38 protein-coding genes and 1 other annotated feature are annotated in these 40,627 nt (G+C 36.7%); of the genes, 13 read left to right on the top strand and 25 right to left on the bottom strand.

From position 1 onward, the window contains the following. Nucleotides 1-371 precede the first annotated feature (371 nt). The 4 genes from ACTWQB_RS14060 to ACTWQB_RS14045 all read right to left on the bottom strand — a co-directional run bounded on the left by ACTWQB_RS14060 (nucleotide 372) and on the right by ACTWQB_RS14045 (nucleotide 4,560). Nucleotides 372-1,517 (bottom strand): Ger(x)C family spore germination protein, encoded by a 1,146-nt coding sequence (locus ACTWQB_RS14060; protein WP_443139831.1) that lies wholly within the window; start codon nucleotides 1,515-1,517, stop codon nucleotides 372-374. Continuing rightward, nucleotides 1,518-2,951: a spore germination protein gene (locus tag ACTWQB_RS14055; RefSeq protein ID WP_443139830.1), complete on the bottom strand. Its 1,434-nt coding sequence runs from the start codon at nucleotides 2,949-2,951 to the stop codon at nucleotides 1,518-1,520. After that, on the bottom strand, nucleotides 2,948-4,036 hold the full coding sequence (locus tag ACTWQB_RS14050; protein ID WP_443139829.1) for a GerAB/ArcD/ProY family transporter: 1,089 nt from the start codon (nucleotides 4,034-4,036) through the stop codon (nucleotides 2,948-2,950). Before ACTWQB_RS14050 ends, ACTWQB_RS14055 begins: the two co-directional genes overlap by 4 nt. A gap of 248 nt (nucleotides 4,037-4,284) precedes the next feature. Next, nucleotides 4,285-4,560 carry a DUF3219 family protein gene (locus tag ACTWQB_RS14045; RefSeq protein WP_443139828.1) on the bottom strand — a complete coding sequence of 92 codons (276 nt, stop codon included), beginning with the start codon at nucleotides 4,558-4,560 and terminating at the stop codon, nucleotides 4,285-4,287. Nucleotides 4,561-4,687: 127 nt separating this feature from the next. Between ACTWQB_RS14045 and ACTWQB_RS14040 the strand changes: the two genes are divergently transcribed. Next, complete coding sequence (locus ACTWQB_RS14040; RefSeq protein ID WP_443139827.1) at nucleotides 4,688-7,468, top strand: UPF0182 family membrane protein; 2,781 nt, start codon at nucleotides 4,688-4,690, stop codon at nucleotides 7,466-7,468. A 49-nt stretch (nucleotides 7,469-7,517) separates the two neighbouring features. Here ACTWQB_RS14040 and tyrS read toward each other — a convergent pair whose 3' ends face one another. Further along, on the bottom strand, nucleotides 7,518-8,786 hold the full coding sequence (gene tyrS / locus ACTWQB_RS14035; RefSeq protein ID WP_443139826.1) for a tyrosine--tRNA ligase: 1,269 nt from the start codon (nucleotides 8,784-8,786) through the stop codon (nucleotides 7,518-7,520). 61 nt (nucleotides 8,787-8,847) lie between these two features. Continuing rightward, nucleotides 8,848-9,043 (bottom strand) — a binding site (T-box leader). 133 nt (nucleotides 9,044-9,176) lie between these two features. Here tyrS and ACTWQB_RS14030 point away from each other — a divergent pair. The 4 genes from ACTWQB_RS14030 (at nucleotide 9,177) to ACTWQB_RS14015 (ending at nucleotide 14,813) form a co-directional block, all read left to right on the top strand. After that, on the top strand, nucleotides 9,177-12,239 hold the full coding sequence (locus ACTWQB_RS14030; protein ID WP_443139825.1) for a transglycosylase domain-containing protein: 3,063 nt from the start codon (nucleotides 9,177-9,179) through the stop codon (nucleotides 12,237-12,239). 110 nt (nucleotides 12,240-12,349) lie between these two features. After that, nucleotides 12,350-12,988 carry a GNAT family N-acetyltransferase gene (locus tag ACTWQB_RS14025; protein ID WP_443139824.1) on the top strand — a complete coding sequence of 213 codons (639 nt, stop codon included), beginning with the start codon at nucleotides 12,350-12,352 and terminating at the stop codon, nucleotides 12,986-12,988. Between the two features lie 14 nt (nucleotides 12,989-13,002). Then, entirely contained in the window at nucleotides 13,003-13,650 is a 648-nt protein-coding gene (locus ACTWQB_RS14020) for an acetoin utilization AcuB family protein (protein ID WP_443139832.1), read from the top strand. Continuing rightward, on the top strand, nucleotides 13,647-14,813 hold the full coding sequence (locus ACTWQB_RS14015; RefSeq protein ID WP_443139823.1) for an acetoin utilization protein AcuC: 1,167 nt from the start codon (nucleotides 13,647-13,649) through the stop codon (nucleotides 14,811-14,813). The genes ACTWQB_RS14020 and ACTWQB_RS14015 overlap by 4 nt, the downstream gene beginning before the upstream one ends. Before the next feature lie 330 nt (nucleotides 14,814-15,143). Here ACTWQB_RS14015 and ACTWQB_RS14010 read toward each other — a convergent pair whose 3' ends face one another. From ACTWQB_RS14010 to ACTWQB_RS13975, 8 genes are all read right to left on the bottom strand, one after another. After that, entirely contained in the window at nucleotides 15,144-15,953 is an 810-nt protein-coding gene (locus tag ACTWQB_RS14010) for an MBL fold metallo-hydrolase (RefSeq protein WP_443139822.1), read from the bottom strand. 72 nt (nucleotides 15,954-16,025) lie between these two features. Further along, on the bottom strand, nucleotides 16,026-16,745 hold the full coding sequence (locus ACTWQB_RS14005) for a hypothetical protein (protein ID WP_443139821.1): 720 nt from the start codon (nucleotides 16,743-16,745) through the stop codon (nucleotides 16,026-16,028). Next, a complete protein-coding gene (locus ACTWQB_RS14000; RefSeq protein WP_443139820.1) occupies nucleotides 16,738-17,163 on the bottom strand; it encodes a hypothetical protein in 426 nt (141 codons plus the stop codon). The genes ACTWQB_RS14005 and ACTWQB_RS14000 overlap by 8 nt, the downstream gene beginning before the upstream one ends. Nucleotides 17,164-17,553: 390 nt before the next feature. Beyond that, nucleotides 17,554-17,916, bottom strand: a complete 363-nt coding sequence (locus tag ACTWQB_RS13995; RefSeq protein WP_443139819.1) for a hypothetical protein — start codon at nucleotides 17,914-17,916, stop codon at nucleotides 17,554-17,556. Between the two features lie 229 nt (nucleotides 17,917-18,145). Next, nucleotides 18,146-18,913 (bottom strand): flagellar motor protein MotS, encoded by a 768-nt coding sequence (gene motS, locus ACTWQB_RS13990; protein WP_443139818.1) that lies wholly within the window; start codon nucleotides 18,911-18,913, stop codon nucleotides 18,146-18,148. After that, nucleotides 18,903-19,724 carry a flagellar motor protein MotP gene (gene motP / locus ACTWQB_RS13985; RefSeq protein WP_443139817.1) on the bottom strand — a complete coding sequence of 274 codons (822 nt, stop codon included), beginning with the start codon at nucleotides 19,722-19,724 and terminating at the stop codon, nucleotides 18,903-18,905. Before motP ends, motS begins: the two co-directional genes overlap by 11 nt. 52 nt (nucleotides 19,725-19,776) lie before the next feature. Next, nucleotides 19,777-20,778, bottom strand: a complete 1,002-nt coding sequence (gene ccpA / locus ACTWQB_RS13980; RefSeq protein WP_443139816.1) for a catabolite control protein A — start codon at nucleotides 20,776-20,778, stop codon at nucleotides 19,777-19,779. Nucleotides 20,779-21,028: 250 nt separating this feature from the next. Then, on the bottom strand, nucleotides 21,029-22,090 hold the full coding sequence (locus tag ACTWQB_RS13975) for a bifunctional 3-deoxy-7-phosphoheptulonate synthase/chorismate mutase (protein WP_443139815.1): 1,062 nt from the start codon (nucleotides 22,088-22,090) through the stop codon (nucleotides 21,029-21,031). 128 nt (nucleotides 22,091-22,218) lie between these two features. Here ACTWQB_RS13975 and pilM point away from each other — a divergent pair, with 128 nt between their 5' ends. Further along, nucleotides 22,219-24,378 carry a pilus assembly protein PilM gene (pilM, locus tag ACTWQB_RS13970; RefSeq protein WP_443139814.1) on the top strand — a complete coding sequence of 720 codons (2,160 nt, stop codon included), beginning with the start codon at nucleotides 22,219-22,221 and terminating at the stop codon, nucleotides 24,376-24,378. A gap of 228 nt (nucleotides 24,379-24,606) precedes the next feature. Here the strand turns inward: pilM and ytxJ are convergent, their stop codons facing one another. The 3 genes from ytxJ to ACTWQB_RS13955 form a co-directional block, all read right to left on the bottom strand. Beyond that, nucleotides 24,607-24,924 (bottom strand): bacillithiol system redox-active protein YtxJ, encoded by a 318-nt coding sequence (gene ytxJ, locus ACTWQB_RS13965; RefSeq protein ID WP_443139813.1) that lies wholly within the window; start codon nucleotides 24,922-24,924, stop codon nucleotides 24,607-24,609. A gap of 72 nt (nucleotides 24,925-24,996) precedes the next feature. Next, on the bottom strand, nucleotides 24,997-25,434 hold the full coding sequence (locus ACTWQB_RS13960; protein WP_443139812.1) for a YtxH domain-containing protein: 438 nt from the start codon (nucleotides 25,432-25,434) through the stop codon (nucleotides 24,997-24,999). Between the two features lie 24 nt (nucleotides 25,435-25,458). After that, complete coding sequence (locus ACTWQB_RS13955) at nucleotides 25,459-25,863, bottom strand: DUF948 domain-containing protein (RefSeq protein WP_443139811.1); 405 nt, start codon at nucleotides 25,861-25,863, stop codon at nucleotides 25,459-25,461. Between the two features lie 140 nt (nucleotides 25,864-26,003). On the opposite strand from ACTWQB_RS13955, the gene ACTWQB_RS13950 reads away from it, so the two are divergent. Beyond that, nucleotides 26,004-27,116, top strand: coding sequence for an aminopeptidase (locus ACTWQB_RS13950; RefSeq protein WP_443139810.1), 1,113 nt, complete (start codon nucleotides 26,004-26,006; stop codon nucleotides 27,114-27,116). Nucleotides 27,117-27,186: 70 nt separating this feature from the next. Here the strand turns inward: ACTWQB_RS13950 and ACTWQB_RS13945 are convergent, their stop codons facing one another. From ACTWQB_RS13945 to ACTWQB_RS13915, 7 genes are all read right to left on the bottom strand, one after another. Continuing rightward, entirely contained in the window at nucleotides 27,187-27,324 is a 138-nt protein-coding gene (locus ACTWQB_RS13945; protein WP_443139809.1) for a hypothetical protein, read from the bottom strand. A 60-nt stretch (nucleotides 27,325-27,384) separates the two neighbouring features. Beyond that, nucleotides 27,385-28,680: a UDP-N-acetylmuramate--L-alanine ligase gene (murC, locus tag ACTWQB_RS13940; RefSeq protein ID WP_443139808.1), complete on the bottom strand. Its 1,296-nt coding sequence runs from the start codon at nucleotides 28,678-28,680 to the stop codon at nucleotides 27,385-27,387. 403 nt (nucleotides 28,681-29,083) lie between these two features. Next, complete coding sequence (locus tag ACTWQB_RS13935) at nucleotides 29,084-30,202, bottom strand: nicotinate phosphoribosyltransferase (RefSeq protein ID WP_443139807.1); 1,119 nt, start codon at nucleotides 30,200-30,202, stop codon at nucleotides 29,084-29,086. 117 nt (nucleotides 30,203-30,319) lie between these two features. Continuing rightward, nucleotides 30,320-30,925, bottom strand: coding sequence for a YtpR family tRNA-binding protein (gene ytpR, locus ACTWQB_RS13930; protein WP_443139806.1), 606 nt, complete (start codon nucleotides 30,923-30,925; stop codon nucleotides 30,320-30,322). Nucleotides 30,926-30,931: 6 nt separating this feature from the next. After that, nucleotides 30,932-31,741, bottom strand: a complete 810-nt coding sequence (locus ACTWQB_RS13925; protein ID WP_443139805.1) for a DUF1444 domain-containing protein — start codon at nucleotides 31,739-31,741, stop codon at nucleotides 30,932-30,934. A gap of 96 nt (nucleotides 31,742-31,837) precedes the next feature. Further along, nucleotides 31,838-32,869 carry a PTS transporter subunit IIC gene (locus ACTWQB_RS13920; RefSeq protein ID WP_443139804.1) on the bottom strand — a complete coding sequence of 344 codons (1,032 nt, stop codon included), beginning with the start codon at nucleotides 32,867-32,869 and terminating at the stop codon, nucleotides 31,838-31,840. A 17-nt stretch (nucleotides 32,870-32,886) separates the two neighbouring features. Further along, on the bottom strand, nucleotides 32,887-33,399 hold the full coding sequence (locus ACTWQB_RS13915; protein WP_443139803.1) for a hypothetical protein: 513 nt from the start codon (nucleotides 33,397-33,399) through the stop codon (nucleotides 32,887-32,889). 92 nt (nucleotides 33,400-33,491) lie between these two features. Between ACTWQB_RS13915 and ACTWQB_RS13910 the strand changes: the two genes are divergently transcribed. Further along, complete coding sequence (locus ACTWQB_RS13910) at nucleotides 33,492-33,932, top strand: YtoQ family protein (RefSeq protein WP_443139802.1); 441 nt, start codon at nucleotides 33,492-33,494, stop codon at nucleotides 33,930-33,932. Between the two features lie 154 nt (nucleotides 33,933-34,086). Here ACTWQB_RS13910 and ACTWQB_RS13905 read toward each other — a convergent pair whose 3' ends face one another. After that, nucleotides 34,087-35,154 carry a M42 family metallopeptidase gene (locus ACTWQB_RS13905; RefSeq protein WP_443139801.1) on the bottom strand — a complete coding sequence of 356 codons (1,068 nt, stop codon included), beginning with the start codon at nucleotides 35,152-35,154 and terminating at the stop codon, nucleotides 34,087-34,089. A gap of 142 nt (nucleotides 35,155-35,296) precedes the next feature. On the opposite strand from ACTWQB_RS13905, the gene ACTWQB_RS13900 reads away from it, so the two are divergent. The 4 genes from ACTWQB_RS13900 to tatA all read left to right on the top strand — a co-directional run bounded on the left by ACTWQB_RS13900 (nucleotide 35,297) and on the right by tatA (nucleotide 38,643). Further along, a complete protein-coding gene (locus ACTWQB_RS13900) occupies nucleotides 35,297-35,599 on the top strand; it encodes a PepSY domain-containing protein (protein WP_443139800.1) in 303 nt (100 codons plus the stop codon). A gap of 323 nt (nucleotides 35,600-35,922) precedes the next feature. Next, nucleotides 35,923-36,684: a gluconate 2-dehydrogenase subunit 3 family protein gene (locus ACTWQB_RS13895; protein WP_443139799.1), complete on the top strand. Its 762-nt coding sequence runs from the start codon at nucleotides 35,923-35,925 to the stop codon at nucleotides 36,682-36,684. An 11-nt stretch (nucleotides 36,685-36,695) separates the two neighbouring features. Further along, nucleotides 36,696-38,435: a GMC family oxidoreductase gene (locus ACTWQB_RS13890; protein WP_443139798.1), complete on the top strand. Its 1,740-nt coding sequence runs from the start codon at nucleotides 36,696-36,698 to the stop codon at nucleotides 38,433-38,435. Between the two features lie 22 nt (nucleotides 38,436-38,457). Further along, the gene (tatA, locus tag ACTWQB_RS13885) at nucleotides 38,458-38,643 is read left to right on the top strand and encodes a twin-arginine translocase TatA/TatE family subunit (RefSeq protein WP_443139797.1); all 186 of its coding nucleotides are present in this window, start codon (nucleotides 38,458-38,460) and stop codon (nucleotides 38,641-38,643) included. Nucleotides 38,644-38,693: 50 nt separating this feature from the next. Here tatA and ACTWQB_RS13880 read toward each other — a convergent pair whose 3' ends face one another. Beyond that, nucleotides 38,694-39,092 (bottom strand): YbaN family protein, encoded by a 399-nt coding sequence (locus ACTWQB_RS13880; RefSeq protein WP_443139796.1) that lies wholly within the window; start codon nucleotides 39,090-39,092, stop codon nucleotides 38,694-38,696. Nucleotides 39,093-39,238: 146 nt separating this feature from the next. On the opposite strand from ACTWQB_RS13880, the gene ACTWQB_RS13875 reads away from it, so the two are divergent. Continuing rightward, nucleotides 39,239-40,426, top strand: coding sequence for an IS256 family transposase (locus ACTWQB_RS13875; RefSeq protein ID WP_077701816.1), 1,188 nt, complete (start codon nucleotides 39,239-39,241; stop codon nucleotides 40,424-40,426). The last annotated feature ends 201 nt before the right edge of the window (nucleotides 40,427-40,627 follow it).

The following is a 40,627-nucleotide window of genomic DNA, read 5'->3' as shown; positions in this document are numbered from 1 at the left end:
TCAACTACCAATTTCAGCCTAATTTTGAATCAATTGGTGGCCACCAATTGATTCAAAAGCAATAAAACCATAAAAAATCAAAGAAAAACGGCGAAATTCTAAGAAATAATTAATTTATTGAGGGAGGTGATTTATAATGAAATTACTTAAGAAGTTAAAATCAAAAAAACAAAACTGTTGTTCATCGTTTATAATTATAAATGAACAACAAGATCTAAAAAACAGGAATGAGTGCTGTGAAAACACAAGCAAGTGTTGCTAAACTTATAAAGATCTTAAATTATTCTCGAGAATGTTTTTTACCTATCACACATACACAACTTCTTATTTTTTGATAACTAAAATCCCGCGCGACTTTTCTGCACGGGGTTTTAATTATTCGAGAGTTTTCTTTCTCCTGTATCTCTTAGGTAAACCTGAACCTTAATGTCACTCAATGATTCTTCATTTAAAGATAACTGACCATCATTTGTTATTTCCTTCCATAATTGAGGTTTCTCCCTGAATAATTGATAAGAAAAGTTATAAACATCAGCATTTATATTTAACCCTCTATCGTAAGTATGTCTTAATTCCTTTTTAATTTGATTCTCTACAGATTTTTTCACTTCTTTTTCTGTCACTTCATGAGACATTTCAATTAAGCTCCCCCCTACTTCAACTTTCATATTAAACGTAACTTGCTCTTCAAATGAATTAGGTATAACCTTTGATTCTCTTACTTTTAATACAACCAAGCCGCTTACTTGTCCCTCACTATCATAAATAACTAGGGGGGTCCTCTCCGTTTCTTCTTGATACCAACGAATCCCTTTAGCATCTTCTTCATTCAAAATACCAAAATAATTCTCATTACTAATAATTGCTACAGAAGATACATCAAGATTTGGCTTGCTCCCTGCTTTATCAAACCACTTTGATTCTGCAATATTTAATACCGGAATAGCGACTGTTCGCCCTGGCTCAGAACGCTCCAAATTAAACCGGTTATACTTAATGGGTTTTACTTTTGAGCTTTCTTCATAACTTTCTACAGGTTGTCCAAAAAGTGAAAAAATAACGTTCACTCCTAAAGCTGGTAAAGTATTTAACAGTTCATCAAGAGATTCATTAGATGCATAAATCCATGGTGTTGGACGAATTTCGTGAAATCGCGAAATCACATCTAAGCCACCTTCAATATCCCCTTCTAACACGCTTTCACTAAAAACGATACTAGATAAATGTCCCCAAAAAATTCTTCTTTGAGTTGCGGAATACAAATCATGTACTGCTTCAACTACTGTTGTTCCTTCTCCTACCCCTACTGTTACTTGTGTTTCTTCGCCACCTGCACCTTCATCAGTGGGTAGAGATTGAAAGTTGAATAATTGTGCATAAATGATGTAACGATCATCTCTATAATCTAAACCTATCGAATGAATATATAGCATTTCTTCAAGCTCATCTGAGTCCCAACAACCTGTTAAATAAAATATTGATACAAGAAAAAAGAGGATAAGTTTTATCTTTTTCATCTAATTTCCACCCTTGTCAGAGTCTTGAACGTTAAGCATTTTAAGCCTATCTTTTTTAAGCTTCTCAGGCAGATGAAATATAGAGGCCAAAAAATCCTTTAAGTTAAAAGGCGCTATAGGCGCTAGATAAGGTAAATTAAAAGATCTTAAATTCGCAATGTGAATTAAAACAAAAAAACTAGCTACAAAAAAACCAAATAACCCCATTATGGATGAGATGATTAATACAAAAATTCTTGTTAAGGTTACAATACCTGAAAGAGATTGGTTAGATATTGTAAATGTTGCGACAGTTGAAGTCGCTATAATCATAACATTTGCAGGGCTCGTTATACCGGCACTAATTGCAGCGTCTCCAATGATCAAACCACCTACTACACCAAGGATTTGCCCAACAGAAAAGGGTAACCTTAAACCGGCTTCTTTTAGCAAATCAAATAGTAATACAAGAATTAAAGCTTCTATTGGAGTAGGCAGAGGAATCCCTTGTCGAGCTTGTGCAGCTGTTGATAAAAAAACCAATGGTATTTGGTCAGGATGGAAGGCAGCAAGTGCTACCCAAAAACCAGGTAACAAAATCCCGATAATGAGCCCCCCTACACGAAATAACCGTTCAATTGAATTAAAAAACCAAGGATATTCATTATCTTCGCCTGTTTTCAATAAGAATGGGAGATTTACCGGACCTATTAAAGCAATAGGTGAACCATCTATTAAAATTAAAAAACGTCCATAAAGTAGTGAGTTGATTGCAAAGTCAGGTCTTCCTGAGTAATGCATCATTGGCAAAACGCGAAATGGACTTTCATCTATTAATTCCTCAAGTTGGTTATTATTAACAAGTGCGTCAACATTGATTTTTTTTATTAAGGAACGTATATGATCAATAGTCTCTGGTTGCGCTATGTCATGAAAGTAAAGTAGCCCTACTTGCGTCCGAGAACGTTTACCAACAATAAATTTTTCATATGATAATGATGTAGTTTTCATCCTTCTTCTAATCAATGCCACATTTATTTCAATGGACTCAACAAAGCCGTCACGAGGTCCTCGAATTGTAACTTCTGCACTTGTTTCTTCAGGTTGCCTATTAGGAGGCTTTCCCATCTCAAAAGCGTATAACTTGCTTTCATCATGTATAAATACTAATAATTCTCCTGAAAATACTTTTTCAATCGCTTCTTGTTCCTTATTAATTTCTTGATGAGGAACCTTATTAAACTCCTTTAAAATATTAGACTTATGAAGCTTTTCTTTAATATGGTGCTGAAAAGTAGGAATAAACTCGTCCATTAAAAACTCTTCATTACATAAACCTTTACAATAAAACATTGTCATATTGAGATTACGTTCAAACGTATATTTTAATTCTTTAACATCTTCACAATTGCGGAAGATTTCTTCTAGAGTGTTTGAGTCTAGGTGTGCTTTCATTTGAGTTTTTTCCCCTTTCCTTTCAACATAACTGCAATAAACAATATAAAAGATAGTAATGTAATGAAAATCAAATTATAAGGCAAATAAATATATTTAATAAATGACACAAACAGACGATCATTTATCGGTAATATTGTAATAATGACGATAAGTATACCGACCACTTGTAGAAACCTTCTTTTATTTTTCTTATTATTAATCTGTAAAATTTCAGATAAAACATACAGACTCAGAGATATTCTTATTAAAGCTCCCGACAACCACTGGTATATTGAAAAGAAATCTAAATGTTCTATAAAACGTCCAATTGATACGAGCTGCCATTGTATGTAAGCTGGAAAACGTTCTTTAATAACCGTATCAGCGCCAAATGCTGCAATTCCTCCCATAACAGGACCAAGCCCTAACATGATTAGAAACAAAGTAACTAAGACCATACCTTTATAATGGATACGGTCTTTTACTTTATGCTGTAAGAACAAAACCATAAAAACTTCAAGAATACATGCAGTGGTATAAATCATCCCTTTTAACACGGGTTGAACACCATCTACAAGAACTGGAAACAATAATGAATAATCTTTACTTTCCATATTAGTAGTAGCTACAAATATACCTAGTAAAATAACAACCGGAAGTAGAATTGTATTTACAATAACAATGGTTCGAATGCTAGTTGAAGCAAGGTAAACACAAACCCCAACAAACAAAACGATAATTGCAAATTTAGGTGTGTTGGGCAAATAAGTTATATTCGTCCATATAACTAGATCATTTGTCGTTACTGCTGCAGTTAAAAATATAAAAATCACAATAAAGAACAAAAGTGGATATACTAAAGCTTTAGGTAAATGATTTAGCATCCACTTCATTAAATGTTTTTGTTTTGTTCTATTAGCAATTAAAGGGATTAACAACAGCCAAGGTAATACTAAGAAAAATGTAAAAATTACGGATAACCATGAATCACGTCCAGCTTCTTCATATAGAGTTGGAATCATGATGACATGGTTAATGAGTCCCACAGTGGTGACTAGTAATAACAATACATAAACAAACCCAACCTTATCATTACGATCCATATAGCCACCCCTTAGTTATTAACTATTATTATGTTTGGAAAAAAATCGCAAATTTATTCTTTGATAAGCGAATTACTCCCGTGTATTTCCTAATTGAATAGCTAGGTTTATAAATTAATTTGTCTTTTATTAATTAATTTTTACATGAAAATGCGGTAACTTTTGAAAGCTACACACTTCCAAAGTTACCGCTCCTTATAATAACTAATACTTTTCTAGTAATAACACCATGACATATGCATTAGGTGTTATTTTTCAATTAACTCTAAATGGAAATCCCCTATAGCTCCCTCTTTATACAAATTTGTAAAAGAGGTCCAAAAAGTTTGAATCATAGCATCAAATTGTAAATTTTCACTTGGCAAACTAATTTTAAAATCATTTTTATAAAGTAAAGTCGTGATATCATGATATTGCTCATGAGTTACTTTAAAGTCGACTGATAGAAACGATTTATTTGCCCGAGTATCGACCTGATACTGTTCTACATCAATACTATAATTATCAATTAGTAGTTGTGCCAAAATACGCCTCCTAACTCAAAGTTCTGGATTCTATTAACATTTTAACTTAAACTTAATAATAGGTGTGAAACTAAAACACTAAGCTATTCGTATAACTATTTAGAAATAACTTTTTAGGGAGGTCAACATGGATTCACAAGAATTTTTCGAACAACTTAATAAGAAACAATCAGACAACATTAAAAAACTTACTAAGCGTCTAAAATTCATTTTCTTTATTATCTTACCTATTTTAATACTAGGTATTATAGGTTTTCAGATTTTAACCAATTATATTTGGATGGAAACTCTAGATTTCCAAAATGTCTATTTAACGATTATTACTAGTAAAGTTGCTCTTGGTGCCATTGGGTTTGCAATTTTTCTAGTCATTGGCATTTTGACACTGAGCTGGATACGTAAATCTTATCTGTCATATTTAAACCATAACATGATTCCAAATGCTTTGATGGATAAGAAAATTAGTCGAAACCTTATTTTAGTAACATCAGTTATTTTTGGTGTGTTAGGCACCATGCTTGTTCAAGGATTAGGGTGGGAACCTGCACTAAAAGTTCTAAATTATGAACCTTTCGGGACAACCGATCCGCATTTTAATTTAGACATATCATTTTACCTTTACATACTTCCATTCTTAGAATTTGTACTAAGTGTGTTATTCAGTTTAAGTATTATTGTATTACTCGTTGAAATCGGTGCTTATTCTGTTTTTGAAATGTATCGTAAAAGCCGTTTAGCACAGTTGCATCTTGGGTTTACATTAGGATTCATAGGACTTATTCTAGCTGCACAACATTTACTTGAGCCATACGGCACTTTATTAACCAATCAAGTCAATGTGTTTCAAGAAAGTGTAGTACATGGCCTAAGTTACACAGATGATGTCATTAATATTCCTAAAGCGTATATATTGGCTGCTGTAGCTCTTATAGCAACTGTCTGGATGATTATTTCGCTTGTTCGTGGAAAGCTAAAAAGCGTATTCATTCCTATTGCGACCTACGTTGCCATTGTCATTTTAGGGCAATTAGCATCTGTTGCTGTTCAACAATTCGTTGTATCGCCTAATGAATTCCATCAAGAGAGCCCGTACCTTGAAAAGAATCTCGAATATACACGGGCTGCTTATGCTTTAGATAATATTAATGAAATCGACCATCCAGCGGAGAATAGTCTTGATGAGGATTTGTTAGATCGAAACGAATTAACGATCAATAACGTGCGACTTAACGACTCAATACCATTATTAGATGTTTACAATCAAAAACAAACCATCCGTAACTATTACAGGTTCAATGATATAGATATTGATCGTTACATGATTGATGGTGAATATAGTCAAGTATTTATCGGTGCTAGAGAACTGGATACATCTAATTTACCTGACCAGGCTCGCACTTGGGTTAACGATAATTTACGTTATACTCACGGTTACGGTGTAACTATGAGCCACGTCAATGAAATAGATAGTCAAGGTCAACCCGAATATCTATTACAAGATTTACCAACACAAGGTGTGTTAGATGTCGAGAGACCTCAAATTTATTTTGGAGAACAAAATAATAAGAGTGTGATTGTTAATACAAAAGTAGATGAATTTGATTATCCTGAAGGTGAAACCAACGCTTCTACTCGTTATGAGGCAGACAGTGGTATTCCTCTACAAGGATTAAACAAATTATTATTCTCGATTAAAGAAGGTTCGTTCAGAATGTTCGTCTCGGACCAGTTAACAAATGAGAGCCAACTACTCGAAACAAGAGACATCGAAGAACGCGTCGAACGAATTGCGCCGTTCTTTGATTACGATACCGATCCTTATTTAGTAATTCGTGATGATGGAACAATGGTATGGATTATGGATGCATACTTAACAGCTGAAAACTATCCATATGCTGAACCTTATTCAGGTAACCGAAATTACATTCGAAACTCTGTAAAGGTCACCATTGACGCCTACACTGGTGAGGTTAATTTCTATGTAGCCGATGAAAACGATCCATTATATCAAACTTATCAGAACATGTTCCCGGACTTATTTACTCAAGAAGTACCAGAAGATATTCAGGCTCATTTCCGCTACCCAGAAAATTTATTCCAAGTACAAGCGGATAAATGGGGTACGTATCATATGTCAGATTTAGAAGTTTTCTACAATCGTGAAGATACTTGGCAGTTCCCAACTGAGAAGTACTATAATCAAGACATTGTTATGGAACCATACTACATTACCATGACACTGCCAGATGAAGACATGGAAGAGTTTATTCTATCCATTCCATTTACACCAAAAAACAGACAAAATATGATTGCATGGATGGGTGTTCGGAATGACGGAGAAAATTACGGTGAGTTGTTTGTCTATCGATTCCCTAAACAGAAAAATGTTTACGGTCCTCAACAGATTGAAAATCGAATAAATCAAGACAGTTATATCTCTCAACAGTTAAACCTGTGGTCACAAGGTGGATCTGAGGTTATACGAGGAAACTTACTAACGTATCCTATTGAAGATTCAGTCTTATATGTTGAACCAATTTACATTGAATCATCAAATGCTACGTCACTACCTGAAGTTAAACAAGTTATAGTTGCTTATGAAGATTATATTGTCATGGAACCAACATTCGATGAAGCATTGGATGAACTGATGGATATGGTTGAACGAGGAGCTCCTGGTAACGCTCCAGAGGTTAACCCAGATGGCGAAGTTGAAACAGATCCTGATGCTGAAACAGATCAAAGTGACGAGGGTACTGAAGGTCAACCAATGTTAGATGCAGAGCAAACATTACGTGATGTGTCTAGATTATTCGATCAGTACCAAAACGCTCTTTCCAATGGACAATGGGAGCGAGCTGGTGAAATCATGAGTCAAATCGAAGAACAACTTAACCAAAACCAATAAAAAGCAAAAAAGACCAATCGTGAAAAACTCACGATTGGTCTTTTTTTGATTACTGATGTTTAATTAAGAAATACTTCTTCTTCCCTCTTCTTATAACGGTAAATGCATCATCTAATTTATCTTTATCATCGACAATATATTGTAGATCTTGTTCACGATCACCATTAATGTAAATCGCGCCATTCTTAACATCTTCACGCGCCTGACGTTTAGACGAAGAAATCTTCGCCTCAACTAATAAATCAACAAGCCCTTTTTCATTCTCTTCAAGATTATGTGTTGGAACATCCTTGAAGCCTGCTTCTATTTCAGTCTTATTTAAAGCTTTAATATCACCTTTAAATAGCGCATTAGAAATTTTTATAGCTTGTTCTAAAGCTTCTTCACCATGAACAAGTGTTGTCATTTCTTCTGCCAAACGACGTTGTGCCACACGTTCTTCTGGTCGCTTTTGAACTTCCTTCTCAAGCTCATTAATTTCATCTAATGATAAGAAAGTGAAGTATTTCAAGAACTTAATCACATCACGATCGTCTGCATTTAACCAGAACTGGTAGAATTCATAAGGTGATGTTTTCTCGGGATCTAACCAAATGGCACCACCTGCTGTTTTACCAAATTTCGACCCGTCAGCCTTTGTAATAAGAGGGATTGTTAGACCAAATGCTTTTGCCTCTTCCCCCTCTTCACTTTTACGACGGATGAGTTCTAATCCGGCTGTGATATTACCCCATTGGTCACTTCCACCAATTTGAAGCGTACAATTTTGCTCCCGATTTAATTTATAGAAGTCTAATGATTGTAATAACATGTAAGAAAACTCAGTAAATGAAATCCCATTTTCTATTCTTGATTCAACTGAGTCTTTAGCTAACATGTAATTAACACTGAAGTGTTTCCCTACATCTCTTAATAGCTCAATAACAGACATGTTTTTTAACCAATCAAGGTTATTTACTGCAATAGCACCTTTTTGCTCATCATTAAAATCTAAGAACTTAGCTAACTGATTCTTAAGTTGATTGCTGTAATGCTCAACAACACTCGCTTCGTTTAATTGACGTTCTTCGTTACGACCACTTGGGTCTCCAATCATACCTGTTCCACCACCAACTAAAGCAATTGGCTGGTGCCCAGCTTCTTGGAAACGTTTAAGCATGATGACTGGTAATAAATGTCCAATGTGCAAACTATCCGCTGTTGGATCAAATCCACAATATAGCGACACCCTATTTTCACTTAAGTGATATTCAAGACCTTCTTCATCAGTAATTTGGTTAACTAAACCTCGATCTTTCAATTCCTCTAATAAACTCATATGATACACCTCCGTGTTATTTTCAAAACTTTCTATAAAATAAAAAAATCCCTCTTCCCAAATTAGGGACGAAGGATTCGCGTTACCACCCTAGTTGTAGCTATTGCTACCACTTCATTGAAATATCGGCCAACTAACCGCTCAAATATGAGTTGCTCCAAGTCGTAATTCGATTCATACCATGTGCTGATTTGCACCGACCATCAGCTCTCTGAGACATTGGGTATTAACCTACTTCAACTATTCATAGCATCTTGATTCATTCAATTGTATTATGAGATATTTTTACCATAACTTTATAAAAAATGCAATAAAAATTCTATCTAACTCTAATAGGATGCAACTTCAAATTATGCTATAATAGATTTGGAATTTTAGGAGGTTCGAATCATGAATAATAGATGGTTAACAGTTTTTCAAAAAGGTAAATTCGTGACGACAACTCGAGTTACCTTGGATGTCTTATGGAATATATTATTGTTTTTCATTGTACTAGGATTAATTTTAGCATTTTTCTTAGGCGGATTAGGTATCGGTTATTTCGCTTCACTTACAGAAGATCTTGAAGAAAGTGACCGAGATACATTAGAGAGACAAATTTACAATTATGAAGAAACATCACACATATATTTTGCCAACAATGTACATATGGGTGTTATGCGAAGCGATCTACACCGTGAAGAAGTTGAGTTAGAGAATATCTCTCAACATTTAAAAGATGCTATTAAAGCAACTGAAGATGAATATTTCGACACTCACAATGGCGTGGTACCGAAAGCAATTTTCCGTGCCCTTTTTCAAGAGTTCGGAAATTCCGATAGCCAGTCAGGTGGTAGTACGTTAACACAGCAATTGATTAAATCTCAAATTCTAACAAATGAAGTTTCATTTGAACGTAAAGCAAAAGAAATACTAATAGCTTTACGTCTAGAAAACTTCTTTGAAAAAGACGAAATCTTTGAGGCTTATCTAAATATTGTTCCGTTTGGACGCGACTCCTCAGGCCGAAATGTTGCAGGAATTCAGGCTGCTGCACAAGGATTATTTGATGTTGATGCCAGTGAATTAAATGTCGCTCAAGCTGCTTATCTAGCTGGTATGCCTCAAAGTCCATTTGCATACACACCTTTCGACAATGGTGGGAACGTCAAATCAGAAGATGGTCTAGAAGCCGGTTTAGAACGACAACGAATTGTATTAAGTCGTATGCATAGAGAAGGTTTAATTGATGAGCAAACGTATGAAGAAGCTCTTAATTATGATGTGATTGGCAATTTGACAGATAAAAAAGAATCTACTATTTCGGATTATCCATTCTTAACATTTGAAATTGAAAGAAGAGCAATCGATCATATGACAGAGGTATTAGCCGAAGAAGAAGGCTATTCAATGGATGAATTGGAAGAAAATGGTGAATTACTTGAACAGTTTGAAATACGAGCTGAAAGAGCTTTAAGGCAAAACGGTTACGAGATTCATACAACCATAGATAAAGACATTTATGACGTGTTCCAAGACGTTACAAAAGAATATTCTCATTTTGTACCTACTAAAACCGTTACTAGATATAATGAAGATGGCGATTCAATGGATGTAGAAATGCCTGTAGAAGCTGGGGCAATGTTAAGAGATAACAAAACTGGTGCCATAATTGCATTCGTAGGCGGTCGAGATTATGAACGTAGTAAAATTAACCATGCAACTTATCACAAGCGACCAAACGGTAGTACGATGAAAACCTTATATGGCTACGCACCTGCTATAGATATGGGAATAATAAGTCCAGGTTCGCCCCTAGCCGATGTGAAATTCGGACCAGCATTAGAAGCACAATATGGTGGTTGGGGTCCTACAAACTATATTTCTACTTCCTATAGTGGTTTAGTAAGTGCCAGAGAAGCTTTAAGAGACTCAGATAACGTACCTGCAGCAAGATTAGCTCATGATTTAACCAATAGAAAAGGTCGTCAAAATGATCTATCAAATTATTTAAGTAATATGGGATTCGATAGAGAACAATTTCCGCCAGGCAGAATGGTGACACCTCTAGTGCTAGGTTCTGATTATGTCACATTAGAGGATACCACAAACGGCTATTCTGTATTAGCCAATGGTGGTAAGTATAAAGAATCTTATATGATAGAGAAGATTACAGATCGTGAAGGGAATATAGTGTTTGAACATGAAAGTGAAGAAGTAGAAGTGTTCTCTCCACAAACAGCTTATCTAACGATTGACATCTTACGTGATGTCGTGACAAGTGGTACTGCAACATATGCTAGAAACCGCTTGAATAATCCTTCTGTTGATTGGGCAGGTAAAACTGGTACATCAAATGATAAGATGGACGCCTTGTTCATCAGTTCGAATCCTAATGTTACATTAGGTACATGGATAGGTTACGATGAATATGATGCAAACGGAGATGGAACAGTCTCTGATTCTGAACGAGAAAATTATATGAACCTCGATGTAGGCTGCTCTGGTTGTATTAGTTACAGTAGTCGTAACTTAGGTTTCTGGGCACAGTTAGTCAATGCCGCTACAGAAGTTAATCCGGAACTGATGGCTCCTCAAGAGCGTCATCAAAGTCCTGGAGGTATTGTTTCTAGAAGCTATTGTCAACTATCAGGTTTATTACCAAGTGATGAATGTCGTGAGTTAGGATTAGTAAAAACGGATTTATTCAACGTCAATCATGTACCAAGTAAAGCAGACGATAGTGTAACTGATGGTCAATATGTTCAAATTGGCGATGAGTATTACGAAGCCATTGATCAAACACCTGAAGAGTTTGTTGAAGAAGGATTCTTCCTAAAACCAGGTTTCATGGAAGAACAAGGTTGGGATGATATTGAGGATATTAGTGAATTAGTCCCTGACAATGAAGCCTTTGAAAATCTGGTTGTTCCAGAAGACGGACCTCCTGAAGATGACGGTGCTCCTTCTGCACCACGTGGAGTTCAAATGAACGGATCAACGTTAACGTGGAGTGAACAAGGTGGAGATGTCATCGGATACCGTGTTTACATGAAGGATGCCGAAGATGCAGAATTTGAATTAATTGATGACACTAAAGAACCTGGTGTTAAAGTTTCAAATAATCGAATCTATGCGGTTAAATCTGTCGACTTTTACGGCCATGAATCAGACTTTTCTTCATCAATAACATATGGAACCATTGAGGAACCAGAAGATGAAGAAGACGAGGAAAAAGATAAGGACGAAGATAAGGATAAGGATAAAGACAAAGATAATGACGATAAAGAAGATGAAGGCAATGGTAATGGTGGAGATAATGGCGGCGGAAGTAATGATGACGATAACGAAGGTGAAGATAATGGCGGCGAAGATAACAATGGTAATGAGGACGACAATGAAGATGACAGCAACAATGATGACTCTACCGCTTTCTTAGACTCAACTCACCACTATAGACACTTACTCTTTTAACTAGTAGACAAATAGAGCAAATTCGCTCTATTTGTCTTTTTTTATCCGATTAAAAACATGTTATACTTAAGAGGATGATGTATTAAAAAGGCTAATTAGGTGGTGACGAGTTGGAACATCCTAAACAATATCATAGTCAAGAAATTAAAAAGAATGGCCAAATCGTTATAGTCGAAGGCCCTGTTAGTTCTGAAGATTTAGAACAGTATTATTTTGATGAAGGATTAAAGGCATTCAGACCACCTAAGAAACAATACGACGCCATCAAATCAATTGCCGACTTTCCAGAGGGCCGTATTATTATAGCTCGTGATAAGGATAAAATTATCGGTTATGCTACTTTTTTACATCCAGATCCTCTAGAAAGATGGTCTACGATTAAAATGGATGACTTATTAGAGCTTGGTGCTATTGAAGTCTCCCATGACTACCGAGGCCTAGGAGTAGGCTCTACTATTCTAAAAGTTTCCATGATGGATGAACAAATGGAGAACTATATTGTTATTACAACTGAGTATTATTGGCATTGGGATATGAAATCAACAGGTTTAAATGTGTGGGAATATCGAAAGTTAATGGAAACGATGATGGGTTACGGCGGATTAAAACCAATGTCGACAGATGACCCTGAAATCATCTCTCATCCGGCCAATTGTTTACTGGTTCGCATTGGAAAGAATGTCCCCGATGAATCTATTAAAACGTTTGATTCTTTAAGATTTATGGGGCGAAATGACTTATTTATGTAAAAGAGGTGAAGCAGTTGTTAGTAGAAGAGATTATGAAAAAAGACGTCATCACCTTAGAACCACACCATACAATCAAACAAGCATTAGAGCTATTAAATGAGCATCATATAAGACACATTCCAATCGTTAATGAGTTTAACAGCGTTGTTGGTATTATTTCCGACCGAGACATCAGAGATGCTGCACCATCCACATTAGAGAAAAATCAAAACCAAGAAACTTTAAATCACCAAGTAAGTTCAATTATGACAAGTCCTGTTATTACAGTTCATCCTTTAGACTTCATAGAGGAAATTGCATCTATTTTCTACGAACATGAAATCGCTTGCGTTCCTGTCACTAAGGACAATAGAATAGTCGGAATTGTGACAGAGAAAGATTTATTATATACATTAATTCAATTAACAGGCATTCATGAACAAAGTTCTCAGATTGAGATTAAAGTGCCGAATAAAGCAGGAATGTTACCTGAAATCACCCATATTATTGGGGAGAGAAAAATTAATATATCTTCTGTTTTTATTTATCCTTATGAAGCAGATCGATCACAAAAAATTATTGTGTTAAGAATTCAAACGATGAACCCTATGCCATTAATCGATGAATTAAAAAATCGAGGTTACGAAGTTCTGTGGCCAAATATTCCGGGGTTGTCACCATGAGTTGCAACTCAGTCTTCATCTACTCAGACGACTTCAACTCATATAAATTACGTGATGATCACCCATTTGACCAACAAAGAGTCACGTTAACATATGAACTATTAAAAGCTGCAGGCACGTTACACGATGACCAAATACGGGCACCAAGAATGGCAACAGACGAAGAGATTGAAAGTGTTCATCACCCTCGATATGTCGATGCAGTAAAACGTGCAGGAAAAAATAAGTTAACTGAAAGTGAAGGGTTAGAATATGGCATAGGTACAGAAGATACACCCATTTTCCCTAACATGCATGAAGCTGCATCATTATTGGTCGGTGGAACGTTAACAGCTGTTGATGCTGTTTTAAATAATGAATACCAACACGCTGTAAATCTTGGTGGTGGCTTACACCACGGTTTTGTAAGAAAAGCATCTGGCTTCTGCATTTATAATGATGCAGCTATTGCGATTAAATACATTCGTGAACATACAGATTATAAAGTCCTTTACGTCGATACGGATGCACATCATGGCGATGGTGTTCAGTGGATTTTTTATGATGATCCTAACGTCTGTACCCTCTCGATTCATGAGACAGGCCGTTACTTATTCCCAGGTACAGGTAACACTAATGAGAGAGGACGAATGGAAGGATACGGTTATTCTTTTAATATACCTTTAGATGCTTTTACAGAAGATGAATCATTCTTAGAGGTATATGAGCGTTCTATGAAAGAGGTATCAGAGTATTTCAAACCAGATATCATCGTAACTCAAAACGGTGCTGATGCGCATGCATACGATCCATTAACTCACCTTTGTAGCACGATGGAGACATATGAAGTCATTCCAAAGTTAGCTCATGAAATCGCCCATACGTATTGTGAAGGAAGATGGATCGCATTAGGTGGAGGCGGCTATGACATGTGGCGAGTCGTGCCACGCACATGGGGACAAGTTTGGAACATCGCAGCCACATCAAAAACAATGGCAGGAGAATTACCTAAAGAATGGCTTGAGAAATGGCAAGACAAAAGCCCGGTTACCTTGCCGACTCATTGGCAAGATGAGAAGAACATATATCGTGACATTCCACGTAAACCTGAAATTACCGAGAAAAACAAATTATCATTAGAAAAGTGCCTGCAAATCATTACGAACCAACAGAAATATATGTAAAAGAAAGAGACTTTGACAAAAGAAAAATATTTGAATTAAAAAACGAATCATTTGGTTTATTAGCGTAGTCAAAATGCGCAGACTCCTGCAGGAACAGCACGAGCTGAGGGGCCACAGGATGGGGGTCAGTTCGGCGTTGCAACACGGATGTTGCGAACTTAGCCGAACATCCTTAATACCCGAACGAGAGTGAGTTTGGTGAAGTTGAAGCCGTGCCTGCGGAAAGCGAAGCATTTTGACGTAGCTAAATAAAAGACGAATGTTAGAAGTAACTCGACTCCTAATATTCGTCTTTTTCAAGATTAAAATATATTTTGTCTCATCCACTTTTCATGTTTGCTCGATTATTGATCGCACAATATGACTAGAATCCCATTCACCAAATGATAATTTTGTAATGGGATATTTTCTCGGAAATAAAATCCGATTAATTTCTTCAATGGACTTACCTTCTTGGTTTAACTTTAATATTTGATGTTTCAAATCTAGTAAGAACTCTAACTTTCTGTTTAAAAACATACGCCCTTCACGAATATAGCCAGCGTGGCAACAAAACACCTCATCAAATTCATAGTTTAATACCCTCTTAATCGAGTCAATTAATTGAGGAATATTCTCTTCTCTTAACACCACTTTCGTCTTTTCGTTAATGAACAGATCACCTGTAAACAATTGTCCTGTCTCATTATTTAAAAAAGAAACGTGATCAATCGCATGCCCTGGTGTCTTAATCACGTCCCATGTTGCTCGATTTGATTCAAACGAGTTTCCAATTGGGATTGCACAAAAAGGTTTTCGACGCCCCCAGAAGAATTGACGATACAATGGATAATCAGCCTTCTTCTTGCAATAATCCAATTTAATATCACTCATATAGATTGGGATGTCTAGTTCTTTTTGTAAAAAAGCAGCACACCCAGTATGGTCTTCATGGTAATGAGTCAACACAACTTGATCGATATCTAATTGTCTATAATACGGTTTTAAATATGATTCTAATGAACTCGAACCCGTATCAATCAACACGCCATCTATGTAAAAACAATGTACATTGAGGTTAATGCCCTGGAATGACAGTTTACCATTCGCCATATGAACACCATTGACAACATCTAGTTCAAATCGCTTCTTTAAAAACATGTCCCTCTCCCCTTCTACATCTCAATTCGACAAAAAACGCGCTAATCCTTTTAGAAAGATTAGCGCTTGTTATTATTCTAACTCCGATTCATTGATAAGCTGAACAAATTCATAATCTATACCACCATTCGAAAAACCACTGCCATTACTATGTTCCGGAAATACCTCTTCTCCCGCCTCGTCATAAGCAGTCCAAGCAAAGTACATTCTCATTATCGAAGTGTTTAAAGGAAAATCAGATACAGCTTCAACAGAATGTGTTTGAGAAATGACATTAATCCAAGCTTTAGGTAGTTTTATTGCACCATAAGAGGTATCATCAAAAACCTCTTCTTTAGACAACTGGAATTGTGGCATATACTGATGCTTTCCCATTGAAACTTGGTAGTTACGATCACGAATCAAATAAAAATTAGCCTTGCTGATCTTATTATCAGGATGTAAATTCCAAACAAAATAATAGCTAGATGGATCATCTTGATCTAACTTCCAAACAATCGAATCAGCTAAAGTATCAATATAAGAAGGTTTCCATGTGCGTTTTTCCCATTTCCAATAACTTGCTCCGTATTGATTACTGCTAGAGATGAAGGGGATATAATAGTGCCCTTCGTCTAATTTGATTTTATCTTGAATTGTCTCAGCATTTGCTTCTGGGAAAATGTCATTGATTTGTTCTGCTAATTCATCTTCTTCCGGAAGAACTGACGGATTTGAGAAATAATACCAAAAACCAACACCTAAAGTGATAATAACCGACAAACCGATCAACCAAATCCATTTTTTATTCATCGACTCCCTCCTCTATAAGCGAGTCATCTGAACGAAAATAATGTTGTTCACCTTGTTGAGTTGTAACGAGTAATCCTTTACCGTCACTTTCAATATAGATAATGCCATCAACACCACTTCCCCACTTTGACGACGTTCCATTTAATACATACGAAAAGAGCTCATCTTGCTCTTCCCCTTCAAAACTACTGATCGAATTGTACCATTCTATACTATTAAAGGACTTACGCTTCATTCCATCCAAAGCTCCTTCAAATACTTGTGTATCCAAACCGACCTCTTCACCCGACGGATGAGTTAGAATAATAGAAGCGTCTTCCACATCTGAAATATATGTATTTAATTGGCCTTTAGGATAAACTAGATTTTGAATTGGTACAGCTATAATATTTGCGATTAGAAATACAAATAGCGCCATAAAGCATACCCATGCATAAGGTCGATACACGTTCCAACGATCGTTTTCGATTAGAAAATGCTAAGTACAAACCCATAACCCCTAAAGGAAGTAGTGGAAACTGAAAAAACGTATCTAAAAACATAAAATCTATTGAAAACGAAATCATCCCTACTAGCAATGCAATGATTGCCTTCCACACTTTAGGCCTATCACTCTGTTTTTGAAATAGCTTTATAAAAACTACTAAAATAACAACCCATACCAATAAAATTAAAATAACATTTACGATGCTCATACTCCCCATCAAAGCCCACCTTTTATACTTTTTTCTCACTAAATGACATCCCGTTGGCAGAATAACGAAATGCTTCTTAATCAAAGAATTACACTTAAGAACACAGAATTGAATTATTTTAGACGGTTCTCCAAGGATTCAATTGCCAGTTTAATTGCAGTTAAACGACGCTCATTTAATGTTCTTTGAGGACTACCCTCTTTTGCTTTTGCTATCTCTTTTTCTATTGATGGCATAATACCCTGCAGAATATCTTTAGAAGTCAAAATGTTTTCTTCATCAAAGAAAAACTCTCCCCTACCCCAAGTATCTTTGAGGCTCTCCAACCCAATCTTTACGGCATTTCGTCTCTTTTTAACAAGGGTTGTATTTGCACCTTTTTCCGTCATACTATTATAAGCATTTGAAAGTTTGTTTAAAGTCGATTCCAAGGATTTAATGGACAAATCTTGGTTTTCTTGGCTAACTTTTTTCACATGCAAACCTCCGCATTCCTTTTTATGGTAATCTTTTATTTGATGGTATTATCTTCCACCTCAAACTATTTTGCCAAGTTAAACTAAGTATAAGTCAACACAAACTCAAATTACATTTTAACATAAATATCCATACGAACTATTAGTAACAAAAAAACACTCGAATTAATCGAGTGTTTGGATTAATATTTTGCTGATTCACTTGTTAGAAATTTACAGATGCTATTTTTTATTCATCTTCCGATTCTAAAATAATCAACTCTACTCTTCGATTTTTCTTCATGTTGGCATTGGAATCATTTGGAACAATTGGTTTTGTGTCAGCATGGCCCGCAATTTGGAATCGTGTTTCATCTAATTCCTCTTCATCAACAAAGTAGCGAACGACACTGCTGGCTCTTGCGCCACTAAGCTCCCAGTTAGATGGGAACCGGCTTGTTCGAATAGGTCTTGGATCTGTATGTCCCTCTACCTTCACGTAGTTAGGGATATTATCAAGCAATGTAGCCACTTTATTAAGCAGTGGTAACGCATCACCAATCAGATCCGCTTCTCCTGATTCAAATAATACATTCTCTTGTAAAACGAGTACGACACCTTCATCTGTGCGTGTTGCCGAGATGACTTCTGACAATCCTTCATTTCTTATGTACTCTTCTATTTGTTGTAATAACCGGTCTAACTCATCTAATCTTTCTTCAAAATCTTCTTCAGTTAATTGTTCTGGCTCATCAATTTCTGTAACGTCTTCAGATTCCTCTTCATCATCCTGAACATCTGTTGATTGCTCAAATTCAACAGGCGATGGATAATAATCAAAAATCACGCGTTGTTGATAAGATTCCGTTACTGTTTTTAACTTCTCAGCATCAATTTGGGACATTGAGAATAATAGAATAAAAAACACTAAAATGAGTGTAACCATGTCCGAATAAGTGACCATCCATAAAGGTGCTTGTTTTTTAGGTCGTTTTTTCCGATTACGATTAAGATTCATTGGCAGTCTCTCCAATGACTTCTTCCTCTGGTTCCTCTGTATCTTTTAACTCTTCATTTGGAAGAAAGGCGCTTAACTTTTCTTCTAAAATCTTAGGGTTCTGACCTGATTGCACCCCAATAACACCTTCAATAATCACTTGCTTCATAAATACTTCTTCTTCTGTCATATTGTAAAGTTTACCTGCAATTGGAATAAACACTAGGTTGGCTAAAACCATACCATAAAACGTTGTTAATAAAGCTACAGCCATACTCGGTCCAATCGTTTCAGGAGATGTTAAGTTATTAAGCATTAACACTAAACCGATTAGCGTACCAATCATCCCCCAAGAAGGAGCGTATTCCCCTGCTTTTTCAATAATCGATCTTCCCTTATTATGACGCTCTTCCATTGCTGTGATTTCTGCATTCATAATATCGTTGATGACCTCTGGTTCAATACCATCAATCGCCAAATAAACACCTTTTTTTATAAACTCATCATCTAACTCTTCAAGCTCACTTTCTAATGCTAATAAGCCTTCTCGGCGGGCTTTTTCAGACAAATGAATAAATAATTGAATTAGTTCTTTTAAATTATGATCCGACTTACTAAACGCTTCTTTGAATACTTTACCTATTAATTTCATTTCTGCTGGATTAAAATTAATCAGTAATGCTCCTGTCAAACCACCTAATACAATAATAAATGAAGATAATTGTAAAAAGGTCGTGAAACCATCCATCCCACTGTTAAAGTAAATCCCCACTAAAATCATGGTTGCGCCAAGTGCTATGCCGATTGGTGTCAATATATCTCTTTTTTTCATTAACCTCTCACCCTAATGTAGAAAATTGTCTATATATTTATTATCGGATGGATTAATGATTTGTTGAGCTTCTTTTAATAATTCTATGCGGTAAAACTACTTGGTCTTCGCTAACCTCTTCATTCTTCAATAATTTAGTTAATAGTCGCATGGACACAGCTCCAATATCATACATTGGTTGGACAACAGTAGTTAATTCTGGACGTACCATGACGGATAATCTTGTATTATCAAACCCAACAACAGATAAATCCTCAGGTATTTTAACTCCTCTGTCCTGTGCTCCGTGTACAACACCTAATGCCATTTCATCAGAAGATGTCATAATTGCACTTGGTGATTCATCAAGTCCTAAGAAGTACTCAGCTGCTTTAAGACCAGCTTGATACGTGTCGTCACCTTCATAAATTAGATGATTAGGCACTTGAATCTTGTGGTCTTCTAGCTTATCTTTAAACCCTTGAATCTTAGAACGTTCAATACTAGAACCTGTATTATTTGATACATAACCAATTGATTTGTGGTTTCCTTCTTCCACTAAATGATGGACGGCATCTTGAATAGCAGAATAGTAATCAATATTTACGGATGGAATTTCATTTGACTCATCTACTGTAGCCGCTAATACGACTGGTATATTTGAGTTTCTAAATGCTTTAACGTGCTCCTCAGATACTGACCCACCCATAAAGATGACTCCATCAACCTGTTTTTCTAACATATTGTCAAATAAGTCTAATTCTCGATTTAAATTTTGATCCGAACTACTTAAAATTATGTGGTATTTATACATCGTAGCAATATCCTCAATACCTCGAGCTAGTTCAGCAAAGAACATATTAGAAATATCAGGAATAATCACCCCAACAGATGTTGTCTTTCGACTTGCTAATCCTCTTGCTACAGCATTCGGTCTAAAGCCTAACTCATCAATCGCCGCTAATACCTTTTTTCTCGTCGTTGGTTTTACATTTGTGTTTCCATTGATCACTCTTGATACAGTAGCCATGGATACGTTTGCTTTTTTTGCTACATCATAAATTGTTACACTCATTGAAATCCCTCACTTCGCACCGTTATTCTATTTATATAAATTTCACTTATAAAAAACCCGTTTTTCTTTCTTAATCAGTCTTGTCCAGCGCAGTTCTCCCAACCTGGGTAAATAAACGGGCGCTTGCGCTTTTCTTATTATTGTTAGCATACGACATTCTAAAAATTCTATCAACAATAACAGAAGTCTATAAGCAAACTGTTCTTTTTCATTCACAAAATAAACAGAAATACTATAAATAGTATTCCTGTTATTGACGTAACTCATTAATAAATGAGTGGAAAGTTGGTATATCCATTTGTTGCTGCGAATCAGATAGTGCAGTTGCAGGGTCTGGATGAACCTCAGCCATGACGCCATCAGCTCCAATAGCGAGTGCTGCCTTCGCTGCAGGTAATAATAAATCTCTACGTCCAGTTGAGTGCGTCACATCAACAAATACGGGTAAGTGTGTTTCTTTTTTCAAAATTGGTACGGCTGTAATATCTAATGTATTACGTGTGGCTGTTTCATACGTGCGAATACCTCGCTCGCATAAAATGATTTGCCCGTTACCTTGTGAAATAATATATTCTGCTGCATTTATGAATTCATTAATGGTCGCAGCTAAGCCACGCTTAAGAAAGATCGGTTTACTCGCTCTACCCGCTTCTTTTAATAATTCAAAGTTATGCATATTTCTTGCTCCAATTTGGATCACATCAACATAGTTATGAGCAAGTTCAATATCTTTTGGATTTACGATTTCACTTACCGTTTTTAATCCATGCTTGTCCCCAACCTCTTTGAGGATCTTCAGCCCTTCGACTCCTAAGCCTTGGAAATCATACGGAGACGTTCTTGGTTTAAAGGCACCACCCCTAATCATGGTTAACCCTTCTTGTTTAATCGCTTCTGCGACAGCATCAACTTGTTCATATGTTTCAACCGAACACGGACCAAATACAAATTCTCTATGTCCATTACCAATTTGAATATCTTCACCAATCTTAACTATTGTGTCTGTTGGTTTCTTTTGCCTTGAAACTAAAAGTGCATTTAATTGATCCTCTTCAATTAACTCTTTTGCTGCTTTAAAAATTTCCTTAAATAAATGTTCGATTGTCGAGTATTCGAAATGCCCATCATGATTCTTTAAAATAAGGTCTAGCATTTCTCGTTCTCGAATCGGGTCAAAAACATTAATTCCTTGCTCCGTTTTTATATCGCCGATTTGTTTAATCAAGTCACCACGACGGTTAATTAAATCTAATATGCGTAAATTGACTTGGTCAACTTCATTTCTTAATTCATCCAATCGGTTGGCACTCATGATGAATCCTCCCCTAGTTTTGTGAAATCTATTTTTATGGTACATTAACTTTAACTATATTCTTCCTAGTATTATAAATGACCATAGAAGAATTGTCATTTAATCCATCATAAAAGGGGTTAATTCATGTGAGCCAAAAACTATTTGCCTTAGATATAGGAACTAGAAGTGTTGTGGGGATTATGCTAGAACAAACCGATCAACACTATAAAGTCTTAGATATCATAGCAGAAGAACATGAAGAACGTTCCATGTTAGACGGGCAGATCCATAATATATTAAAGGTTTCTAATGTCATCTCGAAAGTTAAGGCTAAGTTAGAAGCAAAGCATGGACCGTTAACTAAAGTATGCGTGGCAGCAGCTGGACGAGCTCTCAAAACAAAACGTGCTCATTATGAGACAACCATCCTAGAACAACCACTTATGACTAATGAAGATATCCTACATTTAGAACTTACAGCTGTTCAGCAAGCTCAATATAAATTAGCTGAAGAAGAAGAATCTAATGAGATGACGAATTATTACTGTGTGGGATATTCTGTTTTACACTATTACTTAGATGGTTCAGAAATCGGTTCATTAGTTGACCAACAAGGAGACACGGCTAAAGTAGAAATTATCGCAACCTTCCTGCCAAAGGTCGTTGTTGATTCTCTACTTTCAGCTTTAAAGCGTGCTGACTTAGAGATGGATGCTTTAACCCTTGAACCTATTGCAGCAATCCAAGTTTTAATTCCAGAGTCAATGAGACGTTTAAATGTGGCACTAGTCGATATTGGAGCTGGAACGAGTGATATTGCGATTACAAAAGAAGGAACAATCACAGCGTATGGCATGGTTCCAAAAGCTGGCGATGAAATCACGGAAGCTGTTAGTGAGAAGTTTTTACTAGATTTCCATCGAGCTGAAGAAGTTAAAAGGGCATTAAACAATCAATCAACCGTTACTTTTGAAGACATATTAGGCATTGCACATCAATTTGAGTATGAAGAAATCGTAAGAGAAGTTGATGAGTCCATTAGTCAATTAGCTCAATCAATCAGTAATGAAATTTTACAACTAAACGAGAAACCGCCTCAAGCTGTTATGTTAGTGGGTGGTGGTAGCCTAACACCCGAATTACCTAAAAAACTCGCTGAACAATTAAGTTTACCTGAAAATAGGGTCGCAATTAGAGGTATTGACGCGATTCAATCGTTAACGGATCGTAATCAATTACCAAATAGTCCAGAATTTATCACACCTATTGGCATTGCGATTGCAGCCAAACAAAATCCAGTTAAATACATTAGTGTAACGGTTAATCAACGTACGATTAGACTTTTTGATTTAAAACAGTTAACTATTGGGGATTGTTTATTGGCTGCAGGTATTCAATTAAATAAATTGTACGGAAAACCTGGTATGGCTATAATGATTGATTTAAATGGTAAGGATATCACATTGCCAGGAACACTTGGCACAGCTCCTACTATAAAAATCAACGGTCAAGAAGCTTCCGTTCAAGATACAATCAAGCACAATGATGAACTAGAAGTCATCAAAGGAATAGACGGAACGACACCCGAATATACCGTTCAAGATGTTTTAGGTGATTTACCAGAACTACAAGTACAAATTAATCAAGACACTTATCAGATCCCAATGCCTGTTTCGGTAAATGGCGCCACCGTTCCTGCAACTCACCGTTTATCTGATGGCGATCGTATCATTTGTAATCCGTCAATGACATTAGAGGACGTTTTAAAGTATTGTGGAATGGAAGAATTAACTTATAAATTTCACCCATTTAGAGTTCGTCTGAACCAACATGAGTACAAGTTATTCAATCAAATGGTTGAGGTGATTAGAAAAGGACGCCCATTGAGATTAACAGACGAAATTAAAAATAACGACCACCTAGAATTAAAGCGCCATGAAACAATAACAATAGATGAATTACTATCATCTTTAAATGAGAAACAAGACCATTTGATCACTGTGCATTTTAATAATCAACCTGTTCAATTAACGAAAAACTTAGTCAACGTTTATCGTAACGGAGAGAAAGTGAAACGTGAATCACTAGTTTATCCAAATGACACGATTGTTTTTGAAAAACTAAATGACGAGCCTTTTATTTTTCAAGATATTTTCAGGCATATAAAACTTGATTTAAACCAGCTAAAAGGAACTCGATTTAAGTTAATTAAAAACAACACAGAGGTTGGATTTATAGAAGAAATTAGCGACGGGGATCAGTTATCAATTGAATTTAAAAAAACAACAAACCCAAAGCTCAATTAACGTTGAGCTTTGGGGTTTTCTAATGGAGCAGGGAAGTAATTTATTATCTAATTTTCGGTTTTATTATCTAAAATGAGTGATTTGTTATCTATTTTTGAGTTTTATTATCTAAAATGAGTGATTTATTATCTATTTTTGAGTTTTATTATCTAAAATGAAATTTTTATTATCTAATTTCCGGTTTTATTATCTAAAATAAGAAGTCGTACTCAGAAAGCTACAAAACGCCTATTGTACAGCTTGTTCAATCTTCTCACTTGTAATATCAAAATGAGAAGCGTGGAAATCGACTTGTCCATTTTTAATGTAGAACAATTGTGGTGATTCATGCTTGATATTAAAATGTTCTGCGACGTAATTGGATAGTTCACGATTATTTTGAATATGAATAATAAACGTTGGAACATCATGGCTCTCATCAAATTTCTCTACTTGGCCTTTCCCTTCACTGCTAATAGGACATGTGAGAGAATGCTTGAATAAAACGATTTGGTCATTTGCTTCTAGTGTCTCTTTAAATTCTTCAACGGATGTTAGTTCCTTCATGATCAAAAACTCCTTATAATGGTATAAAAGGTTGTTGGCATGATTACCAACAACCTTTAGTATAACCGTTCTTTAGTTTTTATGAACTGCCTCTTCATAAGCTTGGTCTGCTTCTAAACGTTCAAGTTCTTCAGCAGCTTCTTCAATCGCTTCAGCAACTTCTAAAGCTTCTTTATTTTCTTTATTTAACTTCTCTTCTTTAAATTGGTTCACGCGATCTTGAAGTTCCCCAGTTTTATCTTTCACTCGATCAGATAAATCGCGACTTCTCTCTTGTAATTGAGATGACCACTCGGTCCCTTTTTCATATGCAACATCTTTCCACTCATTAGCACGTTCACGAACTTGTTGAGCACCTGTGTTAAGATCTTCTCTCATTTCACGTCCTGATTTTGGTGCAAATAGTAATGCAACTGAAGCCCCTACAATCCCACCAATTAAAGAACCGATTAAAAAGTCTTTGCTGTTGATGTTTTCCTCATTATTTTTTACTTCTTTTTCGTTAGTCATAATACAATTCCTCCTCATAATTAATTAATTTTCTTTATACTTTTTCCAAAGATGAATCGCTGCTTCACCCCATTTAATCGTCTGGGTAGTTTTCTCAGCGTGTTCATTAGCTTGTAATTTTAACTCATCTGATAATTTCTGCAAAGATTGGTTAAAATCCTGCACAGTATAACCAATTCCTTTAACACCGTCGAATAAAATATTCACTTTATCTGTTTTTTCAGATATGTCCTCTGCCAGATGATTCGTCTTTTTCAATAATTCCGTTGTTTCATGTGTAATTCCTTGCATTTGCTTCTCAATACCCTCAACTGTGTTCGCTACGTGATGAAACGTCTTACGTACCGATATAAGCGTATAGGAAATATAAATGACGAGTATTAAAAAAGCGACTGCTGCAACCAAAGCTGAAATATGTAGCAGATTCATAATGTTCACACCTTCCTATATCTTCTTTATTCTAATCTATACCCGAATTACTTCATTGTCAAACAACCTTTTACCATCTGTTTAAACAAATATGATAAAATATTCTTATAAATCAATTTATATGAAAGTAGGTAATACATATGAGAGATCCTAGAATTGATAAATTAGCAGACCTTCTCGTTAATTACTCGGTAAAGTTAGAGAAAAACGAGAAACTTTTAATTGAAAACACTGGCCTCCAACAAGAATTAGTATCTGCAATTATTGAAAAAGCATACGAAGCAGGTGGGCATCCTTTTGTAGAACTTAAGGATCCTAAAGTCATGCGCTCTTTACTAAAAGGTGCTAACGAAGAACAACTAAAAGCTTGGGAGAAATACGAATCAACTGTAATGGAAGATATGGATGCATACATTGCGATTCGTTCTGGTGACAACATTAATGAGTTATCTGACGTACCAAGTGAAAACAATAAATTATTCGGTCAAACGGTTGGTCGTGTGCACCGAAATATTCGCGTACCTAAAACAAAATGGTGCGTCCTTCGTTACCCAAACGCATCGATGGCGCAACTAGCGAGCATGAGTACGGAAGCATTCGAAGATTTCTATTTCGATGTTTGTACATTAGACTACGCAAAAATGGACAAAGCCATGGACGCGCTTGTTAAGAAAATGGAACAAACAGATGAAGTTCATATCAAAGGTCCAGGCACAGACTTAAAATTCTCGGTTAAAGACATTCCGAAAATAAAATGTGCAGGTCAAATGAACATTCCAGATGGAGAAGTATACACGGCGCCTGTAAAAGACTCTGTCAACGGAACGCTAACGTATAACACGCCATCACCTTATCAAGGGTTTACTTTTGAGAACGTACAGTTGACGTTTGAAAACGGTAAAATTGTGGACGCTAAAGCCAATGACACTGAACGAATCAATGAGGTATTCAATTCAGATGAAGGTGCTCGTTATATAGGAGAATTTGCAATCGGCATTAACCCATATATTTTACACCCAATGAAAGATATTTTATTTGATGAAAAAATCGACGGAAGCTTCCATTTCACACCTGGCCAAGCTTATGACAATGCTTATAACGGTAACGACTCATCAATCCATTGGGATATGGTGTGCATCCAGCGTGAAGATTACGGTGGAGGCGAAATGTATTTCGATGGCGAGCTAGTTAGAAAAGACGGCCGCTTCGTCCTTCCTGAGTTAGAAGTACTTAATCCAGATCAACTAAAATAATAGTTAAAGGCTGCCGGAATGAGTTCGGCAGCCTTTTTCATGAGTAATTTGGATGTCGCGTTGGATCAGCTTAACATTGCTCTAACGCATCTAAAGCTTTGGAAGCATATCTATTCTGTTCATCTGATAAATGATAATCACTCAAACCTGAGCGATGTTTATCTTGATAAAATTCTAATGTAACTGCACAAGTTGTACTTTTAGACATATGTATCACCTCTTTAACAGAAAATAACCAGGAGCTAATCGTTCTACCCCTGGTTGATCATTAAGCTAACTTTTTAAACTCTTCTTCATATTTTTGAATATCTCCAGCGCCCATGAATAACAACACGCTGTTTCCATGCTGTTGAAGGACCGTTGTTTCGCCTTCATTTAATAATTTGGCGCCATCAATTTTTTCTTTCAAATGATCAATCGTTAAGTTTCCGGATTTTTCACGAGCAGATGCGAAAATATCGCATAAATAAATGTGATCTGCTTTGGATAAGCTTTCAGCAAACTCATCGATAAATTGTTTTGTTCTTGTAAACGTGTGTGGTTGAAAAACTGCCACGACTTCTTTTTCAGGATACTTCTTTCTAGCTGAATCAATCGTTGCTTCGATTTCTTTAGGATGATGTGCATAGTCATCAATTAGAATCTGCCCATCCTTCCACTCAGTTTCAGTAAAACGACGCTTCACACCTGGGAATGATTTCAGGTGACTAATTTGCTGTGACGTGAAGCTTTCATACTGCATAAGTGCAATGACACTTAATGCATTTAACACACTGTGGTTACCATACTGTGGTATTGTGAATGTATCGTAGAAAGTACTTCTTACATATACATCAAAAGTCGTTCCTTCTTCTGATTCCTTAACGTTTTTCGCCTGAAAATCATTACCTTCTGTGAACCCGTAATAAACAACTGGTACTTTTGCCTGAATCTGTTGTAAATACTCATCATCACCACAAGCAATGATTCCTTTTTCAACATTCATTGCCATTGATTGAAACGCATCAAAGACATCATCAACACTTCTAAAGTAATCCGGGTGATCAAAATCAATATTCGTCATAATCGCATAATCTGGATTATAGGCTAGAAAATGTCTGCGATACTCACAAGCCTCAAACACAAAATATTGACTCTCTGGGTGTCCATGACCTGTTCCATCACCAATTAAGTAAGATGTTGGTACATTATGTTTTAACGTATGGGCTAATAACCCTGTTGTCGACGTTTTCCCATGAGCACCTGTCACGGCGATACTTGTAAACTTAGTTAGCCATTCGCCTAAAAATTCATGATAACGATAAAAATCTAAACCTAACTCTTTTGCTTTAACAATTTCTTCATGTTCATCATTAAAAGCATTACCAGCAATAATGGTTAAGCCTTCAGTAATATTAGCTTCATCGAATGGTAAAATTCGAATATTTTTCTCTCTTAGTGCATCTTCAGTAAAAATGTGCTTCTCTATATCTGAACCTTGTACGTGTTCTCCGGAATCATGCAAAATTTGTGCTAGAGCACTCATTCCGGTTCCTTTTATTCCAATGAAATGGTAAGTCGGCATTAATCGAACCTCCGCTTATATCTATCATCCTGTGTATAATATATGCATAATAAATTCATTTTGCTTTTATACATTATAGCAGAAAACATTGATAAATACATTAAACATTATAGTCGTAATCGAATTTTAAAATGGTGTCAGAGACCTTTACCCCATTATGTATGATTTATAACAATAATCTCTCATATTTATATTAATTCGATCATCACTAATGACTTTTGACCCAAATACAAAAATTTTTAGGACATCAGTATTCATTTATGAGACACGAAATTTGTTGAAACGATGCATTAAATTAATTTTATAAGTAATTTTAAGGGTTTTATGAGTCATTGCCTACATTTTATGAGACATTCGCATCATCGCTATAACAAAAAACAAAGATTGATTGCCGTTACGACAATCAATCTTGATTTACAGGGTAATCAACTTTTTCAAGCCTTGGATTATAGTTGAAACGGCGGCCTTCTTTAGCCTCGTCCTCGTTGTTCAACTTAACATTATCACCAGTAAAACCAATGTTGATCTTCAATAGGTTGTTTCCAACGCCATACATATCAACAGGTACACCCATTGATTCAAAGCGTTGAATTTTTTCTTCGTTAAAACCACCACTTGCCATGATTTTAACGTGGTGGTATCCCTCTTGGTCTAGTGCATCACGAAGTGCAAAGACCAATTCTGGATTCACACCTCTTGGGTCAAAGGAGCCCATAATTTGAGGGTTTCTGAAGAAATATTGATCGACCATGTTCTTAGATGTGTCAATTCTTACCCCTTGTAACTCGTTGCCAAACTCACGCGCAACCCTTAACGAATCAGTAATAACATCATTGTTGTAATCAACTAATGCAATCAAATCATCGTCTGGGAATGTTTCTTTATAAGCATAAGCAGTCTTGACGATATCCCCTTTAAACATTTGGATTAAAGCGTGAGGCATGGTGCCCATCCCTTGCTTACCCCACCATTCATTCATAGCGTGAGTTGCTTGGGCAGTTGAGCCACCAATATAGGCCGCATAACCGTCACCAGCTTGCTGCGTGTAATGATCATCACGATCTCCCATAAAAATCACAGGTTTATCACTGCCGTTTGATTTCGCAGCCTTAACCACTTTATAAACGTTTGTTGCAACCGATGTCCTTCTTGATAGAATTCCATCAATGATGCCTTCTAAATAACCGAAGTTCTGATAAGGCCCCGTTACAGTTAAGACTGATTCATATGGGCTAACCTTATCCCCATCTTGTAATGAGTGAATTTCAAGATCCTCAGGATGATCGGCAAACGTATGTAATAACGCAATTGCTTCATCGGTTCCGCATAATACAGCATCATTTTTTTTCTGGAAAAATTGCATCGTAACAATATTTTCACTTAAATGTTCTTCTACAATTTTCTTTGTTTTCAAAAAGTAAACAGCTGAAAACCACCCTTCACCAACTCGTTCATCAAACTTGAACGTTTCGTTAGTTAAGCGTTTGATTTTCCCTTGTTGTTTTAATGTGAATTCTTTCATCGCATTTCCCTCAAATCTTCGTGAGATTAAGAGGCGTCTCTAAAAGTGCGTTCATAGCACTAAGTCAATAGGATACTGCTGAGACAGCCATCTCTAATAACTATTATTTATTAAACATTATTTATATAAATTAAACGGTGCTCCTACTTCGTAACTGTCGTCTAACACTAGAATACCTTTCTTCTCGCTAGCTTTGGGTAGGTTTAATTCTTTTGCTGAGCAAATCATGCCGCTAGACTCAACACCTCTTAGTTCAGAGTCTTTAATTAACATACCAGTTGGCATCATCGCACCTACTTTTGCGACAACAACTTTTTGTCCTTGGTCGACATTTGGTGCACCACAAACAATTTGTAGCTCCTCATCTCCAACGTCGACTTGGCAAACGTTTAATTTTGATGCGTTTTCGTGAGGTGCGATTTCTTTAACATAACCAACAACGAACTTAGGTGATAAATCAACATTTAATTCATCTTGAACACCATTTTTAGAAAAAATATCTTTAACCTTAGCTACCAGTTCTTCTGTCACTTCAATTGGTCCCTGACCATCTAACGACATATAGTTAGACACGTTAAAGATATTATAACCAACAATTTGACCTTCTTCATCTAAGAGTCTTGTAACATCACCGTGGTTTTTATGAATGACGTCAGCCTCTTTTTGGTCCAATGTAATGATTAATACATCACCGATTCCTTGTTTGTTATAGACAAATTGCATGGTCCTCTACTCCTTATCCTTTGGTTTGTTTTGAGCTAATATAAAGATGGGCTCGAGTTTTTTATCTTCATAAATAAATGGTAATGATGTAATTGGGATCTGTCCTTCTGCAAAGAACTGCATCATCATCTGTGCTAAAATATCATAACCTGTTTTATTTTTTACATCAACAAAGATTAAAACGTCTTGGTGCGGCACCCCAACAGCTAATTCACCTTCAACTTTACTTGCCATCTCTTCTAATAACGCTTCATTTAAAATTCTACTAGCATCATATCCGTCTTGAGATGATAAGAAATAAAAGGTGTTACCCGCTACCTCATCAGACTTCATGTCTGTTGAGCGGCGTCTAATATTAAACATCGCCACTTCTTTAACGCGGTCTTCTTCCCAATTTTCTTGCTTAAGCATTTTCTCATCTATTAATCGATAAGATTTACCTAAGTCTAACGCGTAGTAAATTCTCGTTTCCGCTGTATGATCATGGTGGATTAACTTCTCACCATTATTCGATTCTTTAGGAAAAGATCCTGAACGAATAACCGGAAAAATATTAGCCTCTTTACCTTCTAACGTTTGTTCCTCGTTCATAATCTTTAAAGCTTCCTTGATATGGTTCTCGATTTCATCAAGTGCTTCTTCTCCTCGGTTTTCCCATTTCGAAATAACGCCTGGTAATGAAATGGTAACCCCTTCTTTACTCTCTTTCCATTCAACTCGAAATGTATCTTCATCACGATTAAAGTGTGTTTGCCACTCTTCATGGTTAAAACGTTCCTCTAATTTACGTTTCATTTTAATAGATGTCATCTTCATCTTTTTCGCCTCCTTTACGAAAGCCACACTAGCCATTATTTTACCATTTTATCAGCTAAGAAAAAAGCATGACCCCTTTATGGCCATGCTAACATGTTATACGTCTAACTTCATATCTCCGAACTTTATAATCTTTTTTTTACGTAACCATTCAGAGATCAATAGGCTGATAATCGCTGGAGCTACAAAGAACAAAATGACTATTGTCCAAAAAATCTCCTGGGTAAAGCCCATTGTTTCTAAAGTCATGATTGGTCCTACTAAACCACTTGTTCCCATTCCAGCACCGTAAGCATTGTTCTCTAGCTGTAACCAAACTGTGGAAACCGGCGCAAGCACTGCTCCTGCAACAGTCGGCGGTATGAGAATCGCTGGGTTCTTCATAATGTTAGCTACTTGAAGCATGGACGTTCCTAGGCCTTGTGAAATAACGCCGCTGAAACGGTTTTCCCGATAACTACTTATCGCAAATCCAATCATTTGAGCAGCGCAGCCTACTGTCGCAGCCCCTGCAGCCAATCCTCCAAGATCAAGCATAATCGCGATGGCTACACTAGAAATCGGCGCTGTTAAAGCTAGTCCCATTAAGACAGCAACTATTATTCCCATTAAAAATGGTCTCAACTCTATCGCCCATTCGATTACATTACCAAATGCCGTTAAGAACTCCGCAATTGGCACACCTACAATTTTCGCGACAAAATATCCAACCACAATTGTCACAAAGGGCGTGACAATAATATCGATTTTTGTTTCTTTACTGACTAATTTTCCAATTTCAATCGCAAATAAGGCTGCTATGAAACTACCTGCAGGACCAGAGTTGATGAAATCTGGGTGCGCTGCGAATGATCCTGCAAATAATGCACTGAACATAACTAGTGGTGGAGCTTTTAATCCATAAGCAACGGCAACACCAATCGCACCACCATAGACGCCTCCTTGAATGGCATAGCCACCCGCTTCAACTAGAAAGTCAGGCGCATATGGAATTTCGGTTCCGATTGTTTGAATAATAACCCCAATAATTAAAGAAGCAAACAAACCTAAAGCCATATAACTTAACGCCGTAATCGCATATGCTTGAAAGCTAATGTCTACACCTTTTCGTTTCAAAAACTCTTTCATGATTATAGATCCTCCGACTATTTCGCATCGATTGATTTAACCATCTTAATCATTTCTTGAACATCTTCTTTTAAGTTGTTGAGTTCAGTTCTGGTTGCCATTTTTATACCACCAATTCCAACTTGCACTTCATAATGTTCTTCTTCTTTTTCTTCTACACTGTAATAAGCAAAACGATCGTCCGTTTCAAATGTTCTTAAATGAAGCTCTTCTTCTCTCTCTTTTAAGTCATCATAGAACCATTTGCTATTTGGTGCTTCTAGTTCATTTACAAATAATATGTATGGTTGTTCACCTTCAAAGAAAATCAAGTTTGATCCACGCGCCTCTGAAAATTCAAGTGAGTCAGGCTTATACATTTCAAAATCATTCGATTTAAAATTTCGTTCAACCTCTAAATCTGATAAAAACTCTTCTTTCACGATACTATTCGTTTCTTCTAAAGTATCTTCTTCAGAACTAAGGCACCCTGAAAGTAGCAGTACACCCATCAGGGTCATAAACGCTAACCATAATCTTTTATAATACACTTTCTCTCTCCCCTATTTTGAATTATTTGACAAAACTTTTCTTTCATTAGATGATAAATAGATAGAATAATAGTCTTGGAGGTATCGAATCTATGAGTCTAAACATTTATTTAGCAGGACAAATTCATGATGATTGGCGTCAACAACTTAAAAAGAAAGCTGCAGACAAAAATTTAGATATTCAATTTACAGGTCCTCAAGAAGAACACGATTTATCAGATGATATCGGTGAGAAAATTTTAGGTGAGCAACCTAATCAAAAATATCGTGACGATGTAGGTGCAAGTGTTAATAACTTCAGAACGGATATTTTAATGAATAAAGCGGATGCTGTGATTGCACTATTTGGAGAATCTTACAAACAGTGGAATACAGCAATGGACGCCGGAATTGCGATTGGGTTAAACAAACCATTAATTCTTGTACGTCCTGAAAAATTGATCCATCCATTGAAAGAGTTATCTAACAAAGCAACCATAACCGTTGAGAACCTAGATCAAGCTCTTCAAGTACTAGAATACTATTATAAATAAGCATGATTAGAGAGATGACTAAGTGGTCATCTCTCTTTTTTTGTGCTCTCAAAGTTTCTGTAACCTGCTTCGATGAACGCTCGTCGCGCTCACCTTACTTTGGCGAAACCTCAGCTCACTTTGGCGAAACCTCACCTCAGTTTGGCACTATATCTTAACCATTCTGTCTGATGGTATCTACTGTTGTTTGGTCGACTTGCTTAATTAAGTTGACGAGTAATTCTTTTGCTGCTGCGTAGTCATCAACATGAACGATTGATGAGCTTGTATGAATATAACGCGAGCAAACGCCAATTACTGCAGATGGTACACCATCATTCGAAATGTGTACACGACCTGCATCTGTTCCACCTTGAGAAATAAAGTACTGATATGGAATATCTTTTGACTCAGCTGTATCTAGTACAAAATCTCTCATACCACGATGCGTCACCATTGAACGGTCAAAGATTCGAACGAGCGCACCTTTGCCTAAGTGGCCAAATTCTTTATCTTTACCTTCCATATCATTAGCAGGCGATGCGTCTAAGGCGAAGAATAAATCAGGTTTAATCATGTTCGCTGCAGCTTGTGCACCTCTTAGTCCTACTTCCTCTTGAACGGTTGCACCAGAATATAGCTCATGGTTTAATGTCTCACCTTGTAACTCTTTTAACAGTTCAATAGAAAGACCGCAACCATAACGGTTATCCCATGCTTTTGCCATGATCTTCTTGTCGTTTGCCATTGGTGTAAATGGACATACAGGTAAAATTGGCTGACCTGGTTTGATACCAATTTTCTTAGCATCTTCTTCATCATCAGCACCAATATCGATTAACATATTTTTAATGTCCATTGGCTTTTTACGTTGCTCAGGTGTTAAGTTATGAGGTGGAATCGATCCAATAACACCAGGGATCGGGCCTTCATCAGTGATAACTTGAACGCGCTGTGCTAGTAACACTTGGTTCCACCAACCACCTAATGGTTGAAAACGAATCATTCCGTTTTTAGTAATTTGCGTCACCATAAATCCAACTTCATCCATGTGGCCCGCTACCATTACTTTGGGGCCATCTCCACGGCGAACGCCGAATACACCGCCTAGTCGATCTTGAATGATGTCATCTGAATACTTCTCTAATTCTAGCTTCATGAAGTTACGTACTTGATGTTCATGTCCTGGCGCACCAGGTAATTCTGTTAACGTCTTGAACATGTCTAGCGTATCTTGTTTCATTATGTATCACTCCGATCTTATTAGTTCCTACTCTATTTTATCGAAAAAGCACGAATTATTCCAATCTATATGAAAGATATTTTATTCTAATAGAAAGAAACGTATAATATCAGTAAGAATATTTAAAAATGGAGAGGGTTTAATGAAGTGGTATAAGTTGATCGCACCAGCTGCGGTTGGAATTACTGTAGGCACGATTGTAGGTAAACAAGTAACAGAAAAATGGTTATTTCCAGACTTAGCCTTAAAGAAAGTTAAGAAACAGTTTGAAGAAAAAGGTCAAATCACAGGGTCATGGATATTGATGAAACTTGAAGAGATAGAGTTAAATGGAGAGGCTCGCAAGGTTTATAGAGGTGGCATCACCCAAGAAATAGATGGTGAAAATGTACAGGTTAATTTCTGTATGGATGCGAAAACAGGAGAGATTGTTAGATTTGAATAGATTAATTTGTTAGCTTACCAAGATATTATCTTTGGTAAGTTTTTTTATGATTAAATTGGCAATGTCCTATAAAATCCCCTTAATGTCTCATAAAATGCTCTCAATGTCTTAAAAAATGGCATTCAATGCACCGATTCGACAAAAATTTACCCAATCCCACCACAAAAAATGTCTCATATCCGATTTTTAATGTCCTAAACACTCCATTCTAGTGGGTCAAAAATATAAAAGTTCTTCTCACCAATGTTTCTTCGACTTTTTTACATAAATTAACCAACAGCGGTAAACAATAACTATACATTTACAACAAGGAGGTTTGTGTCTTGGCAGAGGAAAATAAACACAACACAGATGAATCCCGCCGTAAGTTTCTTAAGAACAGCGGTTATTTCGCTGGCGGTTTAGTAGGTGGTGGAATTCTTGGTTCCGTGATTGGTTGGCAAGTTGACAATTCTGAAGAAACGGCGACTCAAAACCAACAAGAGGGACAACAGGAAGCACATAATTTCAATCGTGCATTGAAGTTTTTCAAAAATAGGGCTGTGTTTGAACGCCTGAGTGCAGTAACTGAACGAATTTTTCCAGAGGATGATCTTGGACCTGGCGCAATTGCTTTAGGAGTACCATATTTCATTGATCATGAAATGGCTGGTGAGTATGGCAATAATGACCGTTTATATATGCAAGGACCATTTCGTGAAGGTACACCATACCAAGGTTTCCAGAGCCGTCTAAAAAGAAAAGAGATTTTCATGCAAGGTTTAATGGCGATGGAGCGTGAAAGTCAAAATGAATTCGATTCTTCATTTACGGACTTAGAGCCTGAACAGCAGGATGAAATTTTAAGTAAATTTGCTGATGACGAAGTGGAATTAAAAGGGGTTAAAGCTTCTACATTCTTTGGTTTACTACGCGAATCGACATTAGCTGGTGCTTTCAGTGACCCGTTATATGGCGGGAATAACAATATGGACGGATGGCGCATGAAAGAATTTCCTGGTAGTAAAATGAGCTACATTGAAGAAATCGAAAGTGAAGATTTTGTTGAAATGGACCCTAGTGCTCTTTATGATCACTTACATTAAGGAGGATTATTATGGCGACAAGAAAAGATAAAGTCGATGTTGTAACTATCGGTGTCGGTTGGACAGGCGGCATTATTGCAGCTGAGCTATCGAAGGCAGGTTACAATGTCGTAGGATTAGAACGTGGTGAGGATCGTTCGACCTCTGATTTTCAAATGATCCACGATGAATATCGATACGACATCCGTCATGAGCTAATGCAAGATGCATCAAAGGAAACAATTTCTTTTAGAAACAACCCAGACGAATTAGCTCTACCCATGAGAAGACTCGGTTCTTTCTTACCAGGAACAGGCGTTGGCGGTGCGGGTGTTCACTGGAACGGCCAGACGTGGCGCTTCTTACCTTATGATCTTCAAATTAAATCAATGACTGACGAAAAATACGGTGACAAACTTGGGAGTGAGTACACGTTACAAGACTGGGGGATCACTTACGAAGAATTAGAGCCATATTTTTATAAATTTGAAGAGGTCGCTGGCATTAGTGGTGAGGATAATCCAATGGGGGCTCCTCGTAGCAATGACTACCCAACACCACCGATGAAAAGTACACCAATTTTAGACATGTTCAAAGAAGCGACGAAAAATATGGGCCTGCATCCTATTCAAATGCCGTCAGCTAACCTTTCTGAGAACTATGAAAATCCTGATGGTGAGACAATTGCACAATGTCAATACTGCGGATTCTGTGAACGTTTTGGCTGTGAGTACGGGGCCAAATCCTCACCAAACGTAACGGTAATACCAACCGCCAAAAAATCAGGAAACTTTGAATTAAGAACTCATTCCGATGTCGTGGAAATTATTCAAGAAGGTGGAAAAGCGACTGGCGTTCGCTATATTGATACTTTATCAGGTGAAGAATTTATTCAACCTGCAGATGTCGTCGTTTTGACAAGTTATGTGTTAAATAACACACGTTTACTGTTGCAATCAAACATCGGACGTCCTTATAACTATGAAACTGGTGAAGGTGTCATCGGTAAGAACTACTGTTATCAGATTTTACCTGGTGCAGCTGGATTTTTTGAAGAAAGAAAGTTCAACACCTTCATGGGTGCAGGGTCACTAGGAGCGACAGTTGATGATTACAATGGCGATAACTTTGACCATTCTGACTTAGACTTTATCCATGGTGGGTCGATTTCAATTACGCAAACAGGACGCCGCCCCATCGCTTCAAACTTAACACCTTCTGGCACACCAGCATGGGGTCTAGAATTTAAAAAGCAAACATTAAAATATCATAACCGCACGTTGAATGTGGTGTCTCAAGGAGCATCCATACCACACCGCAACAACTATATGGACTTGGATCCGACGTATAAGGACCAGTACGGAAACCCATTATTAAGATTGACGTACGACTTCACGGACCAAGATCGCAATTTACACAAGTACATCACAGGCATTTGTAAAGATATTATGAGCGAAATGGGCGCAGACATTATCGAAGAAGCCGTCATGGATGAGCATTATGATATCGTGCCATACCAGACGACTCATAACACGGGCGGCGTCATTATGGGTGGCGACTCTGAAACATCAGCGGTAAACAACTACTTACAAATGTGGGATTCTGAAAGCTTGTTTGTCGTTGGAGCCTCAGCGTTTGCGCACAACGGCGGCTACAACCCTACTGGAACGGTTGGCGCACTTGCTTATCGTGCTGCTGAAGGTATTCAACAATATCTCGATAATGGTGGCGGCCAGCTTGTTAAAAACAAGAGCAAAAGCCGTCTAACTTAATGGAAAGGAGAGTTCCTTAGTAATGGGAATTTCCGCTATCGGTGTACCAGGATTAATCCTAATCCTGATTATCACATTAATTGTGTTTGGCCCGAAAAAATTACCGGAGATTGGTTCAGCAATCGGACAAACGCTATCTGAATTCAAAAAGTCTGCTAACACACTAATTGAAGAACCAACTAACAAGGAAGAAGTTAAGAAGGATTAAGAAGAAACGCCTTTTTCGCACATGTCGAAAAAGGCGTTTTGTTATGTCCTCTAACCAATTTTTGCGTATTGCGCATCATATTCCTCTTGGCTGATCGTTTTAATTTTTTTAATAAAAAAGTAATGTTTATACAGTGCTAGTGCAACCATTAGGATTCTCACAAGTAGTATATCAACTAGAATAATCGATGCGATAATAAAGCTGTCTGCGATTAAGTTGATCCGTACCTTTTCTTTAACGGTCATCCCTCTATTTTTTTTGAATCGTAAAACATACTGATCGTAAAATGACGTTTGTTTAAACCAATTTTCTATTCGCTCAGAACTTTTGCCAAAACAGTATGCTGCAAATAAAAAGAATGGTCCTCCAGGAATCACGGGCAATATAAATCCAGCTACTCCAATCACAAACGATATAAACCCTAGTAATATAAATAAAATTTTCTTCATAATATGACCACTACTTTCGGCAAAAAGCTTAAGTTGTAGAGAGTATAAAATATTTTGTGTAAATGATTTTTAGAACATAGAAAAAGGAAGACCCTTTTTGTAGAATTAAGTTAGCCGACAAAATTCACAGAAAAGAGGTCTTCCCTATGAACCATGTTACTACAGATTTAATTGAAGCTCTAGTCCAAAAACAGGATATCCAAGAAGTTTTTCGCCAACATCTTGAGTCAGCAGTCAATCAATTACTCAAAAATGAATTGACAGCTTTCTTAGATTATGAACCTTATGATCGAAAAGGTTTTAATTCTGGCAATTCACGTAATGGCACTTACCCTCGTTCAATTAAAACGGAATATGGGGAATTAAATATTGATATTCCACGCGATCGTAACGGTGAATTTAAGCAACAAACTCTGGGCTCTTATAATCGCACGAATGATACTCTTGAAAGTTATATCATTCATATGTATCAAAAAGGCATCACGACAGACGAAATCGTTCAACTTATTGAGCGAATGTACGGCCATCACTATACGAAACAGACCATTTCCAATATCACTCAGCGTGTATCAGAGGATTTAGAAGCGTTCCACAGCCGAAGGCTCAACGAGCGCTATGTTTGTGTCTATTTAGACGCTACGCATATTCCAATTAGACGCGATACTGTCCAAAAAGAAGCTGTCTATATATCGATTGGCATTACCGAAGATGGCACAAAGGAAGTTTTGGATTATACGATTGCCCCAACGGAATCAGCTCACGTTTGGGAAGAGATGCTTTCGTCCCTTCGTGAACGAGGCGTTAAAAACGTTCTGTTGTTTGTCTCTGATGGGCTTAAAGGAATGACCGATTCGATTCATCGTGTTTACTCTAAAGCGAAACATCAGGTTTGCTGCGTACATGTTTCTCGAAATATTTCTAAAAAAGTACGCGTCAGCGATCGTGAAGACATCTCTAATGACTTTAAAAAGGTATATCAAGCTGAAAATCGTACTGAAGCTGAATCTCAACTCGAACAATTTCGGGAGAAATGGCAAAAGCTTTATCCATCTGTCATTAAAAATGTGATGGGGCATGAACAACTCCTAACGTTTTTTGATTTTCCGGCTTCTATTCGAAGAAGTATTTACTCCACGAATTTAATAGAGTCTTTTAATAAGCAAATCAAACGCCATATCAAAGCCAAAGAGCAATTTCCGAATGAGGAATCGCTCAAACGTTATTTAGTCACGCAATTCCATCATTATATTGAAAAACATAGTATGCGATGTCATAGAGGGTTTGAAAAAGCTAAACCAGAACTACTTAAAATGTTTGAAGCTATCGAAACTTAATCTTCTTCAGTTTTGGAAGTTTAGCTGGTTCTCACCAAGCATCAAGCCAAATACGCTTGACCCTTGGTGAGAACCAGCTATGGGGTTAGTAACTGAAGAAGAAAGTCACAGTCCGACCTGCAAGGTCGTTTATAATAAATAACTAGCTTAATTCTTACAAAAGGGTTTAGTGTCATTTACACAAAATTATTGACACTCCCA

Origin of the sequence: Piscibacillus sp. B03, assembly GCF_052246295.1 — a bacterium.
Classification (GTDB): domain Bacteria; phylum Bacillota; class Bacilli; order Bacillales; family Alkalibacillaceae; genus Piscibacillus.
The sequence above is the reverse complement of the archived record's forward strand: the minus strand, read 5'-3'. Positions and strand labels throughout refer to the sequence as shown.

Excerpts from the sequence above, each read along its gene's own strand:
- ACTWQB_RS14060 (WP_443139831.1), bottom strand. The coding sequence starts at position 1,517 with ATGAAAAAGATAAAACTTATCCTCTTTTTTCTTGTATCAATATTTTAT.
- ACTWQB_RS14055 (WP_443139830.1), bottom strand. The coding sequence starts at position 2,951 with ATGAAAGCACACCTAGACTCAAACACTCTAGAAGAAATCTTCCGCAAT.
- ACTWQB_RS14050 (WP_443139829.1), bottom strand. The coding sequence starts at position 4,036 with ATGGATCGTAATGATAAGGTTGGGTTTGTTTATGTATTGTTATTACTA.
- ACTWQB_RS14040 (WP_443139827.1), top strand. The coding sequence starts at position 4,688 with ATGGATTCACAAGAATTTTTCGAACAACTTAATAAGAAACAATCAGAC.
- tyrS (WP_443139826.1), bottom strand. The coding sequence starts at position 8,786 with ATGAGTTTATTAGAGGAATTGAAAGATCGAGGTTTAGTTAACCAAATT.
- ACTWQB_RS14030 (WP_443139825.1), top strand. The coding sequence starts at position 9,177 with ATGAATAATAGATGGTTAACAGTTTTTCAAAAAGGTAAATTCGTGACG.
- ACTWQB_RS14015 (WP_443139823.1), top strand. The coding sequence starts at position 13,647 with ATGAGTTGCAACTCAGTCTTCATCTACTCAGACGACTTCAACTCATAT.
- ACTWQB_RS14010 (WP_443139822.1), bottom strand. The coding sequence starts at position 15,953 with ATGTTTTTAAAGAAGCGATTTGAACTAGATGTTGTCAATGGTGTTCAT.
- ACTWQB_RS14005 (WP_443139821.1), bottom strand. The coding sequence starts at position 16,745 with ATGAATAAAAAATGGATTTGGTTGATCGGTTTGTCGGTTATTATCACT.
- ACTWQB_RS14000 (WP_443139820.1), bottom strand. The coding sequence starts at position 17,163 with ATGGCGCTATTTGTATTTCTAATCGCAAATATTATAGCTGTACCAATT.
- motS (WP_443139818.1), bottom strand. The coding sequence starts at position 18,913 with ATGAATCTTAATCGTAATCGGAAAAAACGACCTAAAAAACAAGCACCT.
- motP (WP_443139817.1), bottom strand. The coding sequence starts at position 19,724 with ATGAAAAAAAGAGATATATTGACACCAATCGGCATAGCACTTGGCGCA.
- ccpA (WP_443139816.1), bottom strand. The coding sequence starts at position 20,778 with ATGAGTGTAACAATTTATGATGTAGCAAAAAAAGCAAACGTATCCATG.
- ACTWQB_RS13975 (WP_443139815.1), bottom strand. The coding sequence starts at position 22,090 with ATGAGTGCCAACCGATTGGATGAATTAAGAAATGAAGTTGACCAAGTC.
- ytxJ (WP_443139813.1), bottom strand. The coding sequence starts at position 24,924 with ATGAAGGAACTAACATCCGTTGAAGAATTTAAAGAGACACTAGAAGCA.
- ACTWQB_RS13960 (WP_443139812.1), bottom strand. The coding sequence starts at position 25,434 with ATGACTAACGAAAAAGAAGTAAAAAATAATGAGGAAAACATCAACAGC.
- ACTWQB_RS13955 (WP_443139811.1), bottom strand. The coding sequence starts at position 25,863 with ATGAATCTGCTACATATTTCAGCTTTGGTTGCAGCAGTCGCTTTTTTA.
- ACTWQB_RS13950 (WP_443139810.1), top strand. The coding sequence starts at position 26,004 with ATGAGAGATCCTAGAATTGATAAATTAGCAGACCTTCTCGTTAATTAC.
- ACTWQB_RS13945 (WP_443139809.1), bottom strand. The coding sequence starts at position 27,324 with ATGTCTAAAAGTACAACTTGTGCAGTTACATTAGAATTTTATCAAGAT.
- murC (WP_443139808.1), bottom strand. The coding sequence starts at position 28,680 with ATGCCGACTTACCATTTCATTGGAATAAAAGGAACCGGAATGAGTGCT.
- ACTWQB_RS13935 (WP_443139807.1), bottom strand. The coding sequence starts at position 30,202 with ATGAAAGAATTCACATTAAAACAACAAGGGAAAATCAAACGCTTAACT.
- ytpR (WP_443139806.1), bottom strand. The coding sequence starts at position 30,925 with ATGCAATTTGTCTATAACAAACAAGGAATCGGTGATGTATTAATCATT.
- ACTWQB_RS13925 (WP_443139805.1), bottom strand. The coding sequence starts at position 31,741 with ATGAAGATGACATCTATTAAAATGAAACGTAAATTAGAGGAACGTTTT.
- ACTWQB_RS13920 (WP_443139804.1), bottom strand. The coding sequence starts at position 32,869 with ATGAAAGAGTTTTTGAAACGAAAAGGTGTAGACATTAGCTTTCAAGCA.
- ACTWQB_RS13910 (WP_443139802.1), top strand. The coding sequence starts at position 33,492 with ATGAGTCTAAACATTTATTTAGCAGGACAAATTCATGATGATTGGCGT.
- ACTWQB_RS13905 (WP_443139801.1), bottom strand. The coding sequence starts at position 35,154 with ATGAAACAAGATACGCTAGACATGTTCAAGACGTTAACAGAATTACCT.
- ACTWQB_RS13900 (WP_443139800.1), top strand. The coding sequence starts at position 35,297 with ATGAAGTGGTATAAGTTGATCGCACCAGCTGCGGTTGGAATTACTGTA.
- ACTWQB_RS13890 (WP_443139798.1), top strand. The coding sequence starts at position 36,696 with ATGGCGACAAGAAAAGATAAAGTCGATGTTGTAACTATCGGTGTCGGT.
- tatA (WP_443139797.1), top strand. The coding sequence starts at position 38,458 with ATGGGAATTTCCGCTATCGGTGTACCAGGATTAATCCTAATCCTGATT.
- ACTWQB_RS13880 (WP_443139796.1), bottom strand. The coding sequence starts at position 39,092 with ATGAAGAAAATTTTATTTATATTACTAGGGTTTATATCGTTTGTGATT.
- ACTWQB_RS13875 (WP_077701816.1), top strand. The coding sequence starts at position 39,239 with ATGAACCATGTTACTACAGATTTAATTGAAGCTCTAGTCCAAAAACAG.